Origin of the sequence: Nocardia sp. NPDC051463, assembly GCF_040681975.1 — a bacterium.
In the GTDB taxonomy this organism is placed as follows: Bacteria; Actinomycetota; Actinomycetes; order Mycobacteriales; family Mycobacteriaceae; genus Nocardia.
On record NZ_JBFBAB010000016.1, the window covers coordinates 115344 to 164200 of the forward strand.

At 67.2% G+C, this 48857-nt stretch carries 40 protein-coding genes (1 of these 40 only partly in view); 25 read left to right on the forward strand and 15 right to left on the reverse strand.

Features of this window, described 5'->3' with window-relative positions:
* Window positions 1-126, forward strand: the 3' portion of a protein-coding gene (locus tag AB0M74_RS21395) for an NUDIX domain-containing protein (RefSeq protein ID WP_366528020.1). 285 nt of this gene lie to the left of the window's left edge; only the last 126 of its 411 coding nucleotides appear in the window; the start codon falls outside the window, past its left edge; the stop codon is at window positions 124-126.
* 44 nt (window positions 127-170) lie between these two features.
* Here the strand turns inward: AB0M74_RS21395 and AB0M74_RS21400 are convergent, their stop codons facing one another.
* From AB0M74_RS21400 to AB0M74_RS21410, 3 genes are all read right to left on the reverse strand, one after another.
* Window positions 171-704: a hypothetical protein gene (locus AB0M74_RS21400; protein WP_366528021.1), complete on the reverse strand. Its 534-nt coding sequence runs from the start codon at window positions 702-704 to the stop codon at window positions 171-173.
* Between the two features lie 82 nt (window positions 705-786).
* The gene (gene fdhD / locus AB0M74_RS21405) at window positions 787-1650 is read right to left on the reverse strand and encodes a formate dehydrogenase accessory sulfurtransferase FdhD (protein WP_366528022.1); all 864 of its coding nucleotides are present in this window, start codon (window positions 1648-1650) and stop codon (window positions 787-789) included.
* Window positions 1651-1698: 48 nt separating this feature from the next.
* Window positions 1699-4008: an FdhF/YdeP family oxidoreductase gene (locus AB0M74_RS21410; RefSeq protein WP_366528060.1), complete on the reverse strand. Its 2310-nt coding sequence runs from the start codon at window positions 4006-4008 to the stop codon at window positions 1699-1701.
* Window positions 4009-4535: 527 nt separating this feature from the next.
* On the opposite strand from AB0M74_RS21410, the gene AB0M74_RS21415 reads away from it, so the two are divergent.
* Complete coding sequence (locus AB0M74_RS21415) at window positions 4536-5474, forward strand: hypothetical protein (RefSeq protein WP_366528023.1); 939 nt, start codon at window positions 4536-4538, stop codon at window positions 5472-5474.
* Between the two features lie 87 nt (window positions 5475-5561).
* Complete coding sequence (locus AB0M74_RS21420; RefSeq protein WP_366528024.1) at window positions 5562-5807, forward strand: hypothetical protein; 246 nt, start codon at window positions 5562-5564, stop codon at window positions 5805-5807.
* A gap of 4 nt (window positions 5808-5811) precedes the next feature.
* On the opposite strand, the gene AB0M74_RS21425 is transcribed toward AB0M74_RS21420, so the two are convergent.
* The 3 genes from AB0M74_RS21425 to AB0M74_RS21435 all read right to left on the reverse strand — a co-directional run bounded on the left by AB0M74_RS21425 (window position 5812) and on the right by AB0M74_RS21435 (window position 9458).
* On the reverse strand, window positions 5812-6984 hold the full coding sequence (locus AB0M74_RS21425; RefSeq protein ID WP_366528025.1) for an FHA domain-containing protein: 1173 nt from the start codon (window positions 6982-6984) through the stop codon (window positions 5812-5814).
* Window positions 6985-7150: 166 nt separating this feature from the next.
* Entirely contained in the window at window positions 7151-7987 is an 837-nt protein-coding gene (locus tag AB0M74_RS21430; RefSeq protein ID WP_366528026.1) for an NAD(P)H-binding protein, read from the reverse strand.
* Between the two features lie 49 nt (window positions 7988-8036).
* The gene (locus AB0M74_RS21435; RefSeq protein ID WP_366528027.1) at window positions 8037-9458 is read right to left on the reverse strand and encodes a DHA2 family efflux MFS transporter permease subunit; all 1422 of its coding nucleotides are present in this window, start codon (window positions 9456-9458) and stop codon (window positions 8037-8039) included.
* 130 nt (window positions 9459-9588) lie between these two features.
* Here AB0M74_RS21435 and AB0M74_RS21440 point away from each other — a divergent pair, with 130 nt between their 5' ends.
* Together AB0M74_RS21440 and AB0M74_RS21445 are read left to right on the forward strand one after the other, a co-directional pair.
* Window positions 9589-10260 (forward strand): TetR/AcrR family transcriptional regulator, encoded by a 672-nt coding sequence (locus AB0M74_RS21440; protein ID WP_366528028.1) that lies wholly within the window; start codon window positions 9589-9591, stop codon window positions 10258-10260.
* 20 nt (window positions 10261-10280) lie between these two features.
* On the forward strand, window positions 10281-10808 hold the full coding sequence (locus tag AB0M74_RS21445; RefSeq protein WP_366528029.1) for a GNAT family N-acetyltransferase: 528 nt from the start codon (window positions 10281-10283) through the stop codon (window positions 10806-10808).
* Here the strand turns inward: AB0M74_RS21445 and AB0M74_RS21450 are convergent.
* Window positions 10805-12358 (reverse strand): glycerol-3-phosphate dehydrogenase/oxidase, encoded by a 1554-nt coding sequence (locus AB0M74_RS21450; protein WP_366528030.1) that lies wholly within the window; start codon window positions 12356-12358, stop codon window positions 10805-10807. The two genes, AB0M74_RS21445 and AB0M74_RS21450, sit on opposite strands and share 4 nt — an antisense overlap.
* Window positions 12359-12484: 126 nt before the next feature.
* On the reverse strand, window positions 12485-13144 hold the full coding sequence (locus tag AB0M74_RS21455) for a helix-turn-helix domain-containing protein (RefSeq protein ID WP_366528061.1): 660 nt from the start codon (window positions 13142-13144) through the stop codon (window positions 12485-12487).
* Between the two features lie 169 nt (window positions 13145-13313).
* Here AB0M74_RS21455 and AB0M74_RS21460 point away from each other — a divergent pair, with 169 nt between their 5' ends.
* Window positions 13314-14891 carry an FAD-binding oxidoreductase gene (locus tag AB0M74_RS21460; RefSeq protein WP_366528062.1) on the forward strand — a complete coding sequence of 526 codons (1578 nt, stop codon included), beginning with the start codon at window positions 13314-13316 and terminating at the stop codon, window positions 14889-14891.
* Window positions 14888-15847, forward strand: a complete 960-nt coding sequence (locus AB0M74_RS21465; RefSeq protein ID WP_366528031.1) for a diacylglycerol kinase — start codon at window positions 14888-14890, stop codon at window positions 15845-15847. Before AB0M74_RS21460 ends, AB0M74_RS21465 begins: the two co-directional genes overlap by 4 nt.
* An 11-nt stretch (window positions 15848-15858) precedes the next feature.
* On the opposite strand, the gene AB0M74_RS21470 is transcribed toward AB0M74_RS21465, so the two are convergent.
* Window positions 15859-16548 (reverse strand): AAA family ATPase, encoded by a 690-nt coding sequence (locus AB0M74_RS21470; protein WP_366528032.1) that lies wholly within the window; start codon window positions 16546-16548, stop codon window positions 15859-15861.
* A gap of 77 nt (window positions 16549-16625) precedes the next feature.
* Window positions 16626-17219 (reverse strand): XRE family transcriptional regulator, encoded by a 594-nt coding sequence (locus AB0M74_RS21475; protein ID WP_366528033.1) that lies wholly within the window; start codon window positions 17217-17219, stop codon window positions 16626-16628.
* 91 nt (window positions 17220-17310) lie between these two features.
* Here AB0M74_RS21475 and AB0M74_RS21480 point away from each other — a divergent pair, with 91 nt between their 5' ends.
* From AB0M74_RS21480 to proB, 10 genes are all read left to right on the forward strand, one after another.
* A complete protein-coding gene (locus AB0M74_RS21480) occupies window positions 17311-18246 on the forward strand; it encodes an NAD(P)/FAD-dependent oxidoreductase (protein ID WP_366528034.1) in 936 nt (311 codons plus the stop codon).
* A 173-nt stretch (window positions 18247-18419) separates the two neighbouring features.
* On the forward strand, window positions 18420-21098 hold the full coding sequence (locus tag AB0M74_RS21485) for a valine--tRNA ligase (protein WP_366528035.1): 2679 nt from the start codon (window positions 18420-18422) through the stop codon (window positions 21096-21098).
* A gap of 92 nt (window positions 21099-21190) precedes the next feature.
* Window positions 21191-22561, forward strand: a complete 1371-nt coding sequence (locus AB0M74_RS21490) for a folylpolyglutamate synthase/dihydrofolate synthase family protein (RefSeq protein WP_366528063.1) — start codon at window positions 21191-21193, stop codon at window positions 22559-22561.
* A gap of 28 nt (window positions 22562-22589) precedes the next feature.
* Window positions 22590-23006 (forward strand): DUF4233 domain-containing protein, encoded by a 417-nt coding sequence (locus AB0M74_RS21495; RefSeq protein WP_366528036.1) that lies wholly within the window; start codon window positions 22590-22592, stop codon window positions 23004-23006.
* A gap of 69 nt (window positions 23007-23075) precedes the next feature.
* A complete protein-coding gene (gene ndk / locus AB0M74_RS21500) occupies window positions 23076-23492 on the forward strand; it encodes a nucleoside-diphosphate kinase (protein WP_366528037.1) in 417 nt (138 codons plus the stop codon).
* Between the two features lie 482 nt (window positions 23493-23974).
* On the forward strand, window positions 23975-27076 hold the full coding sequence (locus AB0M74_RS21505; protein WP_366528038.1) for a translation initiation factor IF-2 N-terminal domain-containing protein: 3102 nt from the start codon (window positions 23975-23977) through the stop codon (window positions 27074-27076).
* Between the two features lie 499 nt (window positions 27077-27575).
* The gene (gene rplU, locus AB0M74_RS21510; RefSeq protein WP_228002256.1) at window positions 27576-27887 is read left to right on the forward strand and encodes a 50S ribosomal protein L21; all 312 of its coding nucleotides are present in this window, start codon (window positions 27576-27578) and stop codon (window positions 27885-27887) included.
* Between the two features lie 38 nt (window positions 27888-27925).
* A complete protein-coding gene (gene rpmA / locus AB0M74_RS21515; RefSeq protein WP_366528039.1) occupies window positions 27926-28192 on the forward strand; it encodes a 50S ribosomal protein L27 in 267 nt (88 codons plus the stop codon).
* A gap of 189 nt (window positions 28193-28381) precedes the next feature.
* Window positions 28382-29839: a GTPase ObgE gene (gene obgE / locus AB0M74_RS21520; protein ID WP_366528040.1), complete on the forward strand. Its 1458-nt coding sequence runs from the start codon at window positions 28382-28384 to the stop codon at window positions 29837-29839.
* 346 nt (window positions 29840-30185) lie between these two features.
* A complete protein-coding gene (gene proB / locus AB0M74_RS21525) occupies window positions 30186-31286 on the forward strand; it encodes a glutamate 5-kinase (protein WP_366528064.1) in 1101 nt (366 codons plus the stop codon).
* A gap of 823 nt (window positions 31287-32109) precedes the next feature.
* Here the strand turns inward: proB and AB0M74_RS21530 are convergent.
* The 3 genes from AB0M74_RS21530 to AB0M74_RS21540 form a co-directional block, all read right to left on the reverse strand.
* Window positions 32110-33570 carry a hypothetical protein gene (locus tag AB0M74_RS21530; protein ID WP_366528041.1) on the reverse strand — a complete coding sequence of 487 codons (1461 nt, stop codon included), beginning with the start codon at window positions 33568-33570 and terminating at the stop codon, window positions 32110-32112.
* Window positions 33567-33941: a hypothetical protein gene (locus AB0M74_RS21535; protein ID WP_366528042.1), complete on the reverse strand. Its 375-nt coding sequence runs from the start codon at window positions 33939-33941 to the stop codon at window positions 33567-33569. Before AB0M74_RS21535 ends, AB0M74_RS21530 begins: the two co-directional genes overlap by 4 nt.
* A gap of 83 nt (window positions 33942-34024) precedes the next feature.
* A complete protein-coding gene (locus tag AB0M74_RS21540; RefSeq protein WP_366528043.1) occupies window positions 34025-34735 on the reverse strand; it encodes an ESX secretion-associated protein EspG in 711 nt (236 codons plus the stop codon).
* A gap of 208 nt (window positions 34736-34943) precedes the next feature.
* Between AB0M74_RS21540 and AB0M74_RS21545 the strand changes: the two genes are divergently transcribed.
* The 8 genes from AB0M74_RS21545 (at window position 34944) to AB0M74_RS21580 (ending at window position 46166) form a co-directional block, all read left to right on the forward strand.
* Window positions 34944-37682, forward strand: coding sequence for a phosphoenolpyruvate synthase (locus AB0M74_RS21545; RefSeq protein ID WP_366528044.1), 2739 nt, complete (start codon window positions 34944-34946; stop codon window positions 37680-37682).
* Complete coding sequence (locus tag AB0M74_RS21550; RefSeq protein WP_366528045.1) at window positions 37672-41229, forward strand: AMP-binding protein; 3558 nt, start codon at window positions 37672-37674, stop codon at window positions 41227-41229. Before AB0M74_RS21545 ends, AB0M74_RS21550 begins: the two co-directional genes overlap by 11 nt.
* Window positions 41226-41492: an acyl carrier protein gene (locus tag AB0M74_RS21555; protein WP_366528046.1), complete on the forward strand. Its 267-nt coding sequence runs from the start codon at window positions 41226-41228 to the stop codon at window positions 41490-41492. The genes AB0M74_RS21550 and AB0M74_RS21555 overlap by 4 nt, the downstream gene beginning before the upstream one ends.
* Window positions 41489-42619, forward strand: coding sequence for an SDR family oxidoreductase (locus tag AB0M74_RS21560; protein WP_366528047.1), 1131 nt, complete (start codon window positions 41489-41491; stop codon window positions 42617-42619). The genes AB0M74_RS21555 and AB0M74_RS21560 overlap by 4 nt, the downstream gene beginning before the upstream one ends.
* On the forward strand, window positions 42616-43557 hold the full coding sequence (locus AB0M74_RS21565) for a nucleoside-diphosphate kinase (protein WP_366528048.1): 942 nt from the start codon (window positions 42616-42618) through the stop codon (window positions 43555-43557). Before AB0M74_RS21560 ends, AB0M74_RS21565 begins: the two co-directional genes overlap by 4 nt.
* The gene (locus tag AB0M74_RS21570; RefSeq protein ID WP_366528049.1) at window positions 43554-44546 is read left to right on the forward strand and encodes a ScbA/BarX family gamma-butyrolactone biosynthesis protein; all 993 of its coding nucleotides are present in this window, start codon (window positions 43554-43556) and stop codon (window positions 44544-44546) included. Before AB0M74_RS21565 ends, AB0M74_RS21570 begins: the two co-directional genes overlap by 4 nt.
* Window positions 44546-45178, forward strand: a complete 633-nt coding sequence (locus AB0M74_RS21575) for a nitroreductase family protein (RefSeq protein WP_366528050.1) — start codon at window positions 44546-44548, stop codon at window positions 45176-45178. The genes AB0M74_RS21570 and AB0M74_RS21575 overlap by 1 nt, the downstream gene beginning before the upstream one ends.
* Before the next feature lie 82 nt (window positions 45179-45260).
* Entirely contained in the window at window positions 45261-46166 is a 906-nt protein-coding gene (locus tag AB0M74_RS21580; protein ID WP_366528051.1) for a hypothetical protein, read from the forward strand.
* A gap of 125 nt (window positions 46167-46291) precedes the next feature.
* Here AB0M74_RS21580 and AB0M74_RS21585 read toward each other — a convergent pair whose 3' ends face one another.
* Complete coding sequence (locus tag AB0M74_RS21585) at window positions 46292-47386, reverse strand: methyltransferase (RefSeq protein ID WP_366528052.1); 1095 nt, start codon at window positions 47384-47386, stop codon at window positions 46292-46294.
* A gap of 159 nt (window positions 47387-47545) precedes the next feature.
* Window positions 47546-48403 (reverse strand): DUF72 domain-containing protein, encoded by an 858-nt coding sequence (locus tag AB0M74_RS21590; protein WP_366528053.1) that lies wholly within the window; start codon window positions 48401-48403, stop codon window positions 47546-47548.
* Window positions 48404-48857: the final 454 nt, after the last annotated feature.

The following is a 48857-nucleotide window of genomic DNA, read 5'->3' on the forward strand; positions in this document are numbered from 1 at the left end:
CCAGCACCAGCCGCGGAAATCGCGGAAATGACGTGGCTCGGTCCTGCGGACCATCATCTGTGCGCTCCGGCCGTCAGCAAGGCCCTCGACCACCTCACCTCCACCGATGCCTGGGGCCAGCAGTAGGTCGCTCGGCAGCCGGCAGCCGGCGAATGAGTGGTGCCGATAGATCAGCGCGGGCGACGGCGCGGAAATCGGATGTCCATCGGCGCCGGGTCGGACATGGGGATGTCGCCACGCGGCGGGATGACTACACAGCCGAGGCCGAGGATGACCAGCGCGGCCGCGGCGAGCACGCTGAGCGTGAAGGTGCCCGCGCCCATTTCGGCCGGTTTGTGGAAGGCGTGGTAGACGACGTGCGGTAGACCGAAAGTCAGCCAGCCGATGCCCGCCACTCGGGCGACGGCGGTGCCGTTGATGACGAGCGCGGCGATGGTGACCGCGGTCAGGGCGAGGAAGAAGGCGCCGACGTCACCTGCGAGGTGATGATTGTATGGCCCGTCCGCCGAGATCCAGTGCATGCCGAAACCGGGGAAGCTGGTGTACCAGGAGTGTGGCGCGAAGACCGCCCACAGGCCGACGATGGCGCCCTGAACCGCGAGGATCGCCAGCAGGGTCCGAACGATCAGCAGCCGCCGTCGAAACTGTTCGAACCGCATGCGCACGCGCACGCCGCCGGACTTGCCTTCCACCGAAATCCGCATCGGGCGCTCCGTTCAAGCCGAATTTCTGGATCGGGTGAAGCAACCGTAATTCGGACATCGAGACCGGGCAAGAGGTGCACCGTCAGGGGCGGGTCCCTACGTTGGTGGGCACAATCGGCGCCTCGGCGACCGATGTGCGGTCGATCCGGTGCCCACCGGTGTAGATGTTCATGGTCCGACCGCGGAGGAAACCGACAAGGGTGAGGCCGGATTCGGCCGCCAAGTCGACGGCGAGCGAGCTGGGTGCGGAGACGGCGCCGAGCATCGGAATGCCTGCCATCACCGCTTTCTGCACCAATTCGAAGGAGGCGCGGCCACTGACGATCAGCACCAGATCGGGGGCGGGGATACGGTTTTCGCGCAGTGCCCAGCCGAGCACCTTGTCGACGGCATTGTGCCTGCCGATGTCCTCGCGGACAGCGAGGGCGGTGCCGTCCGCGCTGAAAAGCCCCGCCGCGTGCAGACCGCCGGTGGCGTCGAAAACGCCTTGGCGGGTGCGCAATTCGGTGGGCAGGGTGGTGAGGGTGGCGAGGTCCAGGAGGAGGCCGTCGGCCGGTATCGGGAATCGGGTGCGGGTGCGCACCTCCTCGAGTGCGGTCTTGCCGCAGAGCCCGCAGGCGCCGGTGGTGAGGACGTGGCGCCCGCGTACCGGGACCGGCGTGCGCAAGTGGACGTCGAGGACGTTGTAGGTGTTGTGCCCGTTCTCGTCGGTGCCCGCGCAGTAGCGTGCGCTCACCACATCATCGGTGGCGCCGATGATGCCCTCGCCCAAGAGAAATCCGTGCACCAGGTCGATATCGCTGCCCGGAGTGCGCATGGTGACGGTGAGTTGCTCTCCGCCGAGGCGGATTTCGAGCGGCTCCTCCACCGCGAGGGTGTCGGGCCTGGTGATCTCACCGTGGGAGGTGATACGGATCGTCGGACGGCGTGCGGTCACTCTACTCACGACGGCACCCTCGCGCTCTCGGCGGGCGATCGGTGACGGTCTGCGCGATCACGACGGCTGCCCGATATGCGTATGCCGCTCGAGCCGGATGGTCACCGCTTTGGACACCGGGGTATTCGACCGTGCCGCAACATGATCCAACGGAACCAACGGATTGGTCTCCGGATAGTAGGCGGCGGCGTTACCGCGCGGGGTCGAGTAACCGATGAGGCGGAAGCCGGTCACCTTGCGTTCGGTGCCATCGGTCCACTCCGAGATCAGATCCACCAATTCACCTTCCGCGAAGCCCAATTCGCTGATGTCCTCGGCGTTCACCAGGATCACCTTGCGGCCGCCGTGCACGCCGCGGTATCGGTCGTCCAAGCCGTAGATGGTGGTGTTGTACTGGTCGTGGCTGCGCAGCGTCTGCAAGATCAGCTTGCCGTCGGGAACCGGAGTCCAGGTGAGATCGTTCACCGCGAAGTTGGCTTTACCTGTGGTGGTGCGGAATTCGCGGGAGTCACGCGGCGGATGGGGCAGTACGAAGCCGTTGCGCTGCCGGACCCTGGTGTTGTAGTCGGCGCAGCCGGGCACCACGCGCGCGATCGCGTTGCGGATCTTGTCGTAGTCGCGCTGGTACTGCGCCCACGGCACCGGGTGATCGGCGCCGAACAGGGCCTGCGCGAGTTCGCAGACGATGGCGACCTCGCTGCGCAGCTGGTCGCTCACCGGCTTCAGTCGGCCGGTGGACAGATGCACCATCGACATCGAATCCTCCACCGACACTTGCTGTTTCACGCCGTCCTGCAGGTCTTCGTCGGTGCGGCCGAGGGTGGGCAGGATCAGCGCGGTCCGCCCGTGCACAACGTGGCTGCGGTTGAGTTTGGTGGAGATCTGCACGGTGAGCGCGCAGTCGCGTAGCGCCGCCTCGGTGACCTCGGTATCGGGCGTCGCGGAGACGAAGTTGCCGCCCATTCCGAGGAACACCTTCGCTGTGCCCTCGCGCATGGCGCGGATGGCGTCGACGGTGTCGAGGCCGTGCTTGCGTGGGCTGGTGATGCCGAACTCGTGATCGAGCGCGTCGAGGAAGGAGTCTGGCATTTTCTCCCAGATGCCCATGGTGCGATCGCCCTGCACGTTCGAGTGACCGCGTACCGGGCATACACCGGCTCCCGGCTTACCGATCATGCCGCGCAGCAACAGCAGATTGGTCGCCTCCTCGATGGTGGCGACGCCGTGCTTCTGCTGGGTGAGGCCCATCGCCCAGCAGATGATGATGTTCTTCGATTCGGCCAGCAGCCGGGCAGTGCGGTGGAGCTCGTCCTCGGTCAGCCCGGTCGCCGCTCGGACGGTGTCGATATCGACGGTCCGGACATTCTTTTCGTATTCCGCGAAGCCTGCGCAATGCGCGTCGACGAATTCGCGGTCCACCACCGTTCCCGGCGCGGCGTCCTCGGCCTCGAACAACAGGCGGCTGAGCCCCTGGAACAGCGCCAGGTCACCGCCGAGGCGGATCTGGAGGAAGTCGTCGGCGATGGACACGCCGTTGGTGAAGCCCCTGACGGTCTGCGGATCGCGGAAGCCGAGCAACCCGGTCTCGGGCAGCGGATTGACGGCGATGACCCTGGCGCCCTTTGCCTTCGCGCCCGCCAGCGCGCTCAGCATGCGCGGATGATTGGTGCCCGGGTTCTGGCCTGCGACGATGATGAGGTCGGCGGCATCGAAGTCGTCGATCGAGACCGAGCCCTTGCCGATACCGATGGAACCAGTCAGTGCGGTGCCGGAGGATTCGTGGCACATGTTCGAGCAGTCCGGCAGATTGTTGGTGCCGTAGCTGCGCACCAGCAGCTGATAGAGGAACGCGGTCTCATTGGCAGTGCGCCCCGAGGTGTAGAAGAGCGCCTCGTCCGGCGTCGCCAAGGCACGCAGCTGCTGCGCGATCAGCTGGTAGGCATCGGCCCATTCGATGGGCGCGTAGTGGGTGGCGCCGGGGCGCAGCACCATCGGATGGGTGAGCCTGCCCTGCTGGCCGAGCCAGTAGCCGGACTTGTCGGCGAGCTCCTCGACGGAGTGCGCGGCGAAGAATTCGGGGGTGACGGTGCGCAGCGTCGCCTCCTCGGCGACCGCCTTGGCGCCGTTCTCGCAGAACTCGGCAGGACGACGATGACCACTCGGCTCGGGCCAGGCACAACCTGGGCAGTCGAAACCGTGCACCTGGTTGACCCTGGCCAGCGTGCGGGCGGTGCGGACCACGCCCATCTCCTCGACCGCGCGTTTGAGCGCGACGGCGACGGCCGTGACACCGGCCGCCTGCTTCTTCGGTTCGGACACGCTCAGCGCGGTCTCGTCGATGTCGCGTGTCGGCCCATTACGGTGCATGGTCGTCATTGTCCTCTCCGCAGGGAGGCTGTCTCGGCGCGGACGAGATAACCCTGTCCGGTCGTGCGTACCCGCCGGAGGTCCGCAGCGCAACCGCAGCACGCGACAGGGCCGACTTCGAGGCCGCGACCACGACCCGGCTGCGGCACGGAGATGACCCGACCGCGGTACACCGGGAGGTGCGACCGCTGCGCGCGGCAAGGCTCGAGCGCGGTACGCGGGATGGTGTGGACTGCGGCGTGCGGGGCGACTCGGTCGCTAGGTATTTCCCAAGCATGGGGATCCTGGCCAGTAGCCCGTGCCTACGCTGCCCGCGTAGCGCGAACTGATCGATTGCCGAATCCAGATCCGACTCTCGGCGAGATGCTTGGCAACTGCCTGGTTTCAACCAGGTCGGCTGGAACAGCGGTAGGGACGTCTAGGAGATTGCGGTGGGTAAGAGTCGCGGAGTTCATCTGTGCGGCAGTGTTCCTCTGGCGGATGCGCGGACTGTCTTCTCGGAGGCGGCACGACGAATCGGAACTCACTTGACGCGAATTCCGGATGGCGAGACCGGAGTGCGGGACAACTGGGTGGTGTGGCAACTGCCCAAGATGCAGGCGCATCCGGACCTGGAGACCGTTCCGCCGCCCAGCCCGGAGTACGGGCCCAGCGAACGCGTGCAGCCCAAGCCGGGCGTGGACGCAGCGTCGATCGACTTCGGTGCTCTGGGTTACGCGCAGGCCGCTCTCGAGTCCTGGCAGGTGTTCCGGCAACTGCGCGAGGATGGCACGATTCCGGCGAGGATCCGGTTCCAGGTCAGCTTGCCGACGCCCATCGCGGTGATCGGGGCATTCGTCGCGGGACCACAGGGGGAGTTGGAGCGCCGATACGAGGCGCGTCTGCTCGACGAACTCGCCGCTATCTGTGCGGTGATACCGGCGGAAGATCTTGCGGTGCAATGGGATGCCGCGGTCGAGTTCGCCATCTTCGAGGGCGTCTTTCCCTCCTGGTTCGGGGTCGACTATCCGACGCAGCTCAAGGAAGTGGGGCAGCGGCTCGTCCGGCTGGGCGCCGCCGTGCCCGAACCGGTGGAGGTCGGCTACCACCTCTGCTATGGAGATTTCGGGCACCGTCACTTCGTCGAACCCGCCGATACCGGCCGACTCGCCGCCGTCGCCGGTCGCGTTCTTGCCGGACTGGACCGGCCGGTCAACTGGTTCCACCTGCCGGTCCCGCGCTCGCGCACCGATGCGGACTACTTCAAGCCCCTTGCCGACCTCGCCCTTCCACCTGAGACAGACCTGCACCTGGGCCTGGTCCACGCCACCGACGGCAGGCAGGGCGCACTCCAGCGCATCGAAGCCGCCCGCGGCACGGTCACCGAGTTCGGCATCGCCACCGAGTGCGGCATGGGCCGCCGCTCGGCAGACCAGATCCCCGCCTTGTTCGACCTGCACGCGGAACTGGCGGACTCCTTGGCTTGAACTCGGATTCCTCGGCGCGCCGGGGCGGTGATCTCCGAACGCCGGCGTTGATCCTCAAAGGCTGTGGGCTGGCATAGTTTCGGAGCGGTGGCTGCCGACGGCACTGATCACGTCATTGTCATCGATCGCTTCGCGCTGGTGTTCGTCTCGAGGTCGGTGTTGTCACAGGCGGGGCAGTCGGTGCGGCCGTGCTCGGCCATCATCCCGCCGCCCTGGCCGTGGCCCAAGCATGCGGTGCACCACCGGGTCGAGATTCCCAGCGCGGCACTGAACGACCCACGCGCGGACGACTGGTCCGCACTGGCCTCCGGCGGCGGTCACGACAAACCGTGAGCGTTCAGGGGCGGCGGCGTTCACCGGAGATCTCGGTGGCGTCCTTGCGCCGATCTTCGATGCGATGGGTGGCGATTCGCTCACCGATGCGGACACTCCAGCCGGGCGGGAGTTCGATGGGGGCGGTGCCGACGCGGGTCCACTGCTCGGCGCCGGGCGCCGCGATGAACGTTCCCGCGGGAGTGGATGCGTCGCGCACATAGACCTTGCCGTGTTCGAGCGAGACATAGGCGTGCACCCGTGAGACGTGCCGATCGCGCGGGACAGCGATGGGTGAGGCGGCAGCGGTGCGCACCGAATCGTCGGACATGGGGCTGCGGCCGATGACGTACGGGCGGTCGAGCGGGTAGGCGGCGCCGTCCTCGAAGACGAGTGTGCCGGTGGCCGGACCGAGTGTCGAGGCTGCCGATCCGCTGCCGGCGGGATGTACGCGCCGCGGGCGCGCGCCACCATGGGCCGGAACCTTGTCCAGTGCCACAGGCTGCGGTCGCGACGATGTGGTCGGTCGGGTCGCCTCCGATATCTCCGACCAGGCCGGTGGCCCCACCCGGGTACCGATCTCCGCAGGTGCCCGGGCTTCGTCGCTGGACTGAGTATCGGATTCCGACAGTGCGACCATACCGGCCGGGGCCGTCGGTGGCGGCTCGTTCCCGGCGACGGACGGCGGCGCGGCGGGCGCCGGGCGCGCGGACTTCCCGGTTTTCCGCACCGCGACGCGAAACACGAAACCACCTCCGGGAACCACGCCGTCGCGCAAATTGCTGCGCGGGTGCGTGGCCAAGGGAAGCGCGGTGTCGGCGCCGACCGAAATCTGCCGCACCGGCTCGCGCACGATCTCGTCCACCCAGGTGAACGCACGCGCGCCGGCCAGTCGCCTGGTCCCCTCCGCGCCCTGGATCTCGGCGCTCACCGGCCCGCGCAACAGGATGACCGTGCCATCGCCGGTCGGCGCGACCACGCCGAACGGTGGTGGCTCCGACCCGCCGCCGAACACCACCGCGGCCAGGCGTTGCACGATCGCCGCGCCGGGATGCTCGCCATCGGCGACGGCTTCGATCGCGCCGAGTATGCGGTCGGTGGAAGACGTTTCGCCTGGCAGGTACACCACGACCGCACCGAAGCGTGCGATCAAACCATCGCCCGGCGCGATTCCAACGGTGGACGGGTCCTTCGGCACCCGTGCCCTCCTTCCCGGCGCACTACGGCCCCCAGCATAGAGCGTGCAGTACACCCGGAACGGGCGCGGCGAACAACCGCAGGGCGGGCACGGGGGTGTCCATGCCCGCCCTGTTGTCGATGGTGCGCGAGGTGGCGCTGTCGGTCGTCTTGCGGGCGTTCGCAGTTCAGGCGGCGAATACCGCGGCGTTGTCACGAATCCAGTCGGCGAAAGTGCGGGCCGGGTGGCCGGTGAGGATGGCGACCGTGTCGGTGATCACGGTGGGCACCCCGTCACAGCGCCGCCAGTAGTCGAGCAGGCCGTCGGCATAGTGGGCGGGGATGTACTCGGCCATCTCCTGCCGCCAGGCGTCGGGGGTGACGTGGTCGACGGTGACGCTGCGACCGGTGAGCTCGGCGATCAGGTCGAGTTGTGCGGTGAAGGTGAGGGTTTGCGGGCCGGTGAGCCGGTAGACCTCGCCACGGTGTTCGGGCTGGGTGAGCAGGGCGTACACGGCCTCGGCGATGTCGAGTTCGTGGATCGGGTCGGCGTAGGCGTTGGGGTAGGGCAGGCTGACCGGGCGGTCGGCCTTGATCGAGAACGACCAGCCACGGGCATTGCCTGCGAAAGCGCCTGGTCGCAGCACAGTGACGGCCATCGGCGCATCCGCGAGTCCGAGTTCGGCATCGAGGTGCGACTTCGCGACCGGATTGGTGGCGGCGTCGGGGTCGAGCACCGAGGACGAGGACAGCAGCACGATGTGCTGGACTCCGGCTTCGGTTGCGGTGGTGACGAATTCGGCGATGTGCGCGGGCTCGGCGTAGAGGAATACCGAGGTGATGCCGGCAAGCGCGGCGGGGAAAGTGGTCGGGTCCCGCAGGTCGCACGCGACCGCGGACACCCCGTGGGGGAGTTCGAGCTGGTCGGGTCGGCCGGAGCCGACCCGGACGGCGTGGCCGTCGGCGCGCAGCAGGGTCAGCAGGTTGGTGGCGACCGCGCCGCGGCCTCCGGTGATGAGGATCATGACAACTCCATGGGGTCGTGCGATTGATGGTGTTCGATCGGTGTGCCGATCAGTGGCCTGCTGCCGGCGCTCGCCGCGGAAGCAGCCGGACAAGGCCGCAGCTGATCAGCGTGATCGCGGCGACGACGAGGAGGCTGACGGTCAATGCGTGGGCCTGCCCGGAACCGACGGTGTGGAAATAGACGGTGGTCACGGCGGCCGCACCGATGGCGTTGGCCAGTTGCTGCACGGCTGAGAGACAACCGCTGCCGCTACCGGTCTCCGCGGGGTCGATATCACCGATGGTGATCTGGAAAATGGTGCCGAAGCAGGTGCCCATGCCGACACCGAGAATGAAGACGGGTACAGCGAGAACCCATGCGGTGATACCGGTTCCTACGGTCAGCACGAGGCCGAGCAGCAGACCGGTGCCCGCCAGCGTGATCAGCAGCCCGATCCGGATGAGAGTGCGGCCGAGTTTCGCAAGCAGTTGGTGTGCGGCGACCGAGGCCACGATGATGCCGGCGGCCAGGGGGGCGAGGCCGAGTGCGGCGCCGGTCGGGGTGTAGCCGAGGCCGGTCTGCATGAACAGCGAGAGCACGTAGAGCAGACCGGACACCGCGGCGAAGAACACCAGGCCGAGCAGCAGGCCAGAGGTGAAACCGCGGTTGGCGAACAGCGACGGCTCGATGAGTGGATTCGCTGCGGTGAGCTGGCGGCGGGCGAAGAGTGCGAAGGCCACCGCGGCTGCGGCGAGATAGCCGCAGGGTGCGGCGGTCCAGCCGTTGGTCGAACCCTCGATGAGGCCGAACAGTGAACCGAACATGGCCGCGCCGAGCAGGGCGGAGCCGAGCGCATCGATGGTGACGGTGCGATCGCCGTCGTCGGCGGGCAGCAGGCGGTATGCGGCGGCGAAGGCGAGCGAGCCGAGCACGATATTGATCAGGAACATGGCCCGCCAGCCGAGGCCCAACAGGTCGGCGTCGATCAGGCAGCCCGCGAGGATCGGGCCACCGACCGCGGAAAGGCCGAGGGCCGGGCCGAACACGCCGAAGGCTTTGCCGAGCTGTTCGCGCGGGAAGACCTGGGTGAGGATGCCGAAACCCTGTGGGATGAGGAGTGCGCCGAACGCGCCCTGGACAAGTCGTGCTGCGACGATCGAGGTCGGGTCGATGGCGAGGCCGCAGGCGACCGAAGCCACGGTGAAGCCGGCGATGCCGATCAGGAACAGACGACGGGTGCCGAAGCGATCGCCGAGTCTGCCGCCGACGACGAGCAGGACGCCGAGTGCGAGGGCATAGCTCGCGCCTAGCCACTGGATCAGTGACTGGCCGCCGCCGAGGTCGTTCGCGATGGTCGGCGCGGCGATGTTGGTGATCGTGGAGTCGAGCAGATCGAGGATGTCAGCCGCGAGGATGACGGCCAATATCGCCCACATGCGGGCTCTGACCTGGGTGTTTGCCGCCGTTTCCGGATGCGTGATGGTGGACATCGGGTTTCCCCTTCAAGGAAGAAATTGGGCGAACATTGATCGTTACGAACGATGTTCGATCGATTCGAATCTAGAAGACGAACACTGTTCGTGTCAAACGGTGTTCGTTGGGGAGCGTATGCTCGTCGTCATGAGCTCCGCACCCGTCAGCCGCCGGGCCCGTCCCGCAAAGGCGCCACTCAGTCGCGATGCCATCGTCGAAACCGGTCTGCGCATCCTCGACAACGACGGCTTATCCGCCCTCACCATGCGTCGCGTCGCTCAGGACCTGGATACGGGTGCGGCGTCGCTGTATGTCTATGTCGCCAACCGGGACGATCTGATGGCCGCGATGCTCGACCATGTGCTCGGCACGGTGCCCGAGCCGGCCGATGGCACCTGGCGCGCACGGCTCGGCGAGCTTGTCGCGTCGACCGTGGCGGCCATGAGCAGGCACGAAGGTCTGGCGCTCGTCGCGCTCGGCTCGATTCCCGCCAGTCCCAACGCGCTGCTGCTCATCGAACGGATGCTGACGCTGCTCGACGAGGGCGGCCTGGACAAGAGGACCAATTCCTGGGCCGTCGACCTGCTCTACCTGCATATCACCGCGCAGGCCGCGGAGCAGAGCGCCTACAACGTCGGAGGGCGCGAAGAAAGCGACTACGTCGCCGAGGTCCAGCGGCATTTCGCGGAACTGCCTGCCGACCGGTATCCGATGCTTGTCGGCCTGCGCGAAGAAATGATGAGCGGCAACGGCGACGACCGTGAAGTATGGGCGCTGCGGGTGCTGATCAACGGCATCTTGGCCACCCCGGCCGAGTGAGCCCCGCGCGAGGAGCGGCAATGCAAGCGATTCGACCGGCGACCGAGAACGACCTGCCGGTCCTGCAGGACATCGAGCGCGCGGCGGGAAAGCCGTTCGCGGACATCGGCATGACGGCCGTCGCCGACGACGATCCGCCGCCATTGGACACCCTGCGCGAGTTCCGGCAAGCGGGGCGCGCGTGGGTGTGCGCCGATGACCTCGACCGCCCGATCGGTTACCTGATTCTCGGCATCGTCGACGGCGACGCACATGTCGATCAGGTGTCGGTGGATCCCGGGTATGCCGGCAACCGAATCGGCAAGCGACTCATCGACCACGCGGTCCGGTGGGCGAAAGCGCAAGGGCTGCCCGCCATGACACTGACCACCTTCACCGACGTCGCCTGGAACGGCCCGTACTACGAGCGGCTCGGTTTTCGCTACCTCAGCACCGCGGAAGAGACGCGGGAATTGCGCGAGATCCGCGCCGCCGAGGCGGCCAACGGGCTGGATCGGTGGCCGCGCGCCTGCATGCGCGCGGAGCTGGCGGGCTGGGTCTTCGACTAGCCGCCTGCCCGGGCGAAGGCGGCTTGCGCCGCGGGCAGGGCGGCGGCCCGGTCCGCGGCGACCAGGCCGATGCGGGTGCGCCGGTCGAGGAGGTCGTCGGTGTCCAGTGCGCCTTCGTGAGTGATGCCGAAAGCGAATTCCGCGGCAGTGACGTCGATGCCAGGGGCGACCTGCTCGAGTGCGACCGAATTGTCTTGTGCGACAGCGAGAACGGTGGGTGCTTCGCTGCCGTAGCGTTCGACGAGGATCGGTGGGCCGGCGATATGGTCGCGTGCGGCTCCGGATACCGCGCCGACCAACGGGAGACGCTTGGTGCGACAGGGCCCCGCGGTGAGGCCGCCATGGGCGACGGCGGCATCAACGGCGTCCTCGGCCATCTGGCGGTAGGTGGTGAGCTTGCCGCCGACGATGGTGATGACGCCGGTGGGGGAGTGCAGGACCGCGTGCTGACGGGAGATGTCGGCGGTGGCGTTGTCCGCGGTTTTCAGCAGCGGGCGCAGTCCCGCGTAGGTGCCGCGGATATCCGCGCGGGTCAACGGCTCGCGCAGTGCGGTGTTGATGGTGTCGAGCAGGAAATCGATCTCGGCCTCGGTGGGCTGCGGTTCGTCAGGAACCGGGCCTGGGGCGTCCTCGTCGGTGAGGCCGAGATACACCCGGCCGTGCGCGGCCGGGAACGCGAACACGAAGCGGCTGGTGGTACCGGGAATCGGCACCGTCAGCGAGGCGGTGAGGCCGCCGAAGGATTCGGCGTCGAACACCAGGTGGGTGCCGCGGCTGGGGCGTAGTTCGATGCTCGGGTCCACCTGATCGGCCCAGACTCCGGAGGCGTTGATGACGGTGCGGGGGCGAACGGTCATCGACTCGCCGGTCAAAGTGTCGCGCAGGGTCGCCGAATCGCCTTCGACAGCAACGGCTTCCACCCGGGTGAGCACCGTCGCGCCGTTGGCCGCCGCGGTACGGGCGAGCGCGACCACCAGTCGAGCGTCGTCGACGAGTTGTCCGTCCCAGGCCTGTAGACCGCCGCGCAGCCCGTCGCGCCGGACAGTCGGCGCCAGCCGCAGCGCCTCCGCGGTGGTGACGCGGCGCGAACGGGGCAGGATCGCGGCCGGGGTGCCCGCGGTGCGCCGCAGTACATCGCCCGCGACGAAACCGGCCCGAATCAGCGTGCTCTGCGCAACGCCGATATCCGGAAGCAGCGGTACGAGCTGCGGCAGCGGACGCACCAGATGCGGTGCGGTGGTACCGATCAGAATGCCGCGCTCGACGGCGCTCTCGTGCGCGATGCCGACCTGACCGCTCGCCAGGTAGCGCAGTCCACCGTGCACCAGTTTCGAGCTCCACCTCGAGGTTCCGAACGCCAGGTCCCGCCGTTCGACCAGCACTGTGCGCAGGCCGCGCGCGGCGGCATCGAGTGCGGCGCCCGCGCCGGTGACGCCGCCGCCGATCACCAGCACGTCGATCTCGGTGTCATCGCCGAGCTGCGCCAGCTCGCGGGAGCGCCGAGCGGCGTTCAGGGCGGAGTTGTCGATGGAGGCCGAATCAGCGGTCATCGCAGTCTCTTTTCGAGGTCGGACCTGCCGCAGGTGCGGAGGTGATCGATCGTTGACGATGCGGGTCGGGCGTCAGGGGACTGCAGTTGGCGATAGCGGGGCCGGTGAGGCCCGATGTTCGCTCGCTCATGCCCGCTCCTCCTGCGCGAGGTTCGATGATTCGACATCGCTGCTGTCGGCCGCGGCCGAGCCGGCAGGTGGAACAAGGTAACCGTCGATAGCGCGCGTCAATTCGGCGTCGAGTGCTGCTCCGTCGAGCAGGGCGGCGACGGTGCCCGCCGACTGCACCGCGGACTGGGCGATCAACAGCAGCATGGTCGCCATCTGCTCGGCGTCGCCGTCGCGGATCGTCGAATCTTGCTGGCCCTCGCGGATTCCCGTGGTGAACAGGTCGATCAGGTGGCGTTGGTTGCGGCCGAGGCGGCCGAACACGTAGGTGAGCATCAAGTCGGTGTCGGTGCGGAAGATCTTGCCGAACAACGGATTTGCTCGGATCGCCGCAGCGCCGGTGACAATGCCTCGGACCAGGCGGGTGCGCGCGGGTCCCACGGCAGGCATGGTCGCGGTGACGATCGCACGCAGCTCGCGCACCAGCAGTTCGGCCACCAGGGCTCCGGTGTCGGGCCAGCGCCGGTAGACGGTGGGCCTGCTTACCCGGGCTCGCCGTGCCACCTCGGTGAGGGTTGTGCGGCGCACGCCGAATTCCTCGACGCAGTCTCGTGCGGCGTCGAGAATGGCAAGGTCGGTCGCCGACAGTGTGGTGTCGGGCTCGTCGGGGGCAGGCATTCGGGGTGTCACCGCCGGGTGTGTCGAAATGGACAGGCATCGTTACTGCTTGACAGTATATGTCAAACTGTAACGCATGGTCGAGACGCAACAGCATGCCGACGAGGATTCGGCTTCCCGCTCGGACGCCCGAGCGGCAAAACCGGGGGTGCCGGAGCGGGCAGCGCATATGGTGTGGGACGCCTGGGGTGTTCCAGCTGGACACAAGCCGCTTTCGGAGCAGGTCCGTGGCCTGCTGGCGCAGGTTTTCGGGGTGTCCGGCGACCCGGTGGCACGCCGTGACGAGGCGGACGTACCGCTCCGCGCGTCGGTGCTGACGCCCGCCGGACGAGACGGGTTGGCCGAGGTGGTCGGCGTGGACCACGTGTCGGTCGACCACCACGATCGGCTGCTGCATGCAGGCGGCAAGAGCACCCCTGACCTGCTGCGCCGACGTGCCGTCGAGCCGCAGGAAGCACCGGATGCGGTCGTGTTTCCCGGCGGCCACGAGCAGGTGCTCGCGGTATTGGCCTATTGCGCTGACCACGCCATCGCGGTGGTTCCCTTCGGTGGCGGCACCAGCGTGGTCGGCGGCGTCGACCCGGTACGGGGCCGCTTCGAGGCGGTCATCGCGCTGGACCTGCGTCGCCTCGACACCGTCTCGGGCATCGATCCGGTGAGCGCGACGGCCACGCTGGGCGCTGGTCTCACCGGCCCGCGCGCCGAGGCATTGCTCGCCGACCGGGGACTTTCGCTGGGCCACTTCCCGCAGAGCTTCGAATTCGCGAGCATCGGCGGTTTCGCGGCCACCCGGTCCTCCGGACAGGCGTCCGCGGGCTACGGCCGCTTCGACGATATGGTCCAGCACCTGAAGATCGCCACGCCCAGCGGCACGCTGGAACTCGGCCGCGCCCCCGCTTCGGCCGCGGGTCCGGACCTGCGCGAACTGTTCGTCGGTTCGGAAGGCACCCTCGGCGTGATTACCGAGGTCACCCTGCGGGTGCATCCGGTGCCGGAAACCACTGCCTACCGGGCCTGGTCGTTCCCCGACTTCGCCACCGGCGCAGCCGCACTGCGCTCGGTGGTGCAGACGGGTGCGGCGCCGACGGTGCTGCGCCTGTCCGACGAGGTCGAGACCGGCGTCAACTTGGCCCGCTCCGGTGATGTCGGCGGCACCCCAGTGTCGGGCTGCCTGGCTATCACCACGTTCGAAGGCACCGAAGCCCACGTCGCGGCGCGCAGCGCCGAGGCGAGTGTGTTGTTGGCGGCGGCGGGCGGTACCGACTTGGGTGCGACCCCTGCCGAGGAGTGGGAGCACGGCCGCTTCGCCGCACCGTACATGCGTGACGCGCTGCTCGATGCCGGGGTGCTGTGCGAGACGCTGGAGACCGCGACCATCTGGTCGAATCTCGACAACCTCAAGGCGAAGGTCACTGCGGCACTGACGGATTCACTGGCCGGACAGGGTACGCCGCCACTGGTGATGTGCCATATCTCGCACACCTACCCGACGGGTGCCTCGCTGTACTTCACGATCATCGCCAAGCAATTGGATGATCCGATCTCACAGTGGGGCCTCGCCAAGCACGCGGTCGGCGACGCCATCGTGGCCGCGGGCGGCACCATCACCCACCATCATGCGGTCGGCACCGACCACCGCCCCTGGATGTCCGCGGAGGTCGGCGACCTGGGTGTCCGGGTATTGCGCGCGGTGAAACAGGAATTGGACCCCGCAGGGATCCTCAATCCTGGAAAGCTGGTCCCGTGACGGAGGACTCGACGCGCATCGTCGGCGCGGTCACCGTGGTGACCAACCCCATGTCCGGAGTCGGCCGTGGGCACGACGTCGCGGCCGCCGCAGTGGCCCGATTCACCGAACGTGGTGTCGCGGTCACCGAGGTGCGTGCGCCATCAGCCGCCGAATCTGTTCGCCTGGTACGGGATTCGATCTCCCGGGTGGATCAGGTGCCGGACGCGGTGGTGTGCATCGGCGGGGACGGTCTGGTCAACGTAGTCCTCGAAGCACTGGCGCAGACCGGTGTGCCGCTCGGACTCGTCCCCGCGGGCACCGGCAACGATCTCGCCAGGGAACTCGGTGTCCCCACCGACGATCCGGTGGCCGCCGCGGACCTCGTTCTCGACGGCCACACTCGCACCATCGATCTCGGTCGGATCGAATCGCCCGGGTCGGAGCCGATGTGGTTCGCCACGGTGGCAGGCACGGGGTTCGATGCCCGAGTCACTTTGCGCGCCAACGGCATGCGCTGGCCGAAGGGCCCACTGCGATACACGTTCGCGGCGCTGGCCGAGATCTCCGGTCGCTTCACCGTGCCCTATCGGATCGAGCTGACCGGGGTCGCGCCGGGCGCACTGGACAATCCGGCGACCGACACAGTCGTGGAAACGGCGGCGGTCATGGTCGCGGTGGGCAACACCCGCACCTACGGCGGCGGCATGCTGATCTGCCCGGACGCGATCATGGACGACGGTCTGCTCGACCTGACCGTGGTCGGTGCGGTATCGCGACTGGACATGCTCCGGATGCTTCCCGCGCTGTCGGCGGGCAAGCGGATCGACCATCCGGCAACCAAGCAGTATCGAACCGCGCAGGTGACGTTGACCGCCGCGGGCGCCCCCGCCACCGCCGACGGTGAACCGGCGGGCACCCTGCCGGTCACGATCAGTGCCGTACCCGGTGCGCTCACCGTGCTGGTTCGCCGATAGACGTCGGATCCCTACGCGGCGAAGCCGACTCGGCTGATCCGGTCGACATTTGTCCGGTCGATGATCACCATCGAGGCCGGCGTGGGCCGTGGCAGGTGGCCCGCGCCGAGTTCGCGGATCAGTCGTCGCCATCGATAGCAGTGCAGGGTGAACGCGGGCCCGTTGATCCGGCGCCCGCGGGCGAACTGGCCGGCGCGGGCCGCGGTGGCGGGCACATCGAGCAGGATCACATGCACTTGCCTGTGGTACCCGGTGGCCCACCGCGCCAGCAGTCGGCGCGTCCATCCGAAGGTCGCGCAATCGTGGATGATCACGGGTCCTGCGTTGTCGCGCAGCGCATGTCGAATCCGGACGAAGTGCGCGATGTGTACCACCGGTCGCCACAGGGGATAGGGCAGCAGGCCGACCCGATGCCGCCACCAGTTGCGGGTCTGGTTCGAATCGAGCACGACCGAACCCTGCGGTCCCTTCGTCGCCTGGTCGGCATCCGCGGTCGCACCGAAGAACATTCGCAGCGCGGTGCTCTTGCCCGCGCCGGGCACCCCCGCGACGATCAGCGCGGCCGTTGCCGGATACCGCAGCTCATCGACGACCATTCCGCGCAGATCATGGACAGAATCCGGTGCGATGACAGGGAATTCGGTGCGAGGCGGCTTCGATTGCCCAGCGGCGAAGGGCGGCCCGTCGAGCGGAGGGTTCACCCTTTCCAGGGTCGCGGGCCGAATTCGATTCGGCAACAGGGAAAACCCTGATTTCGGCTGAGAATTCCCTGATGATGCTAGGTCGTCGTGCGGCCGCGGGACCGCGCCCGTAAATGCATGCGCTCGCCTTGACTGCCGAACAGGCTCAGTATCTCCACCGGCCCGCGCCCGGCACTGCCGAACCAGTGGGGCTGTCTGGTGTCGAATTCGGCGGCTTCCCCGGGGCCGAGGACGACATCGTGTTCGGCGAGGACCAGGCGCAATCGGCCCGACAGTACGTAGAGCCACTCGAAGCCCTCGTGGACACGGGGATCGGGCTCGGTGCGCTCGGCCGGGATGACCATCTTGAACGCCTGTAGCGGACCCGGCTGCCGGGTGAGCGGCATGATGGTGGTGCCGTTGACCTTCCGCGGACGCGAGTGCACGCGCGGGTCGGCGATCTTCGGTGCGGCGACGAGCTCGTCGAGCGGCACCTGATGGGCGAGCGCGATCGGCAGCAGCAGCTCCAGGCTGGCCTTGCGCTGGCCGGACTCCAGGCGTGACAGGGTGCTCTTGGAGATCCCGGTGGCCTCCGACAGTGCCGTCAACGTCACGTTTCGGTGTGTGCGCAACGCCTTGAGGCGCGGGCCGATATCGGCGATGGCCTGGGTGATTCCTGGCTGAACCTTCATCCCACCAGTGCACCGCTGATTCCCGGAAACAGCAATATTCGTTGCCGAAATCGTGCGGACGGCGGCAAGGTGACCGCGGAGGTGATCGCAGATGAGCGAGACATATGACGTAGTGATCGTTGGTGGCGGCGCGGCGGGACTGTCGGCTGCCCTGGTGCTGACCAGGGCGCGGCGGCGGGTTGCCGTGGTGCGCGGTGGTGCGCCGCGCAACGCACCGGCCGAGCACATGCACGGGTTCCTCTCGAGGGACGGCATGCCCCCCGGTGAGTTGATCGCCAGTGGCTCGGCCGAGGTCGCGGGATACGGCGGTGAGTTGATCGACGATATGGTCACCGGCGCCGAAAAGGACGGCGGACCCGGCGATTTCACGGTGCGACTCGCGAGTGGACGAGAACTTCGTGCGCGCAGGGTGCTGGTGGCAACGGGCCTGCGCGACGTGCTGCCAGCACTACCCGGCCTACGGGAGCGTTGGGGTGCCGACGTGCTGCACTGTCCGTACTGCCACGGCTACGAGGTGCGTGACCAGCCGCTCGGGATCCTCGGCGCAACGGAGCCCGCTGCGATGGCCAGGGCCGTGCATGTCGCGTTGCTGTTGCCCCAATGGTCGGCCGATGTGATCTTCTTCGCGCACACCATGGAGCTGTCGGAGGCCGACCGGGCCCGGCTCGCCGGTCGTGGCGTGCGGGTCGTGGACGGTCAGGTCGCGCGGCTCGTCGTGGCGGACCGGCTGCGTGGTGTGGAGCTGGTCGACGGGCGCGCGGTGCCGCGAGCGGCGATGTTCGTGGCGCCGAGTTTCGTGCCCAATGCGGATGTGCCCCTCGCACTCGGCTGTGCTGTCGACGGCAACGGCTGGGTGCACACCGACAAGTCGGGCCGGACCAGCGTGCCCGGCGTCTGGGCCGCGGGCAATGTCGCCGACCCGGCCGCGCAGGTGATCTCCGCCGCGGGCGCGGGATCGGCCGCCGCCATCGCGATAAACGCCGATCTGGTCGATCAGGACATTCGCGTGCCCGCGGCCACGCATTGAATGCGCACAGAAGCTGAGAATTACTTATGGATTCCGGGGCCTGCCCCGGATCGACGGTAAGCTCTCACCTGTAGGCGGAGTGTTCGGTGTCCCTCATCCACCGAAGACTCCGCCTTTTTTCTATGCCTGGTGGGCGGTGCGAGCGCGCCGAACTCGGCCACTAGAATCGTCGGGTGACCAGCGCAGCCTCTGACAACTCGCGTAATCGTGCCGATGCCCTCCCCAAAAGCTGGAACCCCGGCGAGGTGGAGGCCGAAATGTACGAGCGCTGGGTAGCCGCCGGTTATTTCACCGCCGATGTCACGAGCGACAAGCCCGGTTACTCGATCGTGCTGCCGCCGCCGAACGTCACCGGCAGCCTGCACATGGGCCACGCACTCGACCACACCCTGATGGACACCCTCTCCCGCCGCAAGCGTATGCAGGGTTACGAGGTGCTGTGGCTGCCCGGCATGGACCACGCGGGCATCGCCACCCAGACCATCGTGGAAAAACAGCTCGGGGTGGACGGCAAGACCAAAGAGGACTTCGGCCGCGAACTGTTCATCGACAAGGTCTGGGACTGGAAGCGTGAGTCCGGTGGCGCCATCCAGTGGCAGATGCGTGCACTCGGCGACGGTGTCGACTGGAGTCGCGACCGGTTCACCATGGACGAGGGCCTGTCCAGGGCCGTGCAGACCATCTTCAAGCGGCTCTTCGACGCGGGCCTGATCTACCGCGCGGAGCGGCTGGTCAACTGGTCGCCGGAACTGCGCACCGCCATCTCCGATATCGAGGTCAAGCACGAGGAGGTGCCGGGCGAGCTGATCTCGCTGCGCTACGGCTCCCTCGACGACAACGAGCCGCACGTGATCGTGGCGACCACCCGCGTGGAGACCATGCTCGGCGACACCGCCGTCGCGGTGCACCCGGACGACCCCCGGTACCAGTCCTTGATCGGCACCACGCTGTACCACCCGATCACCGGACGTCAGATCCCGATCGTCGCCGACGACTACGTCGACCCCGAATTCGGTTCCGGCGCAGTGAAGATCACCCCCGCGCACGACCCGAACGACTTCGAGATGGGGCTGCGGCACAACCTGCCGATGCCGACCATCATGGACGAGCGCGGCCGGATCACCGGTACCGGCACCGAATTCGACGGCATGGACCGGTTCGAGGCCAGGGTCAAGGTGCGCGAGCGCCTGGCCGTCGAGGGGCGTATCGCCGCCGAGAAGCGGCCCTACCTGCACAGCGTCGGGCACTCCGAGCGCAGTGGCGAACCGATCGAGCCGCGCCTTTCGATGCAGTGGTGGGTCAAGGTCGAGGCGCTGGCCAAGGCTGCCGGTGACGCGGTGCGCAACGGCGACACCGTCATTCACCCGGCCGCCCAGGAACCGCGCTGGTTCGACTGGGTCGACAACATGCACGACTGGACCATCTCGCGACAGCTGTGGTGGGGTCACCGCATCCCGATCTGGTACGGCCCCGACGGCGAAGTGGTCTGCGTCGGGCCGGATGAGACCGCGCCGGAAGGCTGGGTGCAGGACCCCGACGTGCTCGATACCTGGTTCTCCTCGGGGCTGTGGCCGTTCTCCACCATGGGCTGGCCCGACTCCACCACCGAACTCCAGAAGTTCTATCCGACCAGCGTGCTCGTCACCGGATACGACATCCTGTTCTTCTGGGTGGCCAGAATGATGATGTTCGGCACGTTCGTTTCCGACGACCCGGTGCTCACGGCGGGCAAGGACGGCGCGAAGCAGGTGCCGTTCAAGGATGTATTCCTGCACGGTCTGATTCGCGATCAGTTCGGTAAGAAGATGTCCAAGTCGCGCGGTAACGGCATCGACCCGCTGGACTGGATCACCTCCTACGGCGCGGACGCGCTGCGCTTCACCCTGGCGCGCGGCGCACAGCCCGGCGGTGACCTTTCGGTCGGCGAACCGCACGCGCTCGCCTCGCGCAGTTTCGTGACAAAGCTGTTCAATGCCACCAAGTTCGCGCTGATGAACGGCGCCCACACCGGTGAGCTGCCCGCGCGCGCCGAGCTCACCGACGCCGATCGCTGGATCGTCGACCGGCTCGAGGAGGTACGCGCCGAAGTGGATTCGGCGTTCGACGCCTACGAGTTCGGCAAGGCCTGCGAGGCGCTCTACCATTTCGCGTGGGACGAACTCTGCGACTGGTACCTGGAATTGGCGAAGGTGCAGTTCGGCGCGGCGGGCTCGCGCGCCGAGTCGACCGCCGTGGTGCTCGGCAACGTCCTCGACGCAGTGTTGCGGCTGCTGCACCCGGTGATCCCGTTCGTCACCGAATCGCTGTGGCAGGCGCTGACCGGCGGCGAGTCGGTCGTTATCGCCGCGTGGCCGCAGGCCAGCGGCGTGCCGACCGACGTGGCTGCGGCGCAGCGTATTTCGGACGCGCAGCGGTTGATCACCGAGATCCGCCGGTTCCGCAGCGATCAAGGCCTCGCCGACAAGCAGAAGGTCGCGGCCACGCTGATCGGCCTGGACGCGGCGGGCCTCGCCGAGCAGCAGGCGTCGGTGACCAACCTGGCCAGGCTGACCGAGCCTGGCGACGATTTCGCGGCGACCGCCTCCCTGGAGATCCGGCTCAGCGCGGCAACCGTCACCGTGGAACTGGACACCTCCGGCGCTGTCGATCTGGAGGCCGAACGCCGTCGTCTGGAGAAGGACCTGGGCGCCGCCGAGAAGGAATTGGCAGCCACTACGGCCAAACTCGGCAACGAGGCCTTCCTGGCCAAGGCGCCGGAACCGGTGGTCGACAAGATCAAGGGCAGGCGCGATGTCGCCGCGTCCGAAGTCACCCGCATCAGCGCCCGGCTCGCGGAATTGAGTGGCAAATGAACGCCGAACCGGAACCGCAGTACGACGACGACGGGTCACCGATCCCGGCCACCCGGCTCGGTGCCGGGCCCTCTCCTGTGGACCTGGCCGAGATGGCCCTCGTCGAGGCAGAACTCGATCGCCGCTGGCCGGAGACCAAGATCGAGCCGTCGCTCACCCGCATTGCCACCCTGATGGATCTGCTCGCCTCGCCGCAGCAGCACTATCCGGCGATCCACGTCGCGGGCACCAACGGCAAGACCTCGGTGACCAGGATGATCGACGCACTGCTCACCGCGCTGCACCGGCGAACCGGCCGGATCACCAGCCCGCACCTGCAGCTGGCGACCGAGCGGATCAGCATCGACAACAAGCCGATAACGCCCGCCCAGTACGTGGCGACCTACCGGGAGCTGCTGCCCTTCATCGAGATGATCGACAAGCAGTCGGCCGCCGCGGACGGCCCGGCGATGAGCAAGTTCGAGGTACTCACCGGCATGGCCTTCGCGGCCTTCGCCGAGGCGCCGGTCGATGTCGCGATCGTCGAGACGGGCATGGGCGGCACCTGGGACGCGACCAATGTGATCGACGGGCAGGTCGCGGTGATCACCCCGATCGGCCTCGACCACACCGACTACCTCGGCCCCGACCTCACCGCCATCGCCGGGGAGAAGGCCGGGATCATCAAACGTGCGCCCGAGAGCCTGATTCCACGCGACACCGTCGCGGTGATCGCCGAACAGGAACCGGAGGCCATGGAGGTGCTGCTGCGGCGCGCCGTCGAGGTCGACGCCGCGGTGGCCCGCGAGGGCTCGGAGTTCCGAGTGTTGGCCAGGCAGATCGCAATCGGCGGCCAGCAGCTCGAATTGCAAGGCCTGGGCGGGGTGTACGACGAGATCTTCCTGCCCCTGCATGGTGAGCACCAAGCGCGCAATGCCGTGCTCGCCCTCGCCGCGGTCGAGGCGTTCTTCGGCGCGGGCGCGGACCGTCAGCTCGATATCGAAGCGATCCGAGCCGGTTTCGCGAGCGTCACCAGCCCGGGCAGGCTCGAGCGCATGCGCAGCGCGCCGACGATCTTCATCGACGCCGCACACAACCCCGCAGGCGCAAAAGCCCTTGCCGCGACGCTCACCACGGAGTTCGACTTCCGCAAACTGGTCGGCGTGGTCGGGGTGTTCGGCGACAAGGACGCCGCGGGCATCCTGGAGGCGTTGGAGCCGGTCCTCGACGAAATCGTCGTCACCAGCAGTGGATCGCCGCGCGCCATGGACGTCGACACCCTCGCCAACCTGGCCGTGCAGCGTTTCGGCGACGAGCGGGTCGTCACCGCCGAATCACTGCCCGACGCCCTCGAAACGGCTATCGCGCTGGCCGAGGAAGTCGGCGAGCCCGGCGAGATGGTCTCCGGTGCCGGTGTCGTGGTGACCGGATCGGTGGTCACGGCGGGTGCGGCCCGCGCGCTGTTCGGAAAGGATCCGGCATGAGGGTTCGATCCGCCGCAAAGGAGACAGCATGAGTGAGCCGACCGCCGGCGATCAGGCCGCCGCGCCCACTGCCCCCGACCCGTGGAAGGGACTGCGCGGTGTCATGGCGGGCACCCTGATTCTCGAGGCGATCACGGTCCTGCTCGCGTTGCCGGTCGTCGGGTCCGTCGGCGGCGGGGTCGGCTGGTTCTCCGGCAGCTACCTCGTGATCTTGGCGCTGGTCATGATTCTCGGCGCGGGACTCCAGCGCCGCCCGTGGGCGATACCGTTCAACCTCGCCCTCCAGGTGCTGCTGATTCTCGGAGTATTCGTGCACGTCTCTATCGGGGTGATGGGGATTCTGTTCGCCGTGGTGTGGGGCTTCATCCTGGTCTTGCGTCACGATGTCAAGCGCCGCATGGAGCAGGGACTACTGCCGAGCCAGCGCACTCGGCGCTCCACCTAGCCGCTCCTGGGCCCGCTGCGCAGTTGCCCGTTGAATACTCCGCCCCGACCGCCGGTTAGGCTGTGCGCCGTGACTGAGCAGACGTTGGTACTCATCAAGCCGGACGGCGTGGCCCGTGGCCTGGTCGGCGAGGTGCTGGCCCGGATCGAGCGCAAGGGGCTGAAGATCGCCGCCCTGGAGCTGAAGCAGGTTTCCGAAGAGGTGGCACGCGGCCACTACGCCGAGCACGCCGAGAAGCCGTTCTTCGGCTCCTTGATCGAGTTCATCACTTCCGGCCCGGTCGTCGCGGCCATCCTGGAGGGTCCGCGCGCCATCGCGGCATTCCGGCAGATCGCCGGCGGCACCGATCCGGTCGAGAAGGCGGTACCCGGCAGCATTCGTGGTGACCTTGCCCTGCAGACCCAGGAGAATCTGGTCCACGGCTCCGATTCGCCGGAATCGGCCAAGCGCGAGATTGCCCTCTGGTTCCCCGAGTTCCCGGCCTGACCCCATTGCTCCACGCGCCACGTCCACAGCGCGTGGCGCGGCGCCCTCGGCGTGCGGCGAAACCACGCGAATGCGGGGTCGAGTCGTGCGCCGATGGCGAACTGTTGGCGCACGGTGTGGGATACTGGCATCGGGTGCAACCGATATCGACTGTTCGCGCTGGTACGTGAGCGATCGGTGACGGAAGCAGCCGGATGACACCGCGGTTCGATGCCGATCATCGCTGCCACGGACAAACAGCCCGGTAGTTGGGGTTGATTGTTCGCGTCGGCACGCTGGATGAGCGCTCGCTTCGCGGAGTTCAGCCAACAGCCAGGCGCCGCGTGACCAGTTAGCCCGACGAACAACCAGGTGATAACCGGGCATGCGGGGCGAGACCACATGACCTTGCGTCAACCACGTGAGGCGAACGATTAGTGCCCCCGCGTCGGCCGCGTCACTTCTGCCAGGAGGGACGCGCCCGGGGGTCCCGAGGAGACTTCGTGGCCGATCAAGAGCCGCTGGAAACAACATCACAGGATGCCGAACAATTGCCGGAGCGAATCCGAGTTCACGCGCTTGCCAAGTTGCTGGGAGTGACGAGTAAGCGCATCCTGGCCAAGCTCACCGAGTTGGGGTCCGATGCGCGCAGTGCGCAGTCGAACGTCGACAGAGCGGTTGCGGAGACTGTCCGTGACGCGTTGGTCGAGCCAGACGCCACTGTCACCCCGCCCGAGACCACGCCTGCGGTACCGGAGCCCGAGCCTGCTGCCCCGGCCCGCGAGCCAGGGCTGCTGTTCTCGGCACCGGACCCGGTGATCGATCAGTCCGGTTCGGCGGCTACCGGTGCGGTCCAGCCCGCCCACCAGCCCTCGGTGCAGCTGTTCACACACCTGGACCGGGAGGAGCCGCACGTCGCGGCGCCGGCGGTGTTCGAAGCCGCCGTCACGGTGCAGGCGCCGTTGTTCCTGCCACCGGACGCCGCCGCCGCCGAACAGACGCGGCGCAAGCGTCGTGTCGAGCGCGATACTCGTCGCACCGAAGAGCCACAGGCCGAGGTGGTCGAGGACGAGGTCGACACCACCGAAGACGATCAGGACTCATCCGACCAGCAGGGTGATGTCGACGGCCAGCCGCGTCGCAGGCGCCGTGGTCGCCGTGGCCGCGGTCGTGGTCGTGGCGAGCAGCACAGCGATGCCGAAGGTGACGAGAACGACACCGCGGACTCCGATGCCGACACCGAGGACGAGCAGCCCGTCGAATCGCGCGACGCCGTTGCCGAGCCGGTCGAGGCCGACGAGACCACCGAGTCCGATGACGACGAGGCAGACCTGCCGGAGGGCTCGACCCGCCGTCGCCGTCGCCGCCGGCGCCGCAAGGTGGCAGGGGAGGGCGCCGAGTCCGAAGCCGCTTCCGAGGACGACCCACCGAACACCGTCGTGCACGAACGCGAACCGCGGAACAAGAGCCGCAACCGCGCCGCTACATCGGACGAGGTGCAAGGCATCACCGGTTCCACCCGGCTCGAGGCCAAGCGGCAGCGCAGGCGGGACGGCCGCGAGGCCGGTCGCCGTCGGCCGCCGATCCTGACCGAATCGGAGTTCCTGGCCCGTCGTGAGGCGGTGGACCGGGTGATGGTGGTGCGCGAGAAGGCGTTCCCCGATCTCCCGACCGCTACCCAGGTCGCGGTGCTCGAGGACAACATTCTGGTCGAGCATTTCGTCACCAGCACCGGTTCCGCGTCGATGGTCGGCAATGTCTACCTGGGCAGGGTGCAGAACGTGCTGCCCAGCATGGAGGCGGCGTTCGTCGATATCGGCCGTGGCCGCAACGGTGTGCTGTACGCCGGTGAGGTGAATTGGGAGGCCGCCGGACTCGGTGGCAAGGAGCGCAAGATCGAGCAGGCGCTCAAGCCGGGCGATCAGGTGCTCGTTCAGGTGAGCAAGGACCCGGTCGGGCACAAGGGCGCCCGGCTGACCACGCAGATCAGCCTGGCCGGCCGCTTCCTGGTGTACGTGCCGGGCGGCTCGTCCACCGGCATCAGCCGCAAGCTGCCCGACACCGAGCGCAAGCGGCTCAAGGAGATCCTGCGCGACATCGTGCCTGCTGACGCGGGTGTGATCATCCGCACCGCGTCGGAGGGCGTCGCCGAGGACGAGCTCGCCCGCGACGTCGAGCGGCTGCAGGCGACCTGGCGCACCATCGAGAAGGCCGCCGACGGTAAGGACTCCGGCGGGCCGAAGACCCTGTACGAAGAGCCCGACCTGTTGGTCAAGGTCATCCGCGACCTGTTCAACGAGGACTTCTCCAAGCTCGTCATCGAAGGTGACCGGGCGTGGAGCACCGTCGAGAAATACATCGGCACCGTCGCACCGGACCTGCTCGCCAGGGTCGCCCGGCACGAGAACAACGGGATCGATGTGTTCGAGACCCACCGGATCGACGAGCAGCTCGCCAAGGCGCTCGATCGCAAGGTGTGGTTGCCCTCCGGCGGCACCCTGGTAATCGACCGCACCGAAGCGATGACGGTGGTCGACGTCAACACCGGCAAGTTCACCGGTGCGGGCGGCAGCAACCTCGAAGAGACGGTCACCCGCAACAATCTGGAGGCCGCCGAAGAGATCGTGCGCCAGATGCGGCTGCGCGATATCGGCGGCATGATCGTCGTCGACTTCATCGACATGGTCCTCGAGTCCAACCGTGACCTGGTGCTGCGTCGCCTGACCGAGGCGCTGGGCCGCGACCGGACTCGCCACCAGGTCTCCGAGGTGACCTCGCTCGGCCTGGTACAGATGACCCGCAAGAAGCTGGGCACGGGTCTGGTGGAGGCCTTCTCCACCACGTGTGAGCACTGCCATGGCCGCGGCATCCTGGTGCACGCCTACCCGGTGGAGTCGTCCGCCGGCGAGGAGGGCGGCGCGAAGAGCCGGGAGACCGGTTCGCGTCGACGCAGGGGCCGGGACAAGGGTGCGGCTGCCGCTCCCGCCGCGACCAACGGCGCTGCGCCGGTGACCGAGGCCGTCGAAGAGGATGCCGCCGTCAAGCGGGCGCATCCGGTCGCGTTGGCGATGGCAGCGCATCACGGTGATGCGACCGAGGCCGACGCCGAAGCGCTCGAGGCTGATGCCGAAGCGGTCGAGGTAGTCGACGCGGTCGTGGCGGCAACTGCCGACATCGATGCTGTGGTGACCGAGGCCGTGGCCGAGGAGTCGTCCGAAACAGCCGCGGCAGTGATCGAGGAGGCCGTGGCGACCGAGGTCGAGCCGGTCGAGGTGGCAGCCGAGCCTGTTGCAGTCGTGGTGGAGCCGCAAGCGCCGGCTGCCGGTGCACCGGGGCCGGTCGCCGTCCAGGAGCCTGCTGCCGGAAACGGTGTTCCCGAGCCTGCCGCGCCACGGACAGCCGGTCGCAGGCGCAGGGTGGCCCGTTCGGCCGCCGCGCCCGCGGCCGACAGTAGCGGTGCGGTGTTCGTGCTGTCGGCAGATCAGCCGCCCGCGGCGCCGGTCGTGGACTTCGTGGCCGAGGCTCCGGTAGTGGTGCCCGTGCGCAAGACGCGCCGTCGGGCCGCGGGACGTCCCGCGGGGCCGCCGGTGGACGAGGCGAACTGACCGGTCCGAGCTGATCGGATCACGCCGAGCGACCGAGACCCCCGTCACCATGGTGGCGGGGGTCTCGTATTTCGGGCATGCCGGACTACCGTGCATGGCGGGAGCGAAGATGGAGGTTCGCCGCGCATGGCTGGAGCGAAGGCGGAGGTTCGCTGCGCATGGCCGGAGCGAAGGCGGAGGTACGCCGTGCATGGCCGGAGCGAAGGCGGAGGTACGCCGCGCATGGCCGGAGCGAAGGCGGAGGTACGCCTGTTCGGGGGACGCCGGTTTGGACCCGGTGCTAGGCGTCCTGTAATCTCGAACAGTCGCTGCCCGGCGACAGCGCTCTACTGCGCTGTGTTTGTGACTCGGCCCCGAGGCCGAGGGCCTTCAGGTTTACTGAGGCGGCGGTGACTACCAGACCAGAGTGCTGTGGTTTCCAAGCCGGATAATCCGGGTGGGAGCATGCAGCCGCGTGAGCATCAGCCGCGCGCATTACAGGAAGAAGGGCAGCCGACCGATGGCAACGTACGCGATCGTCAAGACCGGCGGAAAGCAGTACAAGGTCGCGGTCGGTGACCTGGTGAAGGTCGAGAAGATCGAGGGTGCGCCGGGTACGTCCGTGGCGCTTGCTCCGGTTCTCGTCGTCGATGGCGCCGAGCTGACCACCGATGCGGCCAAGCTGGCCAAGGTCTCCGTGGCCGCCGAGGTCGTCGAGCAGACCAAGGGCCCGAAGATCCGCATCCATAAGTTCAAGAACAAGACCGGCTACCACAAGCGGCAGGGCCACCGTCAGCCGCTGACGGTCATCAAGGTCACCGGCATCAAGTAAGCCTCCTCGATTTCGAGTTACTTCACAGGAGTTCAGAAATGGCACATAAGAAGGGTGCGTCCAGCTCCCGCAACGGTCGCGATTCGAACGCCCAGCGACTCGGCGTCAAGCGCTTCGGCGGCCAGGCCGTCCAGGCAGGCGAGATCCTGGTTCGTCAGCGCGGTACCCACTTCCACCCCGGCGTCAACGTCGGTCGTGGCGGTGACGACACCCTGTTCGCCCTCGCGGCGGGCGCGGTCGAGTTCGGCAGCAAGCGTGGCCGCAAGACCGTCAACATCGTCGTCCCGGAGCCGGTTCAGGCCTGACCGCCTGATAGGCGCAGCCGGACGTAATCCGTCCACCATCTGCGCCGACCGAGCGCAGGCGAAGCAGCCGCCTGCCACTCCAGACAACAGCCGAGCGGGTCAGGGTGACATACCCTGGCCCGTTTTCGCGTTTTCGAACGATCGCGTCGGCACCGACAACCACAACCACCGAGGAGGATGATTCGGCTTATGTCCAAATTCATCGACCGTGTCGTATTGCACGTGCATGCGGGCAAGGGTGGTCACGGTTGTGCCTCCGTGCGCCGCGAGAAGTTCATGCCGCTCGGCGGACCCGACGGCGGTAACGGCGGTCGTGGTGGGGACGTGGTCCTCGAGGTCGACCCGAATGTGCACACCCTGCTGGACTTCCATTTCCATCCGCACGCCAAGGCCGGCAACGGCAAGCCGGGCGAGGGTAGCAACCGCGACGGTAAGCAAGGCAGTGATCTACTGCTGAAGGTCCCCGACGGCACCGTAGTGCTCGACAACGACGGCAAGGTCCTCATCGACTTGGTCGGCGCGGGCAATAAGTTCATCGTGGCCCGCGGTGGTCGCGGCGGGCTCGGCAATGCGGCACTCGCGTCCAAAGCGCGCAAGGCTCCCGGCTTCGCCCTGCTCGGCGAGGACGGTGAAGAAGGCGACCTGGTTCTGGAACTCAAGTCGCTCGCCGACGTCGGTCTGGTCGGGTTCCCGTCGGCAGGCAAGTCCTCGCTGGTGTCGGTGCTGTCGGCAGCCAAGCCGAAGATCGCGGACTACCCCTTTACCACGCTGGTGCCCAACCTCGGCGTGGTCGCCAGTGGCGACACCACGTTCGTCATCGCCGATGTGCCGGGACTGATTCCGGGAGCCAGTGAGGGCCGTGGGCTCGGGCTGGAATTCCTGCGCCATCTGGAGCGCTGCGCGGTGCTCGCGCATGTCGTCGACTGCGCCACGTTGGAGCCAGGTCGCGACCCGGTCTCCGATGTGGACGCGCTGGAGGCGGAGCTGGCGGCTTACAAGTCCATGCTCAACGCCGACACCGGCCTCGGCGACCTTGCCGATCGACCCCGTGTGGTCATTCTGAACAAGATCGACGTGCCCGATGCCGCCGAGCTGGCCGAGATGGTGACCGCGGAGTTCACCGCGCGCGGCTGGCCGGTGTTCGAGATCTCCGCCGTGAGCCGAGCAGGCTTGCGGCCCTTGACCTTTGCCCTCGCGGACATGGTACTGAAGTACCGTGAGGCGCATCCGAAGGCAGCTCCTGCGCGCCCGGTGATCAGACCGATCGCGGCGAACGAGACCGGTTTCAGCGTGATCGCCGATCCCGAGGAGCCGGGCGGCTTCATCGTGCGTGGCAGCCAGCCCGAGCGCTGGGTGCGCCAGACCCAGTTCGACAACGACGAAGCGGTGGGCTATCTCGCCGACCGGCTCGCCCGCCTCGGTGTCGAAGATGCTCTGGTGAAACAGGGCGCCCAGCCGGGAGCGCCGGTCACTATCGGCGATGTGACCTTCGAATGGGAGCCGCAGATCTCGGCGGGCATCGATATGGTGCCGACCGGCCGCGGCACCGACCTGCGGCTGGAACAGAACGACCGGATCGGCGCCGCCGAACGCAAGCACGCGTCCCGAGTGCGTCGTGGTCTGGTGAAAGAGGACGAGGACAAGTGATGTTGCCCGGGGGCGCAGGGACTGTCACCTTGGCGGTGCGGCGCACGCCGGAGTTCGATGGCGTGCGTTGGGGTTCCGGTGTTTCCGGTGTGGATGCGGTGTGGTTGCGCGCTGTTGTGGCGCGGCGGGGTTTGACGGGATTCGGTGTGCGTCGGGGTTGCACTGCAGGCGTCGTGGGTCTGCCGGCCGTCTCGTCGCCAGGGTGGAAGCCGGAGCCTCGTGGTGCTATCGGTGTCGGTCGAGCCTCGGTGTTCGCCGGGGCGACGGTGTGTTCTGGTGTGGTACAGGGAGTTCGGTTGCTATGCAGGTGAGTTCTGGTATGGCCGAGGCGATGTCGCGGGATGGGCTGAGTGAGGCTCGGCAGGCGATTGCTTCGGCGCGCAGTGTGGTGGTGAAGATCGGTTCGTCCGCGCTCACCAGCTTGAAGGGTGGACTGGATACCGCGCGTCTGGATCGGCTCGCCGATGCGGTGGAGGCGCGGATGCGTGCGGGATCCGAAGTGGTCGTAGTGTCCTCGGGCGCGATCGGCGCGGGTATCGCTCCGCTCGGGCTGACCCGACGCCCGCGTGATCTGGCCACCAAGCAGGCCGCCGCCAGTGTCGGCCAGCTGGCGCTCGCACACGCGTGGGGCACCTCCTTCACCAGATACGGACGTACCGTCGGACAGGTGCTGCTCAGCGCCGACGACTTCTCCCGTCGTGAGCACCACCGCAACGCCCAACGCACCCTCGATCGTCTGCGCTCGCTCGGTGCGGTCGCCGTGGTGAACGAAAACGATACCGTCGCAACGGAAGAGATCCGCTTCGGCGACAATGACCGGCTCGCGGCGCTGGTCGCCCATCTGGTCGGCGCCGACGCGCTGATCCTGCTCTCCGACGTCAAAGGCCTCTATGACGGCGACCCGCGCAAGGGCGCGGCGAACTTCATTCCCGAGGTCCGCAGCAGCGCCGATCTCGACGGTGTCATCGCAGGCAGCGGTGGCGCGCTGGGCACCGGTGGGATGGCGTCGAAGTTGTCCGCGGCCCGCCTCGCCGCCGACGCGGGCGTGCCCGTCCTGCTCGCGGCCGCCGCGGAAGCCGCCACCGCACTGACCACCGGCACCGTCGGCACGGCCTTCGCTGCCCGCCCGGTCCGCCTGTCCGCTCGCAAGTTCTGGGTTCGCCACGCTGCCGACAGCCGCGGTGCCGTCCTCATCGACGAGGGCGCAGTCCAAGCCGTAGCTCACCGCCGCCGTTCCCTGCTGGCCGCAGGTATCACCGGTGTCCGCGGTCGCTTCCACGGTGGCGACGTAGTCGACCTCGTTGCCCCCGACAACCGCGTAATAGCCCGCGGCGTAATCGAATACGACAGCACCGAACTCGCCGGCATGCTGGGCCGCTCCACCGCCGAACTCCCGGACACCATGCAGCGCCCGGTAATCCACGCCGACGACCTCGTCAACGTCTGACCCATACTCCGCAAGATTTGCACCTTGCCTCCGGATCTGGAGGGCATTCCGTTGAGTGGGTTCGGCGACGCCGGGTTCCAGAAGTAGCGGTTTGTTGAGGAGATCGCGACCGTCCTTCGGTTCCGCCCGGCGCTTCTGCGGCGCGGTTGCTGTGGGCTGAGCGGTGGGTGCCCTGGTGGGTCGATTGGCCCGACAAGCAATGGAATGCGGGGCCGGGTGGGGACTGTGTGGCGTGGAGGCTGGTGTGCTCGTCGACCGATGGTTGCGCTCGAATCAGCCTGCGGTGCTGCAATGTTGGTGAGTAGCGCGTTGTGGTGTGGTCAAGTTGAGTCGTATGACGGTTCGAGATCGTCGCATGGCCGCCATGCGACTCCGCTCGGCGGCAACGGCAACGGCAACGGCAACGGCAACGGCAACGGCTACGGCAGCGGTTGCTGCGCGCTGGGCTTCGCAGCTGGAGGCTTCGGTTGGTCGGTCTGTCTTGGCACCTGGTCGAATGCGGGGTCGGGTAGAGGATTGTGTGGCAGGGGCCCGATGCGCCTCCGCGCGGCGGTTGCCCTCGAGTCGTGCTGCGGTGCTGTGGTTGTGTGCTGGCTGTCTTTTGTCGAGTCGAGTCATTTGGCGGTTCGAGGTTGTCGGGTGGCCGCCGTTCGAGCTCGGCCGCTGTGGTGCGGTTGCCGCATGCTGGGCTGTGCCGGGTGGAAGGTGTCGGTGTGCCTTGATATCTGATCGAACGCGTCTTCAGGATGGAGGGGTCGAGCTGATCGGGCCTCCAAGGTCGGGTGTTGCTGGGTGCGTGTCGGTATCGAGTGCTGTCGGTGGCCTACTGGTGGAGTGTGGGTATGACGCCGGGCTGGTTGGTGTTCGAAGGTGATTGCTGGTCTTGGTCTTCCGTGATGGGGCCGGTGACGCCAGGCTGGCCGCCGGGGTCCACAAGTGGGGGAGTGGGTTCTCCCGGCTGGGGGGTCGGTGGTTCTGGCTGTGGGGCTGGGGGTGGTTCCGGTGGTGGTGCCTGTTGTGTTGGTGGGGCAGGTAGGGGTGTGGGAGCTGGTGGCTGCGGCGCGGGCGGCGGCTCCGGTGGTGGTGTTTGTTGGGTCGGCGGAGCAGGTGGCGGAGTCGGTTCCACTGTGGGGGTCGGTGGTTCTGGCTGTGGGGCTGGGGGTGGTTCCGGTGGTGGTGCCTGTTGTGTTGGTGGGGCAGGTAGGGGTGTGAGAGCTGGTGGCTGCGGCGCGGGCGGCTCCGGTGGTGGTGTTTGTTGGGTCGGCGGAGCAGGTGGCGGAGTCGGTTCCGCTGTGGGGGTCGGTGGTTCTGGCTGTGGGGCTGGGGATGGTTCCGGTGGTGGTGCTTGCTGCGTCGATGGAGGGGGTTCCGGTGCAGGAGAGGGTGACTCCGGCTGTGGAGCCGGCGATGGTGCGGGCGGCGAGGTTTGCTGGGTCGGCGGTGGGGTCGGCTCCGGCGTGGGGACGGGGGTTTGCTGGGGGTCGGGCGCAGGAACATGTGTCGACGGTGTCGGCGCGTCAGGGGTCGACGGTGTCGGGGTGGACGGTGGTGTCGGAACCGGTTGAGGGGCTTGCTGTTCCGGTGTCGACGGAGTGCTCGGCGGCGCCGGACTGCCGGGTGGTGGTGTCGGGGCGGGGGTGGCTGGAACAGGGGTGGTCGGCTGCTGATCCTGTTGCGGCAGTGGGGGTTCGGAGTAGTCCGGTTCGATCCGTCGTGGGCGGCCGGGCCGTGGTGCAATCTCGCCGGGCAGCGGTGGGGGTTCGGGAAGGGCGGGAACGCCGGTGCCTGCCATGCTGTAGGCCGGTTTGTACACCATGTTCATCGCGAGGACGGCTTCCTGGCGCAGTGCCTCAGCCGCCATCTGTGCGTCGATAATGCCGCCGGCCTCCAGCAGTTTCGCGATCGCGCCGACCGGACCCGAGCCGCCGGGGGGAACCACGGCGATCTTCACCGCCTCGGCGGCCGCGGCGACCCCACCGAGCCGCGCGCCCACTTGGCCCATGATGGCGGCGAGCTCGTCGACCGACTCGGCGTAGCTGCGGGCACTGGCGTAGGCCGCGTCGGCCGTCGCGCCCTCCCACTCCATGGAGTTCATCACTCGATCCGAGCTCGATCGGGTCAGCGGGAACGAAGTAGCAAGTGTGCCTGCCACTTCCAGCCAGGTGACCGAGGCATTCAGGATCTGTGCGGCGTCGATTCGCTGAGTCTTGGTGTAGATCTCCTCGTGCCGCATCGACTCGAAATGCTCCATCGAGCCGATGTAGTCGGGGTCGTTCCCGGTCACCGCGGCACTCTCGTTTCGATGGCCCGCAACGCGGCGGCATTCGCGGCGTCGGCCTCATCGAACAGTCCGCCGCTGATCAGGAACGCTTCCTTCATCCGGTAGGCGGCCTCGATGTAATGGTCGAGCAGTGCGGCGGCGTCGCGGGCCTTGTGGCTGAAACCGGCCTGGAGCTGCTGAGCGGAGACGAACCCGCCGAAGCCCTGCGCCTCGGACGCGGCTTCGAGGCGTTGTTGCAGAGAGAGCAGTCGATCGGCCTGTTGGTCGTACATCTCGGCACAGCGCCGTGCCGCGGCCGGATCGAACTTGACTGTTCCTGCCTGCGCCTGCTGCTTGAACCGGGCGATATCGGCTCTGCTGGTCTCGATCGTCATGCGCACCCCTGAGATCGGTCGGTCCGACCCAGACTAACCGGAAGCCAAGTCTCCGGTCAGCAAGAGTTATCTGTCGGCGATAGTCATCCTGCCTGTGCCGGAATGCGTTTCTGCAGCTGAGCGGCGAGTTGCTCGGCCGAAGCGGGCACAACATGCACTGTCGATCCCGCTTTGATCAGGTAGCGGCCGTCGCCTTCGACATCGATCCAGGTGTAGTGGATCGGAGGCGCCGGTTCCGCCCGATCCAGACGTGCCTCGATCCGGATGTGTCCCTCCGCGGTGTGCGGCTTCAGCAACAGCCTGCGGATCGGTGGCGCGGACGGCTGGCGCGCGACGATCTCTTCGTCACGGATGGTGTCGGCTGGTGCGGCTCTTGCCGGTTCTCGCCCCGGCGGGGTCTTGGGCAGTAGCGCCGCGATCCTGGCGCCGAGTTTGGCACTGTGCCCGATCGAGATGCGCACTCGGCCACCGAAATCCGGGCTGGCGCCCGGGTCCTGTAGAGCGAGCACGGCATGGTCGAAGATCGCACCCGCCAACAATCGGATCTCGGTGCCAGGGCGGTGTGCCCCGCCGATCGCCACGATCCGCGTCTGCGGTTGGGCCAGGATCCGTAGACACGCGGTCAGGTCCGGATCGCTGCCGGTCGGCAATCGCTCGTCCAGCTGCGCGCGCAACGCATCGGCGTCACGCTCCGTGCGCGGTGTCTCGAGGATCCGGATGGGGTAGGGATGGCGATCTACCTTGGTTTCCTGCCAGACATGGACGAACTCATCCGGGGTGAATGTCCAACCCACGCCGACTCACATCCTCACCGAACCCACCGAATCAGCCTGAAGCTTAGCGGCGGGTCCATGGTTGCGACCAACTCTTCGGTAAGCGGGCCCGCAGGAATGCGGGCTAACGTCGAAGTGAATTCTCGGATATATCCAAACAAGTCCCCTCTGTTTCGATCGGCGTGCCTTGTGCCGGAGCATCCGGCTCCTGCCCGGTGCCGAGGGGGCGATGGGAGACACCTTGCAGGTACTTGGACCGTGGACTGATACAGCGACGATCGCTGCGCTGGCGGGAGGCAAAGCGCGCGGATTGCACAATTTGCACACCAGTGGTTTCCGCGTGCCGGAATGGGTCGTGCTGGGTACCGACGTGTTCGAGCAGGTGCTGCACGCGGGCGACCTCACCGCGGAGTTGACGGCTCTTCTCGCCACCGACGACTTGGAGAGGGCGTTGGCGGCCGGTGCTGCGCTGCGCACGCAGGTCGCCGCAGCGGCACTGCCGCCGACAGTCCTCGCGTTGATCACCGACGCCTACGACCGGCTCGACGGCGGCGCGATCGCCGTGCGCTCCTCGGTGGCCGCCGAAGATGGCCCCGGCCACTCCTACGCGGGCCAATTCGACTCGTTCCTGAACGTCAACGGCCACGACGCGGTGACATCCCGGGTGTTGGCGTGCTGGGCGTCGGCGTTTTCCGAGCGGTCCATCCGCTACGCCTTCGCGCACGGGCTGCCACCTACCGGCGCTGCTGCCGTCGTCCTGCAGCGATTGATCCCCGCGCGGACCAGCGGCGTGATGTTCACCGCGAACCCGATCACCGGCGCTGCGGAGGAGTTGGTGATCAGCGCGGTGTACGGGCTCGGAGAAGGCCTGGTATCGGGCTCGGTGGACGCCGACTCGGTGATTGTCGACAAATCCTCCGGCGCGGTGCTGGAAACCGTGCTGGGGGACAAGGAGCGTTCCTACACACCCGCCGGGGACCAGGGCGTCGCGATCGATGAGGTCGACAAGGGGCGTCGCAGCCGCGCCGCGCTGTCGGATGCCGAGCTCGTCGAGGTGGCCGAACTGGGGCGCAAGCTGGAAGCCGACCTCGGCGCGCCGCAGGACGTCGAGTGGGCGATCGATGACGACGGGCTCTGGTTGCTGCAGACCCGACCGATCACCACCACCGTGGGCGGCACCTCCCGGTCCGGTGGCGCGCTGTTGCGCGGCGCCGGTGAGGTACTCGCCGACGACGAGCAGCGGATCTGGGACAACTCCAACATCATCGAGAGTTTCAGCGGCATCACCTCGCCGTTGACGTTCACCACGGCGGCCGACATCTACGGCCGGGTCTATCACGGCTACGCGAAATCGTTGCGGGTGCCCGACGAGCAGCTACGCCAGACCGATCGCTGGACTCCGGTGCTGCTGGGCTACTTTCACGGCCGCGTCTATTACAACCTTCTGCACTGGTACCGGATGGTGGGCATCGCACCCGGCTACCCGTTGAACAGGAAGGTCTTGGAGGCGGCGCTCGGCGTCGACGAACCGCTCGCCGACGAGCTCGCGAAGACGCTGCGGCCGTTCACTTTCCGAACGTCCTTCGCGCGGCTCCGCTCCAGGACGGTCACCACGGTGACGTATCTGCGGCGGCTGTTCGGAATCGACGACATGGTCGAGCAATTCATGACCGAGTTCTATCGCGTCTACGACGAATACGACGCCATGGACTACCCGACCCTGTCCGGCGAACAGGCCTATGCGGCCTACCGCACCGTCGACCGTGACCTGGTGCAGCGCTGGGGTCCGCTGATGGTGTTGGACGCGATTCTGCTGACCAGCACCGGATTGATGTTTCTGCTGACAAAACTGCTGCTGCCCAAGGCACCGGAGTGGTTCCTGTACGCCGTGGTCGGCCCGGGTGCCGACGTCGAATCGGCGGAGCCCGCGCGTGCGATGACAGAGCTGGCGCAGTTCGTGCGTGTCGAGCCCGAACTCGTAGCATTGGTCAATTCGACTCCGCCGGAACAGATCTACCCGGCACTGCGCGGATCAGCGCACACCGAATTCCTGGCCCGCGTCGAGGCCTACATCGATCGCTACGGCTATCGAAGTCTCGACGAGCTGAAATTGGAGACGCCCGATCTGCGGGAAGACCCGGCCAGCCTGTTCGTCATGCTGCGCAGCGCTATCGGGCGGGTAGGAGACACCACACAGCACAGCCGCAGCGCCGAGGCCGACGACTATCTCGACGCCCACCTGCACGGCTTCCGCCGTCGGATCTATGAACGGTTGCGCGCCAAGGTGAATTGTTGTGCTGCGCACCGCGAGCGGCTGCGCTTCTGCCGGACCCGAGCCTTCGGCATGGTGAAGCGGATGATCCGGGTGATGGGCCGCGACCTGGTCGAGCGCGAGGTCATCGACGAGTTCGGCGACGTGTTCTTCTTGACCGTGCAGGAATTGCGCGGCTGCTACGAGGGCGCGGGAACCGAGACGTTGCGCGATCTGGTGGCGGCGCGAAAGGCGCAGCGCGCCAGGGACGGTGAGTTGGTCGCGCCGGCTCGCTTTCTCACAACGGGTCCGACCTTCGGGCGCGCCGAGCTCGCGGCTCAGGGCTGGGTGCCGGTCACCGACACTCCGGCGGCAACGGTCGGAACGGTGCTGCCCGGAACACCGTCAGCGTCGGGGATAGTCGAGGGTACGGCTATCGTGGTCGATGAGCCACGCGACGTCGCAGGCGGCATCCTGGTGGCCTATCGAACCGACCCCGGCTGGGTGGCTGCGCTGCCCTCGGCGTCGGCTCTGGTGATCGAGCGCGGCAGTCCCCTCACGCATGTCGCGATCGTGGCGCGTGAATTAGGAGTGCCCACCGTGGTACAGGTCAAGGACCTCACGAAGAAGATACGGTCCAGTATGCGGATTCGGGTCGATGGAACCAATGGGACGGTGACCGTGCTGTCCGAAGGAGACCTCCGCGATGGAGCATGAAAAATATGTTGCGGCAGTGCGTAATTGGCTTGTCGAGCCCGCGCAGGACGCCGGGGTCTATCTGGCCGACGAGGCCGACGGCTGGACCTATCGCAGCTATCGCGACCTCGCCGACACGACCTGGTCTATCGCCGCCCTGATGCGGGCACACGGCATGGGCAGCGGCGATGGTGCGTGTGTGATTATGCCGACCGGATTCCCTTGTGCCGCAGCGTTCTACGCCGTGTGGGCCTGCGGCGGGGTCTTCACGCCGGTCGCCCCGCCGATGTTCGGCGACCTCGACCAGATCGTCGCCCACATCGCGGCGATCCTGGTGCAGGCCCGCCCGCGACTGGTGGTGACCTCGACTGAGTTCGAGCAACTGGTCCGCAGGGCGGCGATCGAGGCGGGACGCACCGATGAGCCACTGGTGATCAACGCTCAGACCCTCGGGTCGCCACCCGCGGTGCGCGAGTTCGGTGAGCCGGACGAGTGCGCGCTGCTGCAGTTCACCTCCGGCTCCACCGGCACGCCGCGCGGCGTGCGCGTCAGCTGGCAGAACTTGGCCAACAACATCGCGATGATCTCCACCCTCGTCGACTGGCGACCCGGGGAGGCCATGGTCTCGTGGCTGCCGCTCTACCACGACATGGGCTTGGTCGGCGCCTTCCTCACCACCGTGACCAATCAGGGTGACCTGTACCTGATGCGACCCGACCAGTTTGTTCGCGACCCGGTGCGGTGGCTGCGTGCGATGACCCATGCCCAGCACTCGCCGTCCCCCTCGTTCGCGCTCGGCTATGTGGCCCATCGGGTGCCGCGCCAGGACATCGCCGAGCTCGACCTTTCCGGCTGGCGCACGCTCGCCGTCGGCTCCGAACCGGTCGAGGTCGCCGATCTACAGTCGTTTGCGAATCTGGCAGGCGAACAAGGCTTCTCGACCAAGGCCTACACCTTGGCCTATGGGCTCGCGGAGGCGACGCTGATGGTGACCTCGTCGGCACGCAACCACCCGGTCACCGCGTTGCGCCTCGACAACCCGAGTCTGCGCTTCGGGTCCAGGATCACGATCCTGGACGAGCAACTGCTCGACGACACCCATCGGGTCGAAGGCGCGGGATGGATCACCGGCCTGGGCTATTCGACGCCGGAGTCGACCGTCACGGTGGTCGACGAGGACGGCCACGAACTCCCCGACGGCACCCTGGGCGAGATGGTCGTGGTCGGCGATTCGGTGGCGCTCGGGTATTCGGTGACGGATTCGGGGGAGTCCGCAGCGGCCTCGTCCACCCGGATCACCGACGGTAAGCTCTACACCGGTGACGCGGGATTCCTGTATCGTGGTGAGGTTTTCGTGCTGGGCCGGATGGGCTCGAGCCTGAAGGTGCGCGGTCGTTCGGTGTTCATGGAGGACATCGAATCCCGGGTCGCCCAGGAAACCGGGATCACCAAAGGCAAACTGGCCGCGGTCACGATCACCGAGGCGGGTGCACAGGGCATCGCCCTGTTCGCCGAATCCGCGCCGGGCGACTGGATCTCCATGGCGCGCAGCATCATCAGCGGCGAGCTCGGCCCCGCCCAGTCCGTCACCGTCGTCACCGGACCGCGCGGCACCATCCGTCGCACCTCCAGCGGCAAACCGCGCCGCCGCCATATGTGGCAGCTGTTTCGCGATGGAGTTCTCGACGGCGCTGTCGCCCACGGGACAGACGGCACCACCGGTTCCGGCGGGCCGCGCAACGCCGAAGCAGGCGATGGCCGAGCCGCTCATGACATCGCACCGGAGCCGACGCTGGCGCTCGAGCGGGTACGTCAGCTGCTCGAGCGGGCCGTGGAAACCGTAGCGGTACCGCGAGATGCGACGGTGCTGTTCGAAGGCTCGCTGGCCGAGGGGTTCGGCAACGAGGGATCCGATGTGGACTTCCTCGTGCTCGCGCCCGGCGACGAGGAGATGCCGACACTGCCGACCGTGCTGTTCATCGATGGGCGTCGCGTCGAGGTGCGCACCCGGTCGCAGGCACAGCTGCGCAGGCAGTTGGCGCAGGTCGCGGCAGCGGGCCCTACTGAACTCGACGAGGACCTGCTCAACCGGTGTCAGCGATTCCTGCGGGCGACCATAGTCCGATCGGGCACTCCCGACGTGGCCGAGTTGCGCTCGCTGCTGCCCTATTCCGGCTTCACGGAGCTGATGGCGAATTGGTGGACCGGGCGGGCAACCCAGGCATTGCGGTTCGCCGTCGCACTGCGCGCGCTGGGAGCGCACGCCGAAGCGGGCGGTTGGGCACGCGATGGTCTCTTGCAGGCGATGAAGGGGTGGGCCGCGCGGCACGGCGAGAGCTACCTGGAGACCAAATGGCTTCCGCAGCAGCTGGACCGGATCGGGCACGACGACCTCATCGATCGCTACCGGGACACCACTGATCCGGCCGCCTGGGTGTTCGACGACCAGACGGGGAAGCTCGGCGATGCCGGAGGTCGGCACCATGCCTTCCCGGTGGCCGTAGGCGCTGGATTCGATCGGCCCGGCGACACGCAAGCCGCAGTAGCGGCCGATCAGCGGATCTGGCAGAAGGTGTGGGAACTCGCCGCCGCACTCGGCGTGTCCGCGGTGGCGGACGAACCGCAGCAGATCTTGTTCGCGCGCCGCCCCCGCGTCACCACCTGGACGATCGGCGGGCGCATGCATGTCGTGCGCGACGATCAGGATGTCTTCGTGCTCTCGGATCGGGCCGCGCGGGCCTGGCGGTCGGTGGTGTTCCGGCATTCGGTGCGCGATGTGCTCGCTCGCGCCCAGACGGACATCGCCACCGAGCTGCCCGAGTTCATCCGGCTCGGTTTCGTCGGATTGCAGTGGCGCGGGGGAGAACTCATCGAACCCGCCTTGGCGATGTGCAAGCGGGTGCGGCCCTACACGCCGATGCCGAGCACGAGCACCCCGGCACTCGGCCTGACCGGAGCCACGGGAGACGATCCGATCGCCACCCTCTCTCCGCTGCCCGCAACCAGATTCACCGAATGTGCACTGAACCTGGTGTGGTCCAACATCGTTCTGGAGAATGCCAGAGAGGACCTGGCAGGCGCGGTGAAGAACTCGCAGGGTGCAGTCGCCGACATAGCCGCCCACCGACTGATTGCTATGGCTGTTCGGGTCGTACTGTCTGCCTTCGGTATTCATCCACTGCCCGCCGACGTGGCACCCGCCGAAACAATGCGGCGCATAATTCCTTCACACGTGTCGGGTCGCGATGAGCTGCTGACACAGCTGAATTCGGCTCGACAGGTGTGTTTCTCGGACATCCTCCGCACGAGCGGCGACATCAGCGCTGGTCTCGCGGTCCTCGACGATTTCGTCGTCCTGGTGCGGCGGATCGCAGGTGGCTCGGAGTCCGCCACCGGTTTCCCGGCCTCGTTCGATTCGCGCGAGCAATGGCGTCGCACCTTGGCCATCGGGTACGACTGGCTGCGCCTGGCCGGCTACCTGAACACCGACCTGCCGCTCGACGAGGCCCGCGATCTGCTGACCTCCGGTGGCCACCAGCCTCATCTTCGGGAAGGAGAGTCGGCATGACCGCTGTAGCCGATACCGCGATCGCCGAGAAGGTCCGCCGCCTCGTCCTCGCGATGGCGCCGCGACCATCGGCGGCCGACGACGAGAAGCGGCTGGTCGAAGACCTCGGCTTCGACTCGTTGCGCCTGATGGAACTCACGGTGGTCCTGGAGCGCTCCTTCGACCTGCCGCGCTATCGCCCGGAGCAATTGATCGGCGTGCGTCGAGTCGGGCAAGTGATCGCCCTCGTCTCGGGGACACTGACCGACGGTGGCCCATCATGAGCGAGCGCGCCAGGGCCGACCAGCCGCGTAGTGTGATCGCGAGCGCGCGCGACACCGTGCTGGTCACCGGCGCGACCGGATTGGTAGGCGCCGAGGTTGTGGCGCGGCTGGCCGCCGCGGGACGGCCGGTAGCTGCTGTGCTGCACAGCAATTCGAGCATTGTCCGCAACGACGGCACGGTGCTGGAGGCGGGCACGCCGGTGGTGGGCGATATTCGGGCGCGCGGTTTCGGTATGTCGGAGCGCGACACTGCCGACTTGGCGGAGCGGGTCGGCACCATCGTGCACTGTGCGGCGACTACCGCGTTCGACGCGCGAGAGGCCGATTATGAGGAACTGAATGTGCGGGGCACCGTGCACGCCGTCGCGCTGGCGAGGCAATGGGATGTTCCGCTTGTGCATGTCAGCACCGCGTATGTGTGTGGACAGCGTGGCGGCGTGGTGACCGAGGGGGAGCTGGACGCGGGCCAGCCGTTCGGCAATGGATACGAGGACAGCAAGTTTCGCGCCGAACAGTTGGTACACGCGGCCGGTGAGCAGGGGCTACGCTGGGCGATCGTGCGGCCCGGCATCGTGACCGGTGCCGGTGACTCGGGCGCGATCCGCGAATACAAGAACCTCTACACCGTCGTGAAACTCATGGTGGAAGGCAAACTCCGGACACTGCCGGGGCGCTACGACGCGACCTTGTCGCTGGCCCCTGTTGATCATGTCGCCGACGTCATCGCCGCGGCGGTCCTGGATTTCGACTCCGCTCAGGACCGCACCTTCCACGCGCTCGGCCGGGACACTTTGTCGTTGCGCGAGGTATCGGATGTGCTCGCCGAATATCCCTCCTTCGAGGTGGCCACGTTTGTGCCGGAAGCGACCTTCGCCGAGGATGACCTGGACCTGGTAGAGCGGGAGTACTACCGCCGCATCGGCTCGCTCTACACCAGTTACTTTCAGCGGCGCTTGATATTCGACACCGCTCAGGCGGAGGTATTGCTGGGCAAGCCGTCGCCACCGAGCGGCAAGGACTACCTGCGCCTACTGCTCGACTACTGCCTGGAGTCGGGATACCTGGGCGTTGCGCTGCCATCGATCGAAGAGATATTGGCGAACAACGACTTCGGAGGCGGCCGATGAGCGGTGGATCACCGGGCGAGCGCGATTCGCTGCGCGAACTGCTGGCCGCTTCGACACCCTCGGCAGAAAAAGTCGGTGTCTACCTCGACGACACCTATGTGCAGGAGTCGGTAGACCAGCTCGACCGGTTGGGTGCCGACGCGGCGAAATTCGCCATGCAACATTCGCTGCTGCTACTCAAACCCGATGCGATCGTCGCCCGCGCCGTCGAACCGACGCTGCAATGGCTGGCCGACAAAGGTTTTCGTGTGGTCGGCGCCTACCGTGTCCCGGTCGATCGACACCTGGCCCGTGCATTGTGGTACTTCGCATGGAATATCGCCTCACCCGAACGCAGGCGGCTCGCGGATCTGCTGGTCGGCATCTCGGATGTACTTGTCCTCGTGGTGCACGGTCCCGACGGGGAGCTTCCGGTCTCGGTGCGGCTCACCGAGGCCAAAGGCGCAACCGACCCCCGTAAACGCCAGCCAGGGGAACTGCGGTATCTGCTCGGCAGGCACAACTATCTGCTCAATCTGGTGCACTCGCCCGATGATCCCGCCGATGTGCTGCGCGAGCTCGCCATCTACTTCGACGAGCGGACGCGGGCGGCGGTGGTCGCACAGGCAGGCGCGGGTGTCGACCGCTCGGCCGATGCCATCGCGATCGCTCGTGACCTGTACACCCACGCTCGTGCCCGCAGCTTCGACCGCGCCGACGCACTCGCCCGACTGCTGAGCGAGCTCGACCAGGCAGCTTTCCCCCTCCCGCCCGAGCTCGATCTCGAATCCGACGCGGGCTGCGCGCAATTGCTGTACTCGGCCTGGGCTGCGGACCAAGACCTGGATCCGTGGTCGGTGATCGTGCTCGGCTCATACGTACTTCCCATGCGGACCGGCACTCAGCCGCAGACCCTGCGGCCCGTGTCCGCGACAGAATGGTTGGAGGGTCGATCGTGACCACAGACGCAGCACCGGTACAGACAGCAAGCCACGTGCGCACCATCTCCCGCGAACTAGCGCATCGTTGCGCAGTTTCCGAGGTCTTCGTGACCTCGCTGGACACCGTGGCGCCGGACGAGTTCGTCGCCGGCGCACAGCTACCCAGAATGCACGCCTACTACGGCGACCACGCCGGTTCACTCGCTATGCGACACGATCCGCTGCTGGTGATGGAGGCCGCCAGGCAGGCGGCGATCGCGCTGACTCACGAGTTCTACGGTGTGCCGCCCGAAATGGCCTTCGTCGTCCGGACTTTCAACGGCACCGCCGCCGATACCCCGGCCTGGGTGGTCGGTACCGCGCCCGCCGACCTCGTGATGCGGGTACGGGTGCCGCAGCAGCACCGCCGCGGTGGTGCGCTGCACGGTCTCGATATGGTGCTGGATCTCGAGTGTGCGGGCGAGCCGATGCTGACCGTCGACGGTTCCTTCTCCTGGGTCACCTCGCGGCAGTGGTCGGGCTTGCGCTCCGCTTTCCGGGACAGCTTGGGGCTCGGACCTTTCCACGGCGCCTCGGCACTGACCGAACGCGCCGTGCCCGCCGCGGTGGGCAGGGAGAACTGGCGCAACGTCGTCATCGGACCGCCGCGCCGGGACGGCGCAATCGCGCGGGCCGAGCTGGTCGCCGACCTCGGCCACCCGTTCTTGTTCGATCATCAGCTCGACCATGTCCCCGGTAGTCTGCTCATCGAAGCGTGCCGCCAGACCGCACTCTCGATGATCGTCGACGAACTGCCGCAGTTGGAGTGTGTAGCAAGTACTTTCGATCGGTTCGTCGAGCTCGATCTGGCGGCCGAATGCGTGGCGGAGATCGTCGAACAGGGTGCGGGCACGGTGGTGATCCACTGCGAGATCCGCCAGGCACGTGCCGTGGCGGCCCAGATCGATCTCGAATTCGCAGAGGACACACTCGATCCCGAAGCGGAGCCGGACTCGGGGATCGTCTGATGGACAGGAGCACGATGGGCAACGACCTGCTGACCACGACCAGGGCGTTCCGGCGCCGCCTCGACCTCACCAGGCCGGTCTCGAGACAGGACCTGCTCGACTGCCTCGACGTCGCGGTGCACGCCCCGAGTGGTACCAACCGGCAACCGTGGCGTTTCCTCGTGGTCGAGGACTCCGATACCAAACAGCAGATCGCCGAGTACTACCGAAAAGGCTTTGCCGCCTACCTCTCCACCCGCACACCGCGTCCCGATCAACTCGGCGACCTCGCCTCCGGTCGCTACCTCGCCGACCATCTGCACGAGGTCCCGGCCCTGGTGGTCGTCTGCTCGCTCGGTCGCCCACCCGCGAACGCTGCCGCCCTCCAACTGGCCAGTTTCTACGGCTCCCTCTACCCGGCGGTCTGGAACTTCATGCTCGCCCTGCACGACCGCGGCCTCGGATCCACCATGACCACCGCCCACCTCGTCTACGAACAAGAGATCGCCGACGTACTCGGCATCCCGTTCGACCAGGTAACCCAGGTCGCCATGCTGCCGGTAGCCCACCTGCTACCCGGCAACAGAAGCCGCGGCCCGCGCCGAATTCCAGCAGCCGAGGTGACGATGTGGAACCGCTGGAGCGAGCAGTGAGTGGCGTATCGGTGGGTGTGGTGAGTCGCGATCATCGAGGCGCGCAATGAGCAGTGCGGCAGGAACTTCGTCGACTCCGCGCGTGTTCGGTTCCATCGCGCGCATCGCTCGATTCACTGCGGTGATGTACAAGCCACACTACCTGCTGTACGGCGTGCTCTGGGTGCTCGCACTCGAAGGCACGGCAGCCCTTGTCTCCCAGACCGATTCGTCGTGGCGTCCGACCTGGTCCACTGTCGTCCGCATTGTTGTGGTCGCCTTTGTCTTGCTGTACCTGCGCATGGTCGACGAGCAGAAAGACCTCGATTACGACAGGGTGCACAACCCCGACCGCCCCCTGGTGACCGGCGCGATCAGTGCGAATGAACTGCGCAGCGCGATGGTGGTCATCGCGGTGGGTGCCCTCGCCGCCTGCCTGACGCTTTCCATCGGTTCGGCTGTGCTGATCGCCGCCGTACTCGCCTACGGCCTCGTTCTCTGGGGTCTGGAACGTCTTTCGGCGACGGTGCGCACCGACATCATGCTGAACCTGGCCATCACCTACCCGGTCCAGTTACTTGTTACCGCGTACGTCGTCGTTTCCGCGATCGGGACCGGCGAAGTCCGATCCTGTTGGCGGGCAGCGGCGGTCGCGATCATCTTCGCCGGCGCTTTCCTCCAGTTCGAATTCGCTCGCAAGACTTCCAAGTCGCCGCGCCCCGGCGAGATGTACTATTCGAACGCCTTGGGCGCCGACGGCAGTGCGGCTGCGGCGCTGGTGTGCGCCGCAACAGCGGTTATCGGCGACCTCGCCCTTGTTCGGCCGTGGACCTACTCCGGGCCGCACGCGCTGATCGCCTGGATTCCTCTGGCGCTCTTACTGATTCCAGCCACGGCGGCATCGAAGTTCCGACGCGCTGGTACACCGGACTACCCGGTATTACCCGCGGTCCTGTTCATTCTTGCCCTCTACATCGTGCTGATCGTGCAGGCGCTGGTTCTGACATGATCAGACTCCACCACCGTCACCGCCTCGCCTTGGTGCGCGGCCGTCCACCATCGCGAACGCCTGTTGCGAGTGGCACATGGTGGAGTGTCTGTCGATGTTTGCCGCGGCCGGCTGCCACTGGGCACCTAACTGGGGCGCACTTCGAGGATGTTGTCGGGGGCCGCGGTCGGGATACGGCGCACGAGGGTGAATCCTGAGGCGGCCAGGAAGTCTCGGTATTGGTCTTCGGTGCGTTCGCGGCCGCCTACGTTGATGAGCATTTCCAGATCTATGAATTTTCCCGGGTGCGGTCGATTGTCTTCGGGGAGCACGAGTTCGATGAGCAGCAGTGTCGCGTCCTCGGGCATCTGCTCGCGCAGGGTGCGCAGGATCTGCTCGGCTTTGTCGTCGGACCAGTCGTGGATGATGTGTTTGAGAATGTAGGCGTCGCCGCCACTGGGCACCATCTCGAAGAAGGAACCGCTTTCGACCGTGCAGCGGTCGGAGAGGCCGAGTTCGGCGAGGCGGGCGGGCGCCGACGCGACCACTTCGGGCAGATCGAACAGGATGCCGTGTGCCGTCGGTGTGCGGGAGAGGATTTCGGTGAGCAGGGTGCCCTGTCCACCGCCTACGTCGACAATCGTGCGGTGCCGGCCGAAGTCGTAGGCAGCGAACAGCGGCTCTATCGCCAGGGTGCTGATACTGGTCATGGCGCGGTCGAACAGTCCGCCGAGCTCGCGGTCCTTCCGCACATAGTCGAAGAACGACATGCCGTCCAGATCCGTGCCGACGGTTTCGCCGGTGCGTACCGCGTCGACCAGATGCGTCCAATGATTGCGGTGCATTGTGGAGCCGAAGAACAGCACGGTATCGCGCAGCGAAACGTTCGCATCCCGACGCAGCGCCTGTGCCATCGGGGTGAGGGTGTACTTGCCGTCCGATCGGCGAGCGAAGATGCCGTGGCTCGTCAGCAAGCGCAGCAGCCGATGCAGCGCGTCCTCGTTCGCGCCGGTGGCGCTCGCCAACTCCGTACCGCTACGCGGACCGTCGGCCAGCGCGTCTGCCACACCGAGTGCGGCGGCCGCGTGGATCGCTTGGGTCAAGAACCCGGCAACGATCATTTCCAGCAGCGCGATATGCCCTGGCACAAGTCGCCGGTGCAGCCCCGCCATCGAATTGCGGGCGAATTCGATCACCCGCAGCAGCGCCTGGGGTGGAACTTTCGATCGGTTGGATGCCATCGTGCTCCATCCCGTCGGGTATCAATGATCTCTCTCAGGAGGCTACGTGGCGATTCGCCACTCGCGCGGCCGAATGGGCGGCAACGCCGTCGGCTGAGTTACGCGCCCAGGTCGTGGCACCCGAGCACGCCACCGAGCTTCGCCGACCAGTACACGTGGCTACATCGGGGTGGGCCCGTCTTCCGCACCGCGATGCGTGCGGCCGGGGCAACCGCCGAGGCGAGCCTGGAGTGCGAGGGCGTCACGTGGTGCCATGACCTTGGCGTCGTTGTCGAAGTAGACGAATACATCGCGGTCTGCGGCCCAGGAGCGGATCTTGGCTGCCCACATGTCGAGGCCATCGTCGGTATAGCCGCTGACGTAGAGCTCGTCGTGGCCGTGGAGCCGGATGTAGACGAAATTCGAGGTGGCTTCCTCGATGAGTGGATACTTTCCTGCCGCGTCGGCGACGACCAGCGCGATGTCATGTGTGGCCAACAGTTCGGTGAATTGCGGCGTGATGAAGCTCGGATGGCGGATCTCGAGCGCGTACCGCATCGGCCGTTCGGCGTCGGTCGTGGTGAATCCGGGGTCGACCCGATGGTCGTGCTGGGTCGCGATCTCGGCGGCCCGTGTCGTTGTGCGGGGCAGGTGTCCGAAGAATTCGGCCAGTAGAACCGGATCGAAGACGAAGTTGGGAGGCAGCTGCCAGAGGATCGGCCCCAGCTTGGGGCCGAGTGCAAGCAGGCCGGACGCGAGGAAATTCGCCAGTAGAGCGTCACCGTCGCGCAGCCGCTTCATGTGGGTGATGAACCTGCTGCCCTTCACGGCGAACACGAAGTCCTCCGGCGTCTGGCTGGCCCACTTCTGGTAGCTCGACGGACGCTGCAAGGCATAGAACGAACCGTTGATCTCGACGCTGCCGAGTCGCTGCGAGAGATAGGCGAGCTCGTTCTTGTGAGTCACCCCCGCGGGGTAGAAGGTGCCGCGCCACGGCGGATACACCCACCCTGATGTGCCGATCCGGATCTCGCCCACGCCGTCCATCGTGGCAGACACAATCCCTGCGAAGCCGCAGGCCGAAACACTCTTCGTTGTCGGGTTCGCGCAGTCGCCGGCCTCCGAACACCGGCGAACGGGACTCGACCCTGGCAACACCCGCGCACCTACACGGACGATGACACCACCGACGCGAGATCAAGCCCGAGATTTCGCGCCATCCCAGCCTGAGCACCTGAAACACAGACAGCACAGTCGCAAAATCCCACAGACACCCACTGGGCACGATGATGTGTTCCGAGCGAGGCGAGATCGGGCATTAGGGTTTGTGGCCTGTCTTGCTGCTGAGCTGTCGATGCGTATCTATCAAAGTCGCAAGCCAACTACCGGCGCCCCCGCTGGGCACGATGATGTGTTCCGAGCGAGGCGAGATCGGGCATTAGGGTTTGTGGCCTGTCTTGCTGCTGAGCTGTCGATGCGTATCTATCAAAGT

Coding starts and splice junctions, on each gene's coding strand:
- rpmA (WP_366528039.1), top strand. CDS start 27,926: ATGGCACATAAGAAGGGTGCGTCCAGCTCCCGCAACGGTCGCGATTCG.
- AB0M74_RS21495 (WP_366528036.1), top strand. CDS start 22,590: ATGAGTGAGCCGACCGCCGGCGATCAGGCCGCCGCGCCCACTGCCCCC.
- obgE (WP_366528040.1), top strand. CDS start 28,382: ATGTCCAAATTCATCGACCGTGTCGTATTGCACGTGCATGCGGGCAAG.
- AB0M74_RS21410 (WP_366528060.1), bottom strand. CDS start 4,008: ATGCACCGTAATGGGCCGACACGCGACATCGACGAGACCGCGCTGAGC.
- AB0M74_RS21440 (WP_366528028.1), top strand. CDS start 9,589: ATGAGCTCCGCACCCGTCAGCCGCCGGGCCCGTCCCGCAAAGGCGCCA.
- AB0M74_RS21455 (WP_366528061.1), bottom strand. CDS start 13,144: ATGCCTGCCCCCGACGAGCCCGACACCACACTGTCGGCGACCGACCTT.
- AB0M74_RS21430 (WP_366528026.1), bottom strand. CDS start 7,987: ATGATCCTCATCACCGGAGGCCGCGGCGCGGTCGCCACCAACCTGCTG.
- AB0M74_RS21435 (WP_366528027.1), bottom strand. CDS start 9,458: ATGTCCACCATCACGCATCCGGAAACGGCGGCAAACACCCAGGTCAGA.
- AB0M74_RS21445 (WP_366528029.1), top strand. CDS start 10,281: ATGCAAGCGATTCGACCGGCGACCGAGAACGACCTGCCGGTCCTGCAG.
- AB0M74_RS21490 (WP_366528063.1), top strand. CDS start 21,191: ATGGCCCTCGTCGAGGCAGAACTCGATCGCCGCTGGCCGGAGACCAAG.
- AB0M74_RS21480 (WP_366528034.1), top strand. CDS start 17,311: ATGAGCGAGACATATGACGTAGTGATCGTTGGTGGCGGCGCGGCGGGA.
- AB0M74_RS21475 (WP_366528033.1), bottom strand. CDS start 17,219: ATGAAGGTTCAGCCAGGAATCACCCAGGCCATCGCCGATATCGGCCCG.
- rplU (WP_228002256.1), top strand. CDS start 27,576: ATGGCAACGTACGCGATCGTCAAGACCGGCGGAAAGCAGTACAAGGTC.
- AB0M74_RS21560 (WP_366528047.1), top strand. CDS start 41,489: ATGAGCGAGCGCGCCAGGGCCGACCAGCCGCGTAGTGTGATCGCGAGC.
- AB0M74_RS21575 (WP_366528050.1), top strand. CDS start 44,546: ATGGACAGGAGCACGATGGGCAACGACCTGCTGACCACGACCAGGGCG.
- AB0M74_RS21565 (WP_366528048.1), top strand. CDS start 42,616: ATGAGCGGTGGATCACCGGGCGAGCGCGATTCGCTGCGCGAACTGCTG.
- AB0M74_RS21400 (WP_366528021.1), bottom strand. CDS start 704: ATGCGGATTTCGGTGGAAGGCAAGTCCGGCGGCGTGCGCGTGCGCATG.
- AB0M74_RS21535 (WP_366528042.1), bottom strand. CDS start 33,941: ATGACGATCGAGACCAGCAGAGCCGATATCGCCCGGTTCAAGCAGCAG.
- AB0M74_RS21545 (WP_366528044.1), top strand. CDS start 34,944: ATGGGAGACACCTTGCAGGTACTTGGACCGTGGACTGATACAGCGACG.
- AB0M74_RS21550 (WP_366528045.1), top strand. CDS start 37,672: ATGGAGCATGAAAAATATGTTGCGGCAGTGCGTAATTGGCTTGTCGAG.
- AB0M74_RS21555 (WP_366528046.1), top strand. CDS start 41,226: ATGACCGCTGTAGCCGATACCGCGATCGCCGAGAAGGTCCGCCGCCTC.
- AB0M74_RS21450 (WP_366528030.1), bottom strand. CDS start 12,358: ATGACCGCTGATTCGGCCTCCATCGACAACTCCGCCCTGAACGCCGCT.
- AB0M74_RS21460 (WP_366528062.1), top strand. CDS start 13,314: ATGGTGTGGGACGCCTGGGGTGTTCCAGCTGGACACAAGCCGCTTTCG.
- AB0M74_RS21585 (WP_366528052.1), bottom strand. CDS start 47,386: ATGGCATCCAACCGATCGAAAGTTCCACCCCAGGCGCTGCTGCGGGTG.